The following is a 57,671-nucleotide window of genomic DNA, read 5'->3' as shown; positions in this document are numbered from 1 at the left end:
TCCGCCCGATCAATGATAATGGTATTTGCTGTTGGTATATCAATACCTGTTTCAATAATTGTTGTGCAGACCAGCACATTAAAGCGATGGTGGTAGAAATCCGACATAATACGCTCCAGCTCACGTTCGCGCATTTGGCCATGTGCGCTGCGGATTTTGGCTTCTGGAGCCAGCAATTGCAAATCTTGACAGACACGCTCTATGGTCTGGATGTCATTATGAAGGAAATAAACCTGGCCTCCTCGCAATATTTCACGAAGGATAGCTTCGCGCAGAGTAAAATCGCTTTTTTCCTGCCAGAATGTTTTGATGGCTAATCGTTTGGCCGGCGGGGTGGCAATAAGTGAAATATCTCGAATGCCTGCCATGGCCATGTTCAATGTTCTGGGAATAGGGGTGGCTGTCATGGACAAGATATCAACATGGGTTCTCAACGATTTGATATGTTCTTTTTGTTTAACACCAAATCGATGTTCTTCATCGATGATAAGTAACCCCAGGTTTTTAAATTCGATGGTTTTTGAAAAGAGCTTATGGGTGCCAATGACAATATCAACCTGCCCGCTTTTCAAACCAGCGATCACTTTTTCTGATTCTTTGCCGCTGCGAAAGCGTGAAAGCAAGTCAATATTAACAGGGAATTGAGCAAAACGATCACGAAAGGTTTCAAAGTGTTGGCCTGCAAGCAATGTTGTCGGTACCAATACACAAACCTGTTTTCCATTTTGAACAGCAATAAACGCAGCACGCATGGCAACTTCAGTTTTGCCAAAACCTACATCGCCGCAGATGAGTCTATCCATAGGGCGGGTTGATTCCATATCTTTAATAATTTGTTCAATGGCTTGAAGTTGGTCTGTGGTTTCAATAAAAGGGAAGCCACTGGCGAAACGGTGGTAGTCGCTTTGGTCAAATTGATAAATATATCCTGGTTTTGCTTCGCGCTTGGCATAGATTTCCAGTAGCTCAATGGCGATGTCATGAATTTTTTCCGAAGCCTTTCTTCTTTCTTTTTGCCACTGATCAGAGCCAAGTTTGTGCAATGGAGCATGATCGCTATCAGTACCTGTGTAACGACTAATCAGATGCAAGGATGTAACAGGGACGTAAATTCTATCTTCACCAGCATAGGCTAATATGAGAAATTCATTGACAGTTCCGCTGCTTTCCAGGGTTTTCAGCCCTTTATAACGGCCTACACCGAATTGTAAGTGAACTACAGGAGCATCTACCCGCAGCTCAGCTAAGTCGCGGATAATTAAATCAGGATCAATTGCTTTTTGCCCACTGCGGCGTTGGGGTACAGCCTGCTCACCAAACAACTGTGCTTCTACGATGAGGACAATGTTTTGTTCCAGAAATTCTGCACCATAAATAAGGGGTCCAGTGGTGATATTGATTGGACTGTCATCAGTAAGAAAATGTTGCCAGGAAGGCTGTACTTTAGGTGTTACTCCTTCTTGTTTTAAAAGGTCTAAAAGAACCTCACGCCGCCCGGCACTTTCCGTCACGATAAGGTAGCGCTTCGTTTCATCGGTTAAGTAATGAACAAGTTTTGCAAGAGGATGTTCTGCCTGTCGCTCCAGAGGCAAGGACGGTGCTTTTCCAATATTAAAGTTAAAGGTTCCTTTCTTTTCTATTGCTTTATGATAGCAACGTAGCGGTTGATACTGGTTGGTATGAGTCAGCAACTCAGTGGGTGTTAGAAAACAATGACTGGGTTTGAGAATAGGGCGGGTAATATCATAACTGCGTTGTTCATAGCGGGTAGATACTTCCTGCCAAAATTGTTCAGCCTGGTCTTGAATTGCCTCAATAAGGCATATCTTGGTATCTGTTGGTAAATAATCAAAGAAAGTGGCTGTTTGGTCAAAAAATAATGGCAGGTAATATTCGATACCTGAAGGAAATTGCCTGTCACTGACTGCCTCATAAATTGGACAGTGACTGGGATTACCCGCAAATTGTTCTCTAAAAGCACGTCGAAATAAAGTAATACTTTGCTCATTTAATGGCAGTTCACGTGCTGGTAAAAGATCAATTGCCGAGAGCCTCTTAATGGTTCGTTGTGTCTCGGTATCAAATTGACGCAAGCTCTCAACAACATCATCAAATAATTCAATGCGAAAAGGAGTGGAGCTTCCCATAGGGAAAACATCAATAATTGCGCCCCTTACAGCAAATTCCCCATGTTCCAACACCTTGTTTACACAATGGTATCCTGCTTGTTGTAATTGCTGTCTAAAGCGCTCCAGATTCAGGGTCTGGCCCTCTTTTAGCGTTAAAGCATGCTGGTGGAGGAACTGCGGGGGGCATAAACGGTGCATTAAGGTACTTGCCGAGCTGATGACGATAGCATTTGAGCTTTGCTGAAGCCGATTCAAGGTGGATAGTCGCTCGGAGATAATGTCCTGATGAGGTGAAAACTGGTCATAGGGTAATGTTTCCCAGTCAGGAAATAACAATAATTCCTGTGAAGGCTCTTCTGTTCCAAGGAAGAAGCGAAGCTCAGCGAGGAGTTGACCTGCAGTCAAGTTATCAGGGGTAATTAAAAGTTTAACGCCAGAGTATTGCTGACAAAATTCAGCAAGGACTAAGGGTAGACTACATCCATACAATTGTCCCCAGGTTTGTCTGGCGCTATTTTGGGGAAGGTTAAATATCGATTTTTCCATGGAGTGAAAGAACGTCTGGCAATTAAAGCGCATTAGTATACAACAATAATTTCAGTATAAAACATCTATTAATTAACAATGAGTGCGATAATCCAGACTTGGCTTTAGCTGCCTTAACTCCTTTTTTCAGGTTTTTTCATTGAGAAGACTATTAATATGCCTAAACACTCCGGAATCCTCTGGCGCGTTGTACTTGTGTACTGTTGGGTCATCTTCTCTAAAATTGACATCAAGAGCCCAATATAACTAATTTTCTGCAGATCAATATATTTTGCATTTCTATCCCAGTGATGAAATAACAAGTTTTCAATGCTGGTTTACCATTAATATATTGCTTTGTATCGGCTATAATCAAATACGAATAATCTGTCTTTAAAAAGTCAAGAGGCAGCTTTACTGCCTCAAAAGAAAATAGGCAAGTGATTACGGGGTAAAAGCCCGGACACACCTAACCCGAAGTTCGAAGGTCTTGCTAATATTCGTCAAGTTGCCATCACCGAAGAACTGATACCAGGCTAGAAATTCAGGAAGGCCGGAAAACTGGGTAGAACTCCAGTAGCTGAAATTTCCAAAACCGCCTAAATTATTCGTATGTAAAGTAGAATATAGATTAGCATTTGCAACGCCACAACCAGGATCAATGCCTATACCGGCAAATCGTCCAAGCTCGCAAATCGCCGGCATGAACCAGTCAATAAAACCCTGAGCACTCTTGTTCAAACAGGCTTGTGCTGCTGGGTATTGATCTACTGGGACTGCAAGGGAGTGGGTGTTGGCAAATCCATCGGTGATACTATCAGCTGTTGTATTGTCGGGTACTGCTGGTGCCCACTCGAAGCCATTTGGGTTTGCTGATTCTTCATCAATTAATGCTGCGACTTTCCCACCTATACTTCCAGTATTAGAAGTGGAGTCATCGACAGAAAACAAAAATCCCCCCTGATAGATACAGCCGTATCCTAGAACCAAGACATTAATGTTGGTTGAGGGTGCATTATCGGCACTGACTGTGACAACAGTAGGCAAAGGCTCAGTCCCTGGTGAAGTGGTACAGGCATTAGCACTGTTATCAGGGCTGGCAGTACCACCCGGGGTGATGGTAATGTCGCAGTTAGCTCCTGCGTTGAGTGTGCCGGTGCAACCATTACTGGTAATCGAGGTGCCAGCAGGAAATCCGGATGTGCTCACCTGGACGTTGTTTGCTGGGATTGAGCCTGTATTTTCTATACGGATGATGCGTGCATTGCCAACTAGTGCAGGATCAGCTCCAGGACTGTTAATTGACAGCGCCAGGTTTTGGGAGAGAGGAGACAGCGTTGTCTGATTAAAGGTCACCTGCACGGTATGATTGATCTGGATGTTGTTCAATTGATAGCTGGTACCGCCAGTCTGTACCGCATTGCCATCCAGCAACCACTGGTTGACCCCGAAGTCTGCATCCGGTATTGCCGTAAACGTCAGGCTGCTTCCGGCACTAACCACTTGCGCCGTTGCAGGCGAAATGGAGCCGTTCGCTCCTGCTGATGGCGTGATGGTGAATTGCTGAACAGGGGGCTGTTCTATCAGACGAATGTGCACGATATTGGCCGAACCCGGCTGGTAACACTGCAAGTCATTACCCTGCTGACATAAAACAGGGCCACCGAACACATCTCCCTGCAAGGCTGAACCATTCACGTTGAGCGTCAGCGTACAGACCCCTTTGGGTGCTAATTGACAGGGCGTGCTTTGACTTATGCCGGCAATGGGTTTCATCACCAGAATTTTTGGTCTTGAGGACTGATTGTGCACGGTGTAGATAACCTGTACGCTATCCTCTTTAGTTACGGTAATTTCGGTAGGTGTTTGCGGTACAAACGTCCATAGGGGCTTGGCCGCCTGCACATTCGGCAGCATCAGACAGAAGAAAAAGGCTGTTAGTATGATATTCCTAAAATAATGTCTTTTTTTTCTTTGCATGATTTCAGTCCTTATGCTAGATAAGCAAGATTTAATAAACGTAATTGGTGTGAGGTGATTGAGGCTTAATTCGGTAAGCCTGCGGTAAATTAGCATTAGACAGGTATTAAAATCAATGACTTATGTAAGATTATGAATAGTGGTTAAGCTAACTCCTCGAAGGAGTGCACCAGTAAAGAGATAATAACCGCATTAAATCCATAATTTTTTTGTTCATTATCACAAATGCACTATAATTGGCTTTTTTCGATCTGAATTATAATTTCCTATGACAAAACTGATTACTTTTACTCAAGAACATTTTTGGATTATTCGTATTTTTTCTGTTGTTTTCATAACCGCTTTATTGCATATGATTGCTGCAAAAATAATTAATAAGCTAATTGTTAAAGCGGAGCGCACTAAAATAATTTATGATGATGCCTTATTAAAAGCGATAAAAGCACCGCTTGCTTTTTTAATCTGGTTAGTTGGGATTTCAGCTGCAGCAAGTTTGGTAGCTGCTTATAATCCTGACTTGTTTTTTACCGGCTACATACCCCAGTTAAAGAAATTTGGATTCATTATCGCTATCAGCTGGGGCCTTATCCGCTTTATTCATAATATAGAAATATTGTATATCCGCGCCTGTGTGCAAAATAGCAAAGAGGTGGATAAAACACTGGTTCATGCACTGAGTCAGTTAGTAACTATTTCTGTTATCATTACCTCGATCCTTGTTTCCATGCAGATTTTTGGATTACCGATTTCCGGATTATTGGCCTTTGGAGGATTGGGAGGGGCCGCTATTGCGTTTGCTTCAAAAGATTTGCTGGCTAACTTCTTTGGCAGCCTTGTGATTTATCTGGATCGGCCTTTCAAGGTAGGCGATTGGATACGCTCGCCCGATAAGGCTATTGAAGGTACTGTAGAGTTTATTGGCTGGAGAGTAACTTGTATCAGGACCTTTGATAGAAGCCCATTATACGTTCCAAATGGTGTTTTTTTAAATATTAGTGTTGAGAATCCGTCGAGGATGACTAATCGCCGAATTAAAACTACAGTTGGAGTGCGTTACCAGGATGCAGACAAGATCGAGTCTCTTACAGCTGACATACGGCAGATGCTGATGAACCACCCGGAAATTGATAATCAACAAACCATCATCGTTAATTTGGTTGAATTCGGTTCCTCCTCATTAAATTTTATGGTCTACGCCTTTACTAAAACAACCAACCGGATTAAGTTTCAAGCAGTGCAACATGATGTGTTTATGAAAATCTTACAAATTATTAACTCAAACGGTGCAGAGTGTGCATTCCCAACGCAAACGTTGTTTTTGCAAAGCCAATCAGTGAAAGAAGCGATTGAGTCTTAGTGTGAATTTCTGATTTGGGAAATTTGTTATATACTGCATGTTGGTAAATGTTTTTATTAAGAAGGGGCATCAGACGATGAGCTTGACCTTGCTAAAACTTGAAGATATTAAGCAATCCATTACCATGGTTGAAGCAATAGATGCCATGGAAAAAGCGTTTGTCCAATTAGCAGCTCGGCGATGTGTTCTGCCTCTTAGAACACCTGTAGCTGTTTCTGGAGAGGATGGCTTGACGTTAACTATGCCAGCTTATCTTCCTGAGCAAAAAGCACTTGGTTTAAAAGTGGTTTCCATATTCCCCCATAATCAAGATAAAAACATACCATCCATTAATGGGGCAATTTTACTATTGGATGCTCAAACAGGCAGGCTGGAAGCAATTATGGAAGCAGCTTATTTAACTGCTTTGCGAACAGGGGCAGTATCGGGTTTGGCGACCAAATACCTTACTAGCGAAAATGTCCGTCATGTGGCAATTATTGGTGCAGGAGTTCAGGCATTTACCCAGCTTGAGGCTGTTGCTGCTGTGCGTGATATCCAATGTGTATCTATCTGGTCACGGAACAAGGAAAGAGCCGCGTTATTTGCAGAAAAAGTAAAACATCAGTTCGAGGTCAGAACACATGCTGATATTCATAGTGCCGTGAAGGATGCCGATATTATCTGTACTGCCACGGGCAGTAATACTCCTCTTATCAGCTTACAGGATGTTAAATCTACTGTGCATATTAATGCTATCGGTTCTCATACAAAAGAAATGCGTGAACTATCAGATGATGTGTTGGCTAAAGCGATTGTTGTAGTCGATCAAAAGGAAGCAGCTCTTAGTGAGGCTGGTGAGATTATCCATGCAATTGAAAATAAAGCGCTTGAAGAAACTTCAATTCTGGAGCTTGGAGCTGTTATTCAGGGGGATTCTTCCTCCTATAGAGACAAAATGACCGTCTTTAAGTCGGTAGGATTGGCAATTCAAGATATCAGTATTGCGCAGGCCGTTTATCAAAATGCAAAAGAAGGGGGGATTGGTAAGCCCTTTGATCTTGGGTAGTTAGAGGCTGTCGTCATTATCCGAAATGAGCGATTAAATAGCTGGCAATAAAGCCTGCGATTAATCCAAATAGATGGCCCTCCCAGGATACACCTTTTTTCCCTGGGAAAATGCCTAAGAATATTCCTGCGAAATAATAAAGACTGATTACTCCTAAAATAATTGCTGTTGCAGTGCCCTGCTGCAAAATATCACTTACTAATAAAGCCCAGTACCCGGTGATTAAGGAACTGGCACCGATGTGAATACCTGGCTTGGCAAAACACCAGATCAAAAAACCACTCAGAATGGTAATAATAACAGTAACGATAAAAAAATAGTGTAGCCCGTTGATTAGAACAAAATTACTTAATACCAGCAGCGGGATGGAATTAAAGAAAAGATGATTAAAATTTGCATGAAGCAAAGGGGCAAAAATAATCCCGCCAAGCCCATAAAGACGTCGTGGAATGATCCCTAAATAGAGCAGGTGATTATTGAAAACAAGATTTAGAAAATATATTAACCAGAGAGTAGCCAGTATAATTGTTAGAATCGTTATATTATTTTGAGTCTGTTCAATAATCAGCGCCAGACTGGCATTAAGTTCTTCAAGCATGGGCATCCTGGTTAATATCAGTATTGAGGGTGCGATTAAAACGACTGATGCTAATAGTAGTCTGGATGGAGCGCCAGCGAAATCCGGGATCCGGGCTTGATAATAAACTCAAGCCCCTGGATTTTGCTACCATTTTAAGGAAAAACCGCACTTAAAGTCGCCCTCCCGTTTTTGGCTCTGCTTCCTTCTGTTGTGGTTGTGCTTTCTTTGGTACAGCGGTAATGATACGTACCGGAACAAAAAGAAGGGGGTCAACAAGCGTTTGGTTCATTATCATTGACCAGTGTAAATGAGGTCCGGTCGCTCTGCCAGTTTGTCCAACGATACCTACCTGCTCTCCTTGCTTTAAATGATCTCCCACCTTCACATCCATGCGCTTTAAATGGGCATAAAGAGAAAAAACCCCCATACCATGATCAACAATCACCGTATTGCCGGTAAAGAAATAGTCTTTTGTACTGACAACGTTCCCCTTGGCAATGGTATGCACTGGTGAACTCTCCGGTGCGCCAATGTCCAGACCGGAATGAGGCGGACGGGACTGATTATTGTAAAAACGCCTCAGCCCAAAAAGACTGGTGATAGGTCCGTGTGCAGGGGCTTTGAAGCCTTCAGCAAAGGGATCCATTGGACTGAATTGGGCATACAATTCAGCCATCTCTTTATTTTCCTTGTCGATGCGAAGCTTGTCATTTTCATAAGGATCAACCAGTCTATTATTGCTAATGGTCAGATATTGGGCGGTATAAAATTTATCGGTTACATGGAAGGGAATCGACATTTTATAGGGTTTTGTCATGAGAAGATTTTGGATGGCTTCCTGTTTATCTAATGGAATCCCTACTATCAGCAGCCACTGATTAGGTTGGAAGCTGGGGACTACAGCAATCTTTTTCCCTTCATAATAGACTTCAGGTTTTCCTTTAATATCAATAGGTATAATTGTTAACCCCCCATTGACTGAATGATTTTCTGGTAGAGTTATTGACCATGTCGGTACAATTATAAAGAACAGCGTGGCAAAACCTGCCAGTTTGAGAAAATTCTTCATTCGTTTATCCCTCATTATTAATTACTTCGCATTCAATACTTCCTTTAGCCAAGCGTACATTGATGATATCGTTGTTTCTAACTTGATGATTGCTAAAAATAATTTTTTTATTATAGGTTGCAATCGCATAGCCTCTATCCAGTGTAGCCAAGGGACTGACTGCATGCAATGTAGCCAGGCAGGAAGTGAAGGTTTGTTTTAGCTGGTGGGACTTCCATTGGATGGAGTAAATTAACCGTTGTTCCAGTGATCCTAATTGGGTTTGGGTTTGTTGTAATAAGGTTTTTGGATTATGTGCAGCCAATTTGGCAAGGAGAAAATTGATCCTGTTTTGTTTTTTATGCAGGAGATTATTCATTGATTGATAAAGTTGACGTTCTAAAAAATCAATGGCTTGCCAATGTTTGGCAATTAATTGTTGTGGCGATAAAATTTTAGCCATACTGCTGGCAAGCAAAAGCTTTTTGTGTTGGGCGAACCGACTTATTAAAAAGGTCATTCGTTTCTCAATAGTCTCCAGAGTAACCAATAATTCCATTTGATTCGGTGTTACTGCTTCAGCAGCGGCGGTAGGCGTTGCCGCTCTCAGATCGGCTACAAAATCAGCAATGGTAAAATCAGTTTCGTGTCCAATTCCTGTAACAACAGGTAATTGACTGCGACTAATTGTCAACGCCAGTTGTTCGTTATTAAAAGCCCATAAATCTTCAATGCTGCCCCCGCCACGTGCCAGAATCAATACATCGGCCTGCTTCTCTTGATTCGCTTTGTTAATCGCGTTAATCAGTTGGGGAGCGGCACCTTTACCCTGTACTTCACTGGCGTAAATTTTTACAGTAGCCAATGGGTAACGTCGAGCCAATGTGGTTAGAATATCATGTAATGCGGCGCCACTAGCTGAAGTAATGATTCCAATTACCGCGGGGAATCGTGGTATCTTTTTTTTCTTGTCGGGGGCAAATAGTCCCTGAGTATGAAGTTTGATTTTTAATTCTTCAAACTGGCGATAAAGTTCCCCTAATCCTGCTTCACTTAAAGAGTAAACAATCAGCTGATAATCGCCTCTGGCTTCATACAGGCTCAGTTTCCCTTTGGCAATGACCTGCAGGCCATCTTTGAAATTTTTGCTCTCTATAGTGTGGTGGTTACGAAAGTAGACGCAACGTAGCTGGGCGGCAGAGTCTTTTAAAGTAAAATAAAAATGTCCGGAACCTGGTTTGCTCAGATTCGATAATTCTCCAGCAACTGCTATATCGCCCACTTCATTTTCCAACCAGAAACGAATTTGACGGTTAAGTTCTGTTACAGAAAGGGGTAAGGCATCTCGTTGCATAATTAAACAAATTTGGTGCATGGTATGATTATGGTAACAGACTAAGCCTTACCGCTATAATCAAATTCGATGGGTAACAGCGAAAAATTAAGGGTGAGATTTTAAGTGCGGTTTTTCTTTGAAAATAGTCTGGATGGAGCGCCAGCGAACCGGGGCATGAGTTTATAATCAAGCTTCGATCAATTTCGCTGGCGCTCCATCCAGACTATTAATAACACGCACCCTAAAATTATAGTTAAATGCAGTTTATAGGGTTATCGTGTCAGACTGTGTCAACTATCCATTCCTTGGTAGCTACGTGTCGTGAATGTGTTGCAGCACGTAGGCGATCAGGAAAATCATGCTTTACCAGGGCTATGGCAGGGCAAAATGCCAGGCCATCGCGTCAGATAATTCTTCCAGCATGATTTCCCCTCGGATACTGTTTCCTTTAGAGTTAACTCGGGGACTTAAAGCGACAATGCCTGCTTTGCCCGGAACTACGGCAATGATGTATCCTGAAACACCGCTTTTTGCCGGCATGCCTGTTTTAACCATATGGGTGCCTGTTTCATCGTATAAGCCGCAAGTAGCCATAATCGCCAGGGTAATCTTACAGGTTTCAAGGGAAATAATTTGTTCACCGCTGAGAGGATCTTTTCCAGCATTGGCCAAGAGGGTAGGTAAGTAAAGCATTTGCTCAAGGGTTGCCTCATAGGAGCAGAGAGCAAAATATAAATCCAGCGTTTCGTTGACCTCCATGCCCAGAATATCCCGACTTTTAAGCAGATAAGCCAGGGAACGATTGCGGTTTCCGGTTCTCTTTTCAGAAGCAAATACGCGCGGATTGATGCTTAACCGTTGGTTGAATAATTTTTGTACCCAAAGTTCGAGCCAGGCAAATTGCTGTTCACCGATACCTGGGATGTGGGAGCATAAAGTAATTGCTCCGGCATTTAGCATTGGATTAGAAGGTTTTGGACCGAATTGCTCAAGACGTGTAATAGAAGCAAAGTCGTCTCCTGAGGGTTCCACCTTAACCCATTCAAAAAGTTGATCAGAGCCAAACTCTTCTAACAGGCCAATAAGAGGAATCAATTTGCTCGTGCTTTGCAGGGTTACAGGAGACAGGGGTTGGTTGCTGTAGAATAATGGCTCACTGTTTAGAGAATGAATGGCGATTGCAGTAAGATCTCTATTAATATTCGCTAGCTCGGGAATATAGGTTGCTGCCTCACCATCCTGATTTTCTTCTGCTCTGTTTACCAATTGTTGTAGAAGCTCAATAGTTAATTTATTCTCGATCATATACTCTCAAAATAATAAATAGGGTCGCATTATGCTAAATTTAGCACAGTAACACAAATGAAAAGACAAATTGCACTTTATATCTATTACTTTTTGAAAAAACTAATATTATCTTCAGAGACGTTAATTGGTCTAAGATAATACATATGTTCGATGTTTTTTCTGTTTATGGGGTAATATATGGGCCTGAAACTTGTAGTATGGGATGTTGATGGACCAATAAATCATGGGAAATCAAAATCCAATGATGATTGTTATATGCCCTCAACTCGAAGTGAATTTTCAAGGAAAGGTGAAGATCCTGTTGATTTCGTTGTAGCAAACAAGCCTTTTGTAAAATTAACGCTCGAAGTTCTACATAAGAATGGCATTGTATCAGTAATAGGTTCGCAACGAATTCAAATGAAAGATAATGATGAGAATTATGGAAAATTTATTCAATCCATGTATCAAGGTCTTGATTATATTTTCGGAAAAAAAAGACCGTATCTTAAAGAAGAGGTTGCCCGAAAAATTGGTGCGGGACTACCAAATGAAGAAACAAATAAGTCAAAGAACAAACTGTTAAAAGCTTATCAGGATGAGTTTAAGGTAAAACCTGAAGATATTATTTTTATTGATGATCATGACAATTATAGAGCCTCTACCGAAGCGGCAGGTCATGTATTTATTCATGCTCCCAGAAAAGCCAAACCCGACACTGTAGAAGATAACTCCTATCTTTATGAAGCACTTCTTCGCACTATTCCTGCGAATAAAATTTACAAAGCCCTTGAAAGCTCAAAAGACAATTCTGTAGTAAAAAACGACTTTAAAAAGCAACTCTTGCTTTTTCAATTAGATAACCTGAAAGAAGTCACTACATGGCAACAAAAAATAATTGTCAAAGACGATAGATTTAAAAAAAATGATCCTATAGGACAAGAGAAGCCAATAAAAGAATATGATGAGTATAAAACTATTTTAAAAGAAGAACCGGAATGGAGTACTCGACATGCAGAACGCATAGATAAACTAACAAAACAAGTGAAGGCATCCAGATCAGTTCTTCAAGGGATTCAATATCTGATATTTGACACAAAATGGGATATTGGTCTGCTTGGTGGAGTTAGCATTACTGACCAGACAACTGGACAAAAAAATACTGTCCCCAAAGGGATGAATGAAATCTTACAACAAATTGACAAAGCCCAAAGAGGCAAGATTAGTTGGGATGATGCGCTAAAAAATGTGGATAAAATAGTCAATGAATCGGCAGGAAGAAAAGATCATGGCCCCTTTAATAAAAGGGGAGAGACGACTCAACTTTTTTATGACAAGGCGAAACAAATGTTATCCGACTTAAGAGAAAAGGAAGAATCAGCTTCCAAAGAGAATGACAACCCTCTTAAGCCATAGCTGCTTTCATAAAAAAGGACAATGGTCGCATTGCCGCTGTCCATGATATTGCCAATGCGCGATGCAAATGGCAAGCCCAACAGTCTGAGAAAAATCAAGTGGAGCTAAAAATCTGCAAACACTGGCTTGATCGTGGGTATTTGCAGTCATACCCTGCAAAACTCTTTGAGTTTCAATCCTATATCCGGAGCGCGCATCAGGCTTTCACCAATCAGGAAAGTATTGATCCCATTACTCATCATTAACTGGATGTCTTCCCGGATATTAATACCGCTTTCAGTGATGAGGAGTTTATCGGCAGGGAGTTCATTTGCCAGGTTAATACTGGTATAAATATCAGTATTAAAAGTATGTAAACTCCGATTATTAATCCCTATTAAAGGAGTAGGCAGTTTAATCGCGCGTTGTAACTCTTCAAGTGTGTGGCTTTCAACCAGAACGGCCATGCCCAGCTCCTGAGCCAGTCGACAGTAGTCTGTCAGTTGGTAATCATCGAGCATGGCCACAATAAGTAAAATGCAGTCAGCGCCTAAAAAGCGGCTTTCATAAATCTGATAAGAATCAATGATGAAATCCTTGCGCAGTACAGGCAAATCTGAATTTGCTTTTGCTATTTTTATGTATGAGGGATCCCCCTGGAAAAAATGTTTATCGGTTAGTACCGACAAACAACTTGCCCCATTTTGCTCATAGATATCGGCAATGGCTGCAACGTCAAAATCAACCCGAATTATTCCTTTGCTTGGTGATGCCTTTTTAATTTCAGCGATAATAGCAGGAGTTGACTTATTAAGGCTGGCAATAAAATCACGAGGTATCCCTTCATAATTTTTTAAGCTTTCCAGAGGTTTTTCAGCTTTAGCCAGTGCTACTTCTTGTTTCTTATGGGTTGCTATTTTATTAAGAATGCTCATTTATTGACCTACATGAGTTAATTTTTTTAATTGCTGGAATCGATTAGCGGCTTCTCCGCTATCAATTGCTTTTTTAACTTTCTCTATAGCATCATGAAAATTAATGGAGCTATCAGCACAATAGAGCGCAAGTGCTGTATTTAGCAAGATAATATCGCGGGCTGGCCCTGGCTTACCGCCAAGTACTTCCTCAGCCAGCATTAAACTTTGGGCGGGTGATTCGACGATTATTTCATCCAAAGAGGGATGGAAGCAATGATATTCGTCAGGATCAATAAACCAACGTTTGAATTGACCCTCTTTATACTCTACAACATCAGTAATAGCTGCGATGCTTACTTCATCCATCCCGTCGCGAGAATTAACTACCAAGGCATGTTGGCTGCCAAGATTAGCCAGTACTTTGGCTACGGGTTCAAGCCAATCCTTTGAAAATACACCCACAACCTGCTTTTTAACCCGGGCAGGATTAATAACCGGACCCAATAAATTAAATAAGGTACGAATGCCCAATTGTTGACGGGCATTGCGTGCATGTTGCATTGCCTGATTAAAATGGGGGGCGAACAGGAAGCTGACGCCGCATTGCTGCATGCAATTTTTTAATTGAGTTTCCGTCAATTCAAGGTTAAACCCTGCATGCAAGAGCAGATCTGCGCTACCGCTACGGCTGGATACTGAGCGGTTACCATGTTTGGCAACCCGCACCCCGGCTGCAGCTGCGACAATGCTGCTTATTGTCGATACGTTAAACGTATTTTTCCCATCACCGCCAGTGCCCACGATATCAATAAGATCATCACCCAGGTTAATTGGATGGACCAATTCCATCATCACGGAGGCGGCTGCTGTTAATTCATCGACTGTTTCACCTTTCATACGCATTAGGGCAAGAAAAGTTGCAATTTGCACGTCAGTTAATTCACCGCTCATGCAAGCTTTCATTAGTTTTTTCATTTGCAGGTCAGTTAAATCCTCACCGGCAATTAACTGTTCAAAAAGATTATTTATATTCATGCTGTAAAAAATGGGTTAGTAATTGTAAACCATGCTCGCTAAGGATGGATTCTGGATGAAATTGTAGACCATATAAAGGATATTGACGATGAGAAATCGCCATAATGGTGTCATCATCAGTCCAGGCATCGATAGAAAAGCAGTCAGGAAGAGTTGGAACATCTATTGTAAGCGAATGATAGCGAGTGGCTTGAAATGGGTTGGGCAGATTATGGAAAAGTCCCTGCTTATGATGCCGGACGGCAGATGTTTTACCGTGAACAATGCTGGAAGCCTGAATAATAGACGCACCAAAAAAATAACCAAGGCATTGATGGCCAAGGCAAATTCCAAGAATAGGCATTTGTTGATGGAAGTGCTCAATAACTGCCAAGGATATACCGGCTTCTTTAGGGCTATTGGGGCCAGGAGAGATCACAAGGTACTGGGGGGCTAACTGCTGGATCTCTTCAATACTAATGCAATCATTTGCAAACACACTGACATCTTGACCTAAAATTTGAAAATACTGCACCAGGTTATAGGTAAATGAATCATAATTATCAATAATAAGCAGCATGGGGAGGTTCCGTTTGGGTAAGATCATCTGTTAACTATAAGTAAAATTCTTCTCCCAAATAAACAGCGCGCACTTGTTGATTGGCAAGAATTGCCTCGGGTGAACCTTCACAGAGAATTTGTCCCTGGCTGACAATATAAGCCCGCTCACAGATATCGAGCGTTTCCCGAACATTATGGTCCGTGATTAAGACGCCAATACCTTTATCGCATAGATGGGTAATAATTTTTTTAATATCAAGAACTGAGATAGGATCTACGCCAGCAAAAGGCTCATCCAGAAGAATAAAGGCAGGCTCAATGGCCAGTGCCCGGGCTATCTCAACACGGCGGCGTTCTCCTCCGGAAAGACTCATACCTAAGTTTTTTTCTATATGAGTAATATGAAACTCTTGCATTAGTTGTTGAAGTTTTTGCTGACGGCCATCGTCATCCAGATCATTGCGTAACTGCAAGATGGATAAGATATTATCAGCAACTGACATTTTACGAAACACAGACGCTTCCTGAGGCAGATAGCCTATACCCAGCCTGGCGCGTTGATGCATGGGTGCTTTGGTAATATCCTTATTATCCAGAATAATTTGTCCTTCATCACAGGATTGCAAACCGACAATCATGTAAAAGCAGGTTGTTTTGCCTGCCCCATTGGGGCCAAGTAAACCTACGCATTCTCCACTGCGGATACGGATGCTGACATCATTTACAACGGTACGTGCTTTAAACGATTTTTTTAGATGCTGTGCTGATAATTCACTCATACTTTTTTCTCAGGATGGATAATAATAGTAGTCCGGTTTTTACCACTTCCTTTAGAAATAACATGTTGCTTCACTGTATCATAAAGAATTTTAGGGGCGGAAAAAGAATTATTTCCCTGGGCTATCCGTGCATTGCCAATTAATTCCACTAGATGTTTTTCAGGATGATAACGTATCAAATCCGCGTAAGCATGTAATAATGGCTTATCTTCCGCTGTTTGTGTCCAATAATGTGCTTGTTGAGCTTCGTTACCTATTGCAATGGCGAGAATCAATTTATTCTGTTTGTTTCCCTCAGTGATGGCTTTTGCTGCTCGTAGATGGGTAGTTCCCTGATCAAATTTGACATTCCCCAGGTACTCACCTCGATGTTTCTCCTGATTTAAATCGGCAGAATCGGCAGATAATTCAGCTATTTTTTCCCGATCATCAGGCATGGCAAAGCTAGCGCGGGTCGATATGATCAAAATTAAACTAATCGTAAAGAGAATTGACCTAAGCATGATTGGGTTTATAGATAGCATGTGTTCTGCTTAATAGCTGCACTCTTTTATCATCAAGATAAGCCCTCATTCCTGTAGAGTGGACTATACTGCCGGGCTGTTCAAAACTGACTGCCAATTTGGTTAGAGCCAGTTTTCTCTTGGGGAAATAGGTCAGTCTTTCTGTTTTCAGGGTGCTTTCCTGAGAACGCTCTCCTTTGTTTTGATGAATGATGACATTCTCAATAAAAATAATTTTATTTCCTCCGTGGATTGCCTTTGCATGGTTTGAGCTGATTTTCCAGGGAGATTGTCCTGGTTGCACTATGGTAATACGGGGTGTTTTAAGAAGATGGACATTATCCGCCGGAATATGTTGCATTTCCGGTGTTTGCATGTAATTAACAAGTTTCCCTGTTTCATCAAAGCGACGTACAGTCAGGTTGCTGACAATGGTGTCTGGTGATTGGGAGAGGGTTTTGTCATCAAGTTTTATTTTGGGGGATGAACTGGCAAAATACCAGCCCGAGCAAGCTAAGGCGATAAGTGTACAAAATAACCAAAAAGCCTGTTTGGCTGCGTTCATGATGTTAAATACCGCGAAAGGGCAATATCCTGCTTGCCTTGAGCACTTAAAATTAACTCGCATACTTCACGAACAGCACCTTTGCCTCCTTGCTTTTCTGTTTGCCATACAGCAAATTCCTTGATTTGATGTACCGCATTGGCTACTGCAACCCCTAATCCTACTTGCTGAATAATAGGTAAGTCAGGTAAATCATCACCAATATAGGCAAATTCTTCATCATTTAAATTCAAATGATCCTTAAGTTGGGCAAAAGCATTCCGTTTATCTACCTGTCCGGTAAAATAATGCTGAATCCCCAATTGCTTCATCCGATGTTCAATGACCTGATTCATTGATGTAGTGATCACTGCAACATGGACTCCTGCAGCCATTAGCAACTTTAGTCCCATGCCGTCTTGAACATGAAACGCTTTTAATTCATTGCCATAATTATCAAGGTAAAGAAGGCCATCAGTTAATACACCATCTACATCGCAGACCAGGCATTTGATTTTTCTTGCTTTTTCAATAAGTTCGTTCATTCTGTTCCCCTTAAAAAACACCGGCTCGAAGCAGATCATGCAGATGGACAACTGCTATGGGCCGATAAGTATCATCCACCACAACCAGGGAAGTAATGCTGTGTTTTTGCATTATGGTTAATGCTTCAGCTGCCAAAAGCCCTTTTTTAACTGTTTTACAATGGTTGCTTATAACAGCAGTCAAAGGCGTTGTATGGATATCGAAGTTTTGTGTTAATGTTCTTCTGATGTCCCCGTCAGTATAGACGCCAGCCAAGTGTCCTTGTGAGTCAACTACACAAGTCATGCCCAGTTTTTTGGCCGTTACTTCAATTAATGCCTCGCCAATAGTTGATCTGTCACTGACGATAGGTAATTGTTCACCCTCATGCCATAATTCATCAATACGCAGTAAAAGGCGCTTGCCAAGAGCGCCGCCTGGATGAGCCAAGGCAAAATCTTCGGCACTAAATCCTCTTGCCTGTAACAGGGCTATAGCCAAGGCATCACCCATTACCAGGGAGACAGTGGTGCTGGTTGTTGGTGCAAGACCCAATGGGCAGGCTTCCTGACGAATACTGATATCCAGATTGACATCAGCTGCTTTTGCAAGGGTGGATTCACTATTACCAGTTAAGGTAATTAAGGGAACCTCAAGCCTTTTTAATAGGGGAAGAAGGGTAACAATCTCATTGGTAAGCCCTGAATTAGAAATCGCAAGTACGGTGTCGTGTCGTGTAATCATGCCGAGATCGCCGTGACTCGCTTCCCCGGGATGCATGAAAAAAGAAGGTGTGCCAGTGCTGGAAAGCGTTGCGGCTATCTTGCTCCCGATATGGCCTGACTTTCCCATTCCGGTAACAACCACTCGTCCCGTGCAAGCCAGTAACAGTTCACAAGCGCTGTCAAAACGTTCATCAATACGTTGCGTTAAGTCAAATATGGCTTGCGCTTCTGTTTCAATGACTGCAAGACCTAATTTGCAGAAATTCATATCGCTTAATATCATCTGAATAAATGAGCAAAGTTTAACATAGGAATTGCATTCTTTATAGGGTAGCAAGTCTCTTTCGCAAAATTACTCTTATCAAGTATAATCGAAGGTTTATAACTGTTATCCGGAAAAATCAATGCAGGATAATCTCGTCCAAATTACGGATCTTACCTTTACGAGAGGTGAGCGTTGTATTTTTGATAATGTCAACATGGTAATGAAGCGTGGAAAAATTACGGCAATTATGGGGCCAAGCGGCAGCGGTAAGACAACGCTTTTGCGCTTGATTGGTGCCCAATTGCATCCACAAGCAGGCAATATCTTTATTGATGGGGTTAATATCCATCAGCTTTCACGCAAAGAATTGTATCTGGCACGGCGCAAGATGGGTTTGTTGTTTCAAAGTAGCGCATTGTTTACTCATTTATCTGTTTTTGATAATGTCGCCTTCCCTCTGCGTGAGCATACGAATTTAAATGATACTATGCTGCGCGATATTGTGTTAATGAAACTGGAAGCAGTAGGGCTTCGAGGGGCTGCCCATTTAATGCCCGATGAGCTTTCCGGGGGGATGGCAAGGCGTGTTGCATTGGCTAGAACAATTGCACTGGATCCTGAGCTGATGATGTATGATGAGCCGTTTACAGGACAGGATCCGATTTCCATGGGCGTGTTGGTACGTTTAATCAAGCGGTTGAACGAACTGCTGCAAACAACCACGGTTATTGTATCCCATGATGTAGAAGAAACCTGTTCAATTGCAGATTATATCTATCTCATTGCCGGGGGGCGAATAATTGGACATGGCACGCCTCTTGAATTAAAAAGTTCAACTGAACCCCAGATTAAACAATTTATGCATGGTGAGGCTGATGGTGTTGTTCCTTTTCATTACCCTGCTCGTCCCTATACAGAGGAGCTGCTAGATGCTTGATATATTTGCCCGTTTCGGACAACGCGGGATAATGAACTTACAAACAATGGGTAGTTCAGGGGTGTTCCTGTTAAGCGTTTTTTTCAGAAACCCTGATTTACTGAGACTTTGGCCTGCATTGCGAAAACAGCTTTATTTTGTCGGTGTATTGTCTTGTCTTATCATCGTTGTTTCCGCCCTTTTTGTCGGTATGGTGATCGGTTTGCAGGGCTACAATACCCTGCAAAAATTTGGCGCAAGTAGCCAACTTGGCCAGCTGTTGGCCTTAAGTATTGCAAGAGAGCTCGGTCCTGTGATTAGCGCTTTGTTATTTGCCGGAAGAGCGGGTTCTGCATTAACTGCTGAAATAGGATTGATGAAGGCTACTGAACAGTTGGCCAGTATGGATATGATGGGCGTTGATCCATTAGGACGCATTATCTATCCCCGCTTTATTGCCGGCTTGATTTCTTTACCGTTATTAGCATTGATTTTTACAGCCGTTGCCATTTTTGGTGGCTATTTTGTTGGTGTTGACTGGCTTGGTGTGGATGCCGGCAGTTTTTGGTCTAACATGCAGGCAGCAGTTAATTTCCGTGTAGATATTCTAAGCGGTATTATTAAAAGTGTTGTATTTGCTTTTGTTGTAGTATGGATAGCTGTGTTTCAAGGATTTAATTGTATTGCTACTGCCGAAGGTATCAGTCAGGCAACAACGCGGACTGTAGTTTATTCGTCGCTGGCGGTGCTTGGCTTTGATTTTCTCTTGACAGCGATGATGATTGGAGGTTGGTAAAATGCATAATAGGCAACGCTATATCGATATAAGCGTAGGAATTTTCATGTTGCTAGGTTTCCTTGCCTTGTTTGTTTTGATAATAAAGGTGAGTGGTATTACCGGCCTGGTAGCCAGTAAAGGTTATCATGTCAGCGCAGAATTTAGTGATATTGGTGGCCTTAAAGTGAGAGCGCCGGTAACTGTGGCTGGAGTAAAAATAGGTGAGGTTACTCACATTGAATTACAGCCCAATGAATTGAATGCCAAGGTTACGATGTTGTTGAGAAGCGATAAGCCGATACCTTATGAAGATACATCAGCCAGAATATTGACGGAAGGACTTATAGGTTCTAATTATATCAGTATCGTGCCGGGATTTGATGATGAGTCGGGAGACCACCCTTACTTGCGTGAAGGCGATATGATTGCCAAAACACAGGAAGCTGTCATCCTTGAAAATCTAATAGGTCAACTTTTATTCAACATCAATAAAAAATAGGTGGATTATGAAAGGGATACAATCATTAGTTGTGGCGGTAGTGTTGTTACTGAACCAACATTTGTGGGCGCAGGAGTCGCCTTTGCCTATGCTTGAAGGTACAGCAAACCAAATCATTTCTACTCTGAAGCAAAATAAAGCAGACTTGAAGAATAATCCTCAAATTATCCATCAAGCAGTAGAACGTTATTTATTGCCTAAGGTTGATGTAAGTGGAATGTCCCGTTCAGTATTAGGCCGTCAAGCCTGGAATAAAGCATCTGCGGCTGAAAAACAACATTTCTCAAGTGCATTTACCCAATTGGTAATTCGCACTTATGCAAGCCCCTTGGCTGAGTATACAGATGAAAAAATTAAATTTTTACCGATAAGAGGTTCTCTTGAAGGGAAATTCCTGCGAGTTAATAGTGTGATCATGCGCTCGAATGGTCAAAATATTCCGCTAACCTATAGTCTGGTGTCTAAAAATGGCAGCTGGAAAATTTATGATTTGAGTGTAGAAGGAGTAAGCCTTCTGCAAAGTTTCCGTTCGCAGTTTGCTGAGGCACTAAGAAATTCAAGCATGCAGGAGATTATAAAAAAGCTGCGTCAGCAATCGGCTAACAAAAGGGCGGCATAGATGCAGACAACATTAAAATCATTCAAGCCCTCAAAGCAGATGACATTTACTACAGTCCAATCTGACTGCGAGCGATTGTTAAATTATTTTCGAAGGGTAAAAAAGAGTGACATACGGCTTGATTTAAGTGAGGTAACTCACTGTGATAGTGCGGGTCTGGCTTTGCTAATTGAAGCAAGGAGGCTCAGTGCAATGAAAAGCAAAAGCTGCAAAATTACAGGGGTGCCCAAGGTCGTTCATGCATTGGCCGAATTTTGTGGAGTAGATGCAATAATAGGCTTAACTGAGCAGGAATAATGATTGGTGCGATTAAAACAGCGGCTGGTGTTAATTAATGGTAGCCTGGATTTCGCTGGTGCTCCATCCAGGCTACAACTTTCAAGGGAAAATCGCACCCAATGATAATTGGATAAATCCATATTGAGAAGTATATGATTAGTAATGAAGAATTAGAGCAACGTCTTGCTGAAGCAGGTGATGTCAGTTTTGTGCAAGTAGAGGGGGATGGTTACCATTATCAGTTAACTATTGTTTCAGATGTATTTGCAGGTAGAACAAAGGTTGCAAGGCAGCAATGGGTTTATGCGAGACTTAAGGACTATATTACAACCGGTAGCCTTCATGCAGTAAGCATGAAGACCTTTACTAAGGAAGAGTGGGAGAAAAATCATGGATAAGTTAATTATCAATGGTGGTAAACCCTTGCAAGGAGAGGTAATTATCTCAGGGGCAAAAAATTCAGCATTGCCTATTATGGCTGCCACACTGTTAGCTACTGATAATGTAACAATTGCCAATGTTCCGCATTTGAAAGATATTACTACCATGATGGAGCTCCTGGGGCAGTTAGGTGCACAGCTGACTGTGGAGGAGAAAATGAACGTGCAGATTGATGCTTCTCATGTGAATGACTTTATCGCACCTTATGAGCTGGTCAAAACCATGCGTGCGTCTATTTTAGTGCTAGGTCCCTTGCTGGCCCGTTTTAGGCGGGCTGATGTGTCCCTCCCAGGTGGTTGCGCGATAGGAACGCGGCCTGTTGATCTGCACCTGAAGGCACTTAAAGCGATGGGTGCTGATATAACCGTAAAAAATGGCTATATTAAAGCCCGGGCCAAGAAGCGCTTGCAAGGTAAGTCATTGGTCTTTGACACCGTAACCGTAACCGGGACGGAAAATATATTAATGGCGGCTGTTCTTGCTGAAGGGAAAACGCTGATTAAAAATGCAGCCAGGGAACCTGAAATAGTGGATTTGGCAAATTTTTTGATTCAGATGGGTGCAAAAATTACCGGAGCAGGCACGGGTACTATTGAAGTAGAGGGGGTTGAGCGATTATCTGGCGGAAATTACGCTGTTATGCCTGATCGGATTGAGGCTGGTACCTACCTGACTGCTGGTGCGATTACACGTGGAAAAGTAACGGTTCGTCGAGTTAAACCTGATAATCTCCTTTCCATGCTTTGTAAGTTTGAAGAAGCAGGGGCTGAACTGGCTATAGGGGAAGATTGGGTAAGCTTGAATATGCATGGATTACGTCCTCAGGCTGTCAATATTTATACCGCTCCTTACCCGGCATTTCCTACGGATATGCAAGCACAATTCATGGCATTGAATGCCATTGCGGAAGGCTCTTCTTCAGTGATTGAAAACATTTTTGAAAATCGTTTTATGCACGTTCAGGAGCTGCAACGCATGGGAGCGAAGATTCAACTAAACGGCAATACAGCGATGATAACTGGCATTGAAAAATTAACGGGTGCTCCAGTTATGGCAACTGATCTACGTGCCTCTGCCAGCCTTATTCTTGCAGGTTTAGCGGCTGAGGGGGAAACTGTAGTAGAGCGTGTTTATCATGTGGATCGGGGCTATGAGCGGATTGAAGAGAAATTATCAATGCTTGGTGCTGATATCAGAAGGGCTTCGGCACGGTGATTTCCCGGGAAGATTTGGCATCTTACCTCGATGAGTTGTTAGGATGTGCCAATTTTAATGATTATGCCCCCAATGGAATCCAGATTGAGGGGGGAAAAACAATCACTCGTCTCTGTACTGCAGTCACTGCATCGATTGATGCGATAGAGCAGGCAATTGCCTTACAGGCAGAGGCACTTTTAGTTCATCATGGCTACTTCTGGCGGGGAGAAGAAGCAATCATAACGGGCATAAAAAAGCAGCGAATTGCCCGGTTAATAGCACAGGATATGACGCTTTTTGCTTATCATTTGCCCCTTGATTGCCATCCCGAGCTGGGTAATAACGCTTGTCTTGCACGGCTCTTTAATTTAAATTCTATCAGGATGCATCGAGCAGGTAAAACAGCTGATCTGTTATGGACAGGCGAGTTTGAACAGGGCAAAACTGCAAAAAAATTTCAAATGGAGTTAGAGGAAAAATTGGGCAGAAGACCTTTGCATATCCAAGGCTCGAATAAACCCATTCACAAGCTTGCCTGGTGCAGCGGCGCTGCTCAGGATTTCATAGAAGAAGCCTATAGGCTTGGAGCTGATGCTTATGTAAGTGGTGAAATTTCGGAGCGCACCTATTATCAGGCAAGGGAGTTAGGTATTCACTATTTTGCTTGTGGACATCATGCAACAGAACGTTACGGGGTTCGGGCGTTAGGCGACCATTTGGCGCTCCATTTTCAACTGGAACATCATTTTATTGATAGTGCCAATCCTGTTTAGAACTGAGGAAGCATCCTATGGGTTCAATGGTTAACTGGTGGATGTGGATCGGTTTTTTACTTTGCATAAGCCTGATGCTTTCTATCGATTTATTTTTATTCGGCGGGAGGAAAGCACATCGCGTTTCTACCAAAGAAGCACTCAGTTGGGCCATTGTCTGGATTGTTCTGGCCTTGGTCTTTAATCTGGCTTTATGGTTGTATTTGTTACAGACCTCAACTGCTTCAATAGCTCATCAAAGAGCATTAGAGTTTTTCACGGGATATTTAATTGAAAAATCGCTTTCAATGGACAATATGTTCGTTTTTATTATGATTTTTGAATATTTTTCTGTACCGCTTGAGTATCAAAGGCGTGTTTTGTTATTTGGTGTTCTGGGTGCTATTGTGATGCGTTTGCTGCTTATATTATTAGGCATCTGGCTGGTAGCTAAATTTCATGGAATATTATACGTTTTTGGAGTATTCCTTATTATTACCGGTATGAAAATGTTCTTATCTGTGAAAAAGGAAATAAATTTAAGTCGAAATCCCATTCTAATCTGGATGCAGAACCATCTGAGGATCACTAAAACTTTTCATAAAGAACAATTTTTTGTCAGACTAAAGGATAAGCTCTATATTACCCCATTATTTCTGGTTTTAGTTTTAATAGAAATAAGTGATTTAATCTTTGCTCTTGACAGTATCCCGGCAATCTTTGCCATTACCAATGAGCCTTTTATAATTTTCACTTCCAATATTTTTGCTATTCTTGGTTTGCGAGCGATGTATTTTTTACTGGCTAATATGGCAGATCGTTTCCATTTGCTTAAATATGGCATTGCTATTATTTTGATTTTTGTTGGTATAAAAATGCTGGTCGCGTACTGGTTTAAAATTCCTGTCTTAATTACCCTGTCTATAGTGATCGCTACACTGGTGACAAGTATATTATATAGCTTAAAGCACCCAAAAAATTAATTGGGGGCCCGGCTTAATGTTCCAGAAAAAGACTGTTCTTCCGCCTGGAGAGCTTTCATCCTGGTTTTTTCTAATTCTTGAGTTGCAAATAAATTTTTTAATTCTTCCATGTAAGGCTGTTCGTTTTTATCCCAGGAGAATGTTTCTTGTTGGTTATTAGCTATGACGGTCAGCTCTTTTTCGCTCACCTTAAATTTTATTTTGCATGCGCTGTAGCCTAAAGATAGTTTGTCGTTTAGTGTTTCCATGTCCATAAGTTCAAATTCTACACTGTCAATGATTCGATGCCCATCAATGAGAGAGAGACCATTTAGCTTATGAGGATAACGATGGTTGGAGTAAAGGCTGGCTAGGAGGGTCGCGGTTTTATAAATTAACTTCCATGACATATCAATTGGCATGCCGACTCCAAACCCAAGTCCTTGCCCGACGATATTACCGGCAGCGCCAAATAGCCAGGCAAGGGAAACCCCACAAAAAGTATCTAAAATACGTCCAGCACAGGTCGGAGCAAGTACCGTAATACCAATGCTGGCTGTAGGACCCATGACTAACAAAAGACCGCTACCGATGGCAGCAGTCAGCACATATCTGGTTGAAAATAACTTGGTAGATTTACCGATCATGTCACCCAACAGAAAACCTGTTGTATACCCTGCGAACTCCATTGGCTTTGCAAATAAAGGCATCATTATTTTAGTAATCGGATAGTCATTCACATATTTTTTATCCAACAGGTTACATTGTGTATCAATGTAATTTAGAAAATCATGCCACCATTGTTCTTTAAATGGAGGAGTAAGGTTCGCGTTGATGGCTTCAAAACGCCCTTCTGCTGTTAGATAACGCTTTGCTGTCCGTAGGCAACAGGCATGCGTTTCCTCATCAACAAGATTTACCCCATTAACGCCCATGGCTTCATGAATAAGTTGCTCTAAAATCGCAGAGTTGCCTGAGCGAACTTTGTAAGTGGCTGCAATTTGGAACTTTGTGTAAAAACAAACAACCATAAGCAGCCGCAGGGCTGTGACGTAAGCTTGCGTTGTTTCGGATGAAAAAAAGTCCTCTGAGGCTAATTCCTGGTGCAATGCGTTAAGCCACTGCTCTATAAAGGTAATTTGTTTGTTGCGGGAATCAACATCCTTTGCGCCAAAAAAACAGCGAATGGCATAGGGTTGTGATGCTGTATCAAAGTTAATTCCTGATTGTTTTTCATAATTAAGCCGTAGAGCACGAAGTCTGGCTATAAATTCATTCGATAGCACGAAGGGCATAGGCCACCACATCCTTGTTAAAGTAATCCTGACTTTTTATATTACGTGTTCGTTGATTAAATGCAAGCTTGGTTGACCTAAAATTCGCTAAGTTGCCTTTCTTTCCAGGTAAAATTTAAATGTGTCTATGTACTTGATTCTAATTAACCTATTGAATAACTGATGGTATAGTAAAGAGATATCTAGTGGGATGTAGAGCGATGACGTCAATAAAACAATTTTTAAAGTTGCTGAGGTTTTCTCATTGGAGCAAAGCTGCGTTTGTTTTGCTTGGCGTTTTTTATGCTGGTTCACTGCAATTTCTCCCGGCTGCCTTGCTTGCTGCTTTCGCTTTTTGTCTTATTGCCAGTGCGGTGTATATCTATAATGATTTGCAAGATAGGGAAGAGGATAGACTACATCCAAAAAAACGCCATCGACCATTAGCCTCAGAGGAGGTTTCCCTGGATTTTGCTGTCGGCATGCTGGGATTATTGTTAATTGGCGGGTTGGTACTGGGATGGTTAATTTCAAATAACCTGGCAGCACTTCTTGGAGTTTATTTACTGATAAACCTGGCCTATAACCATTTGTTGAAAAATGTACCGATATTGGATGTGGCATGTATTGCAAGTGGCTTTATGCTGCGTGTTTTAGCTGGAACCATCGGTATAGGGCTGTCTATTTCATGGTGGTTAACCTTAACAGCCACATTAATTAGTCTGTTTATTGCCTTATGCAAACGACGATTGGAAAAGCAGTTGGGTTTAAAATATGCCACCAGGGCTGTGCTTAAAAAGTACTCGTTTCGTTTATTGGATTCTCTCATAACAGTTGCAGCTATTGGTTGTTTTATCACTTACCTTTTTTATACGGTTTATGCCCGCGATGAATCCTTTTATTTCCTGTTAACGCTTCCTTTTGCAGCTATTGGCCTATGGCGTTTCGCCTGGTTAACAACACAGGATGTTGACAACGATGATCCTATTGCCCTTTTCCTTTGGGATAATTTATCCCGATTTAACTTATTATGTTTCTTAATTCTGACAGCTTTTGCGTTAATTAAATGACAGGAAAGAAGCGGGTTTTCATTACTTTATTGCTGGTTTGTTTTTGTTATCTATTGATCTTTCAGGTATCTGCTATCTGGCCTTTTACTATTGATGATATGTTCATCTCCTTACGCTATGCCAAACACTGGGCTGCTGGAGAAGGGCTTTTATGGAACATTGGTGAAGAACCAGTTGAAGGCTACTCTAATTTTAGTTTTGTCATTCTCGCAGCACTGGCTATTCGCCTGCATCTTGACCCGGTTATTATGCTTAAATCTTTTGGTGTATTGGGGCTTGTATTAACAGCATTTGGTCTCTATTGTCTTTCTCGCTTATGGTTTGCAATTTGCATCGCATTTATTCCTTGCTTGTGGATGCTCCTTTATAGCGGACAGATTCTTTGGTCTGTTAGCGGTTTGGAAACGACAATTTATCAAGCCTTAATTTGTTTTTCTCTGTTCTGCCTGCTTCGAGGCATGGGATATGGTTTATTTCCTCGGGGCAGGGGAGAAGCAAAATGGTCTTTTTTTGCTCTGTCCGGGCTTTTATTTGCCCTGGCGGGCATGACCAGGCCGGAAGCGCCGGCATTAATGTTACTCTTTTTTAGTCTGGCTGTATTTGACAGCCCGCAAACAGCACGAAAAAGGTATTTTCAGGGGATATTGCTTGGCTGTTTCACGACAGCGGTGTTTTTCTTGCCTTATTTTCTCTGGCGATGGACTTATTATGAACGGCTATTTCCTAATCCTGTTTACTGTAAAGGATTTGCTGGTTTTTTACTTGAGCTTGATTTGAATTATTTATATCTGGCTTGGCTTTTTATGTTATTGGCCTTGCCAGCTATTTTTAGAGCCAAAGACAGGCTGCATTATTTCTTTTGGCTGCCAAGCCTGGTTTATTTGATTTTATTAATTGGTGCTGATCCGGTGGTTGCTTTTGCAAACCGCTTATTTTTACCGGTTTTTATTCTGCTTCTGCCTTTGGCACTTAAAGGTGTCTGTTGTTTACTAAAATATTGGTTGGTTAAAGATGATGGTTTTTATTATGCCAGTCTTCTGATAACTGTATTTTTTATTGCTTTGCTGTTTATTCCTAAGCTGTCGTTGGCAGATTATCGTTATTTTGCAATCAATCCACAGGCTGGATTACAACTTCGGCAGGAGGTAGTCAATTGGCTAAATAAAAATGTGAGCCAGGGAAGCCGGGTCTTGTTAGGGGATAGTGGGATGATCCCTTATCTTAGCTCATTGAATTTTATCGATTCTTATTGCCTGAATAATAAAGAAATGACCAAGTTTCCTCCTAAGGAGATGTATCGACGATTATGCGGGGATATTTTGTTGATAAAGCCGGAAGTTATCATCTTAACTTCATTAAAGGAGCCGGGTAGATTAATTTATGCCCCTGCTGATTTGTGCTTGAAAGAGAAGTTAAGCACAACAAACATGTATGAATTTAAGTCAATATATAAAACAAGAAATCAAGGATCATCCTATCGTTATGAAATTTATACCCTATCGAATTGAAGCTGTAGTAACATAGGGGTTATTTTATCAATAGCGAATTGAGTCTGCGCTTGTTTAAAGGAATCTAGGTTATGCAGAGTATCAGTATTTTTGTGCGAAAACTATATAAAAAAATGCCGGTGATCGCATTCGATATACTGGCTATCCCTTTCGCATGGTATTTTGCTTTCTGGCTGCGCTATAACATGCAACCCTTTCCCAATCGTCTTACTAGTATTTATTCATTAGCATCATTATTAATCCTGGCAACAATTCAGGTGGCCAGTTACTATTATTTTAAAGTCTATCGAGGTTTATGGCGCTTTTCATCCTTAAATGATGTTGGCAAAATTATTAATGCTACTGTCTGGGCAACAGTATTCTCTGTGCCTGCATTATATTTTATGTCTTTGTTAAATCATATTCCCCGCTCTGTATTGCCCCTTTATTGTATGATTTTAATCACTTTCCTTTGTAGCGGACGATTATTGATGCGCTCCTATTGGGATAGAAAGGATAAGGGTAATGCTGATGATATTAAACGTGTTTTAATTATTGGAGCAGGCCGTGCCGGTGAGGGACTGGTTCGAGATCTCAAGCGTATGGACGCTTACCTGCCAATTGGTTTCATTGATGATAGCCCAGGAAAGCGCGGATTGGAGGTTCATGGTGTCCGTGTTCTGGGCACCACGCGTGATTTGGCAGAGCTGGTCGAACAGCATCATATTAATCTTATATTTATTGCTATTCCCTCGGCTCGTTCTGCATCCATGCGCCGTATTGTAAGCTATTGCGAAAATTGCAAGATCCCTTTCCGTACCTTACCAAGCCTGTCTGCTCTGGTAGCTGGCCGTGTCGAAGTGAACTCACTGAGAGAAGTGAATATCGAAGATTTGCTGGGACGCGATCAGGTTGAACTACAATGGGATAAAATTGCTTTTAACATCAGAAATAAAAGCGTGATTGTGACTGGTGGGGGAGGCTCCATTGGTTCAGAGCTCTGTCGTCAAATCATGCCTCTGCAACCAGAAAAATTATTAGTTATTGATAACTGCGAATTTAACCTATATAAGGTCGAGCTTGAGCTGAGGAAAAATTTTCCAGATATAGCGCTTGAGGTTGGATTAGTTTCGGTGACTGATATCACAGCCATTGATTTTTTATTCCATCAGTTTAAACCGCAAGTGGTATTCCATGCCGCAGCATATAAGCATGTTCCTTTATTGGAGAATCAGGTTCGTGTTGCTGTTCAAAATAATGTAATAGGAACGCAAGTGGTTGCCGAGGCAAGCGTATCTGTAGGGGTTGAAAAATTTATCTTAATTTCAACGGATAAGGCTGTTAATCCTACAAATATTATGGGTACCTCAAAAAGAGTTGCGGAAATTTATTGTCAAAACCTTAATGAGCGCGTAGATACTCAATTTATTACGGTACGCTTTGGTAACGTACTTGGATCGGCGGGAAGTGTAGTTCCGTTATTTCAAAGACAACTGAAGACAGGTGGTCCGCTTACTGTTACTCATCCTGATATTCAGCGGTACTTTATGACCATACCGGAAGCTTGCCAGTTAATTTTACAGGCGATGGTAAATGGGATTGGTGGAGAGATATTTGTGCTGGATATGGGGGAGCCGATTAAAATCAGTTATTTGGCAGAACAAATGATTCGATTAGCTGGAAAGGAGCCTGGTAAGGATATCGCGATAGAGTATACGGGCTTGAGACCTGGTGAAAAATTGTTTGAAGAGCTTTTTCATCCTTCAGAGGAATTAGTCCCCACAGAGCATGAGAAATTATTTAAAGCAAAATTTCGTCAATTGGAATGGACTGAGCTAACACAGACGGTTCGATTATTAAATTTGGCCTGTACTATGCATAATAACGGTGAACTGTATATTCTATTAAAGAGTCTGGTGCCAGAGTTTAATCCACAATTGGAAAAAGATGCTTTAGTGAATGCATTGGAATAAAGTTTCCATAGCTTATATCCAGGCGACAACGTTCAAAGAAAACCACAGTTTTAATCGCAGCTGGTTAAGAGGGAAATTTGCATTAAGGATGATGGATGGACATACTGACTAAAAGTAAAAATAGCATTACTTTTCTCTTCTTTGTTTCTATTGTTATCCTGACGGGTTGTCAGGATAACAGGAATGTAAAGCCTGCTCCTAAACCGACAGTTCCTGCAATTAAAGTTACTTCCTCAGAGATCCCGGTTTATAAAGAATATATTGGAATTACGCAGTCAATTGCCAGTATAGGAATCAGGGCTCGGGTAAAGGGTTTTTTAACAAAAATGAATTTTATTGAAGGCAAACCTGTCAAGGAAGGGCAACTGCTATTTGTTATTGATCCCAGGCCATTCGAGGCCAAGTTAGAGCTTGCAAAGGGACAACTGGACAGGAGTATTGCTAATCAGGATTTTCAGAAGGTTCAGTATGAGCGAATGAAAGAGCTGATTGTAAAAGGAGATGTGTCCCAATCGCGTTATGATGAAGTGCATGCCCGATATCGTGAAGCGGAGGCTGATGTTGAAGTGAATAAAGCCAAAGTGGATGAGGCTGAAATCAATCTGGGCTTTTGTTATATGTATTCTCCAGTCGATGGCATTATTGGCGAGAAATACGTGGATGTAGGCAACCTGGTTGGGGGTACAGAGAATACTTTATTAGCTAATGTTGTTAAGCTTGATCCTATTTATATTCAATTTAGCCCTAGTGTTAATGATTTTGGAGAATTTTTAAATTATAGAGCTAATATGCCCTTTAAGGTTGAAGCAAGGTTGCCACAAAATAAATCGCTAATCTTTCATGGGAAAATTGATTTAATTAATAATCAGGCTGATGTTCCTACCTCAACAGTCCTTACTCGGGCAATCATTGATAATCCTGAAAAGCTTCTTTTGCCAGGCATTTATATGAATGTAAAGGTTCTATTGTCAGATAAAGGTAAAGCTATTTTAATCCCCGCTACCGCTGTTCTTGAAATACAGGGGAAAAAAGCAGTTTATGTCGTTAATCAAGATAATAAGATTGAGGCACGTTCAATTACTACAGGAGGACAGTATAAGGAACAAAATATAGTTGAGTCAGGGTTGCAGGTTGGTGAAGTGATCATGACCAGCGGAATGCAAAAAGTTAAACCAGGTGAAGAAGTCAATGTTAATCTGGTTGGACAATAGGGATCACAATGGTTAAATTTTTCATTAATCGTCCCATTTTCGCCATGGTAATCGCTATTTTAATGGTGCTAATTGGCGGTATTTGCATCATCATTTTGCCTGTAGCGCAATACCCATCTATCGTCCCTCCCCAGGTTCAGGTCAGTACCCAATATATTGGTGCAGGAGCCGATGTAGTTGCTAAAACGGTTACTACCCCTCTGGAGCGCAATATTAATGGTGTGGAAGGAATGATTTATATGTCATCTGCAAGCACTAACAATGGTAACTCCGTGATTACTATTACTTTTGATGTAGGGTATAACATTGATATTGCCGCTGTAGATGTATTGACGAAAACAAATACCGCAAACCCTTTATTGCCTCCTGATGTATTGCAAGGCGGGGTTAATATTCAAAAAGTATCAAGCGACATGGTTTTAGTGGTTAACTTGCTTTCAAAAAATAAGGATCTGGATGAGGCTTTTTTAAGTAATTATGCCGATATTCATATCACACCAACCCTTAGCCGGATTCCTGGTGTTGGCAATGTGAACAATTTTGGTTTGCTACAGTATTCTATCCGTATCTGGCTAGATCCTGACAAGATGGCCAGTATGGGCATTGCACCGCAAGAAGTCATTCAAGCGGTCAAAGATCAAAATCAGCAGGCAGCCGTTGGCGTTATAGGTCAGCCACCCGTGTCGCGTGATATTGCTTTTCAATACCAGATTTCAACTTTAGGACAGTTAACTGAGCCTGAACAGTTTGCCGATATTATTGTAAAGACTAGAGATAATGGGCAGATTGTACGTGTTAGAGATTTAGGCCGGGTAGAAATGGGCGCTGAAACCTATATTACTACCTCGCAGTTTAACGGTGGACCTACAGCAAGTTTAGGTATCTACCAGTTGCCTGGCTCAAATGCGATGCAGATTGCTGATAGTGTTCGAGAAGCAATGAAGAAATTGGAAAAAAATTTTCCAGCTGGAGTGAGTTATACCATTGCTTACGATACAACGGATTTTGTTAAAGCATCACTTCAGGAAGTAGTGATTACCTTATTGCAAGCGATGGCTTTAGTATTCATCGTTGTATTTGTTTTCTTACAAAACTGGCGTACAACCTTGATTCCTGGTATCGCTATACCAGTCTCTCTGATTGGGACGTTTGCTTTGTTCAGTGTATTTGGTTTTTCTATCAATACACTAAGCCTCCTTGGCCTGGTTTTGGCTATTGGTCTTGTGGTGGATGATGCTATCGTCGTGGTAGAGAATGTTGAGAAAAAACTGGAACACAATATTAGTAATGTGAAAGAAGCAGTACTACTGGCTACCAAAGAGGTACAGGGGCCTATTATTGCCACCACCTTAATTTTGTTGGCTGTTTTTGTACCTGTAGCTTTTATTCCGGGAATGACGGGGCAGCTATATAATCAGTTTGCTTTAGCGATTGCTTTTTCGGTGGCGCTCTCAGGGATTAATTCCCTGACGCTCAGTCCGGCTCTTTGTGGCATTCTCTTGAAAAAGAAAACAGAAAGTCAATTTTTCCTGTTTCGTTGGTTTGAATCTGCCTATGAAAAATTATTACATCATTATAAAAATGGGGTGGAATATTGTCTAAAGCACAAGACTCTGGTGATGTCGGTTTTTGTATTATTAGCCATCGCTACTTTTTTTGTATTCAGACATTTACCGACTGGTTTTATACCGGATGAAGACCAGGGATATTTTATTGTAATGGTCAAAGAGCCAAATGCCTCCTCACTTTATCGAACGGAAGAAACGGTTACCAGGATCGTTAATATCCTCAAGGAAACAAAAGGGGTTGCCAATATTATCAGTATTAATGGCTACAATATAATTGATTCAATTAATCAGCCTGATACGGCAGTCTTGTTTGTTGTTCTTGACCCTTGGTCACAAAGGGAAACCCCAGAACTATCTGTCAATGGCATTATGAAGAAGACGCAGAAACAGTTTGCACAAATCGATGAAGCGGTTATTGGTGTAATGAATGCTCCTTCAATACCAGGCTTGGGCTCGGTAGGAGGATTTCAGCTTGAAGTTGAGGATATAGATAACCTCGGAATCGATGTTTTGGCTGCCGCGGTAAATAAGTTGGTGGAGGAAGGTAACAAGCGTCCTGAGCTGCAAGGTTTGTTTTCCGATTTGAACCTGGATGTACCGCAGCTTCATTTGGATATTGATAGAACCAAAGCCAAGGCACTGAATGTTTCCATCAGTAATTTATTCGCCACGTTACAAACCTATCTGGGATCCTATTACGTCAATAACTTTACCAAATATAATCAGACCTATCGGGTTATGGTTCAAGCAGAAGGCAGGGCGCGAGAAGATGTTTCTGACATTACCAGGCTTTACGTTAAAAGCGATACCGGTAACATGGTGCCGTTAAGCAGCTTATTGAAGGTAAGAACTGTTACCGGTCCTTATAATATACCCCACTATAATCTTTATACTGCTGCCAGTGTAAATGGAGGGCCTGCACCTGGCTATAGTTCCGGACAGGCGTTAACTGCAATTGAGGAGGTTGCAAAAGAGGTGTTACCGAAAGGGATTGGTTATGAATGGACGAATATTACTTATCAACAACTAAAGGCTGGTAATATTGCTTCTCTCATTTTTATGCTTTGTCTGGTTTTTGTATTCCTGTTTCTCGCTGCTCTTTATGAAAGCTGGTCTATGCCTTTTATGATTCTCCTTGTCGTACCCCTTGCTCTATTAGGTGCGGGTGTTGCTTTAATGCTAAGGTCTTTGGCGCTTGATGTTTATGCACAGATTGGGTTAATTTTATTAATTGGCCTTGCTGCAAAAAATGCTATCCTCATTGTTGAATTCGCTAAGGAAAAGCGCGATCAGGGTGCATCGATTATCGATGCAGCCAGGGAGGCTGCCAGTTTGCGCCTGCGGCCAATCTTAATGACAGCTTTTGCCTTTATTTTGGGTGTATTGCCTTTGGCAATAGCAACAGGCGCCGGCGCTGCCAGCCGCCATTCAATTGGCACAACTGTTATGGGGGGAATGTTTTTAGCTACTATTCTCAGTTTGTTAGTAGTACCTGTATTTTATGTGATAATTGAAGAACTAAGAGAAAGGAGGCTGCAAAGGGCTAAATAGAGTCATTATAAGTGTTTGATACAATTGGACGGAGCAGTGTTATTGTTTACTATTCCAATAGAAAGGCATCTATTTGGCAGATGCCTGAGTGCGGTTATTGAGGTTTACTGCTTGGGCTTTGACTCTTAGTGTTTCCTCTGTCCGATCCTGGGTTGCTATCATTGTTTGAGCGATTCCAAATCGATTGATTTCTTACAGAGCCTGGTTTCCGGCACAACCTTTTATACTGCTCGTTAAACTCATTTAGAGAAAAATCTTCTGAATAGGCTGTTAATTTGGATGGGGAGTTAGGAGTTCTCTCTTTACTATTAACAGCGCTGATTGCGCTGGTTACTTGTTGGCTTGTTTCTTTAATTTTTTCAATAGCTTCCATAAGTTGCTGCCTTAACTCTTCATTTTCCCTCTCTAAGTCCGTGTTGGTTCGGATTAGCTTATTATTTGCTTGAGAAACTTTACTAATCCTATCTTTAAAAGAAGAATTCTGCTCTAGAAGTACTTTATTTGCAGAGCGGACTTGCTCTAATTCAAGCAAAATCTTGTTTTTAGCAGCCAGAATTTCTTCTGTCTGTTGTTGAACGAGTGGCAGGGATTCGCTTTGTAGTGAATTTTTAAGCTCCAGTTGCTTACAGTGCTGTTTGAGTTCCTCGATGGTAGACAGAAGCTTTTGAATCTGATTCTTGAGTTCTTCAAGCAGTTTTTTTGTCCATTCATCGTTTTCTTTTTTTAATTCTTCCGGCCTGTATTGTTCCAGAATCGATTCAAGTGCTGGGGTTAAAAAACGAAGATTACGAAGATTGGAGAATATATTCCACCATCCAGGCATTGTTTTTACCTGGCTGTTGATTAAACTCCACAAATCATAACCATCATTATTGGATTTTATGGTGCGCAACAAGCAGCGAATATGCTGCTGCTCCCCTTCAGTGTACTTTTCTGATTTAATAATATTAAATTGATCGCTCCATTGGTTTAACTCATTAATCGATTTGGCAGCGGTACAAGTTCCTGCTCTGTAATCGACTTTGTAGCTGACGCGTTTTCTATTGCTTGAGTATCCCGTAAAGACAAAGTTTTCTTCCTCATTTCGTCGAAGAAGCTCCAGGTTTGTAGCCAAAGCTTTGAGCAGAGCGAGTTTAAATTCTTGCAATTTGATTTTCATAGTAATACTCCTTTATAAATTTTGTTAATCAATTAACCATGACTTGCTTATCCCCGGGGTGTTCATTGCGGGTGTGAATATTAGTAGCTGCAGGCAAGGCAACTGAGGTTTTTCTGGATTGGTTGGGCTGTCCCTTTCTACTGAAGATACCTAAATTTTCTAGTTCAGACCGTATGATTGCCAATTCTTTTTTTCGCTTTATATGGGTATTCTTTCTGTTTTCTAAAATTTTGGCTCCTTCCTCTACTGACCTAAGGGCGGCATGCACTATTTTGTCCATATCCTCTATTTGTTTAGTTTGTTCAAGGCGTTCTTTTTTTGTTTCCATTAAGACTTTTTCCACATCTACAGGTGTGTAGCCCTGCATGATATCCTGTCGAAATCCACTTGCTTGAAAGAGGCATTTCTGTTCCTCTTTCCAATCAGGATGAATTGAAATCAGAGTGTGGATAGTTTCTTCCAGGAGGAGGAAGTCTTCTTTTCGCTGAAGCAGATGATCTTGAGTCTGTCCTTTAACCAGTTTCTGGTACTCTAGAAGGAACTCGTTGAGTTTGACTCGTAAGGCTTGAACCGCTGGGGATAATTTAAAGTCTGTTTTATACAAAAAAGATAAGAGGCGTGCTGTTTGATATAGATAAAGCAACTCGTCTCCAATCGCTTTTGGGGGTTGTATTAGCGAGGGTAGCTCTTCCAGGGCTTCCTGCATTCTGGAGATGATATCCATGAGGGCTTTGTCTGCTATTAACCGATCCAGCTCCTTATCGTTTTTTAACATCAACTCCGTTTCAAGTGAATTAAATTTGTCCATTGGAAGAGGGCTAGTGGATTGAGAGAGATGGAAAAGTGCGGCATCGATTGATGCAGTGGATTCCTTAAATTCCCCAAGATTCCATTTTTTAATGATGTTTTGTTTAGTAGTTTGGAAACTTGTTCTCTCTTCCGAAGTAAAATCCTGAGCGTTAAATCTTGCTTCCAGCTTTTCCAATGAGAGAAGCATCGCTTGTTTTCTCTCAATGAAATGTTCGCTATTGTTTTGAAAAGCATATTCAAGAGGCAGAGGCGCTTTAACCATTTGCTCAAGATAACTGATCTGATGTCTGATTAGCATTTTTTGTTGGCGCTGAATGAGGTTTTTCCAACCGTTAAGCAAGTCATTTGTTGTTTCAAACAGGAAGCCAAACCAGTTACGGTTTTTTTTATTAGTGCTCTGGTGCTCTTCCTCCAGGGCATTTTGCAGTGTTTCAAGGTTTAGCCAGAATGGGTTTTGCATATCAACAATGCCTTGAATGGGGGCTTTGCTGCTGTTTAATACCGCAAGTTTGAATAATAATTCTGTCTTATCATGAAAAAAATGGTAACGCAGGTGGTATCCTGGGAAAAGCCACATAAACCATTTGGATGTTTTAGGTAGATATTGAGACAGTTCTAGTGGAACCAAGAAAAAATGGTTGCCTTGCTGATGACTTTTTAAGGAAAAATCAGGATTATTTGGTTCAAGAGAAAAGTAGGGCAGTAGCGCGGCTCTTAATTCATCTGTACCGTAGGTCATAATGTAATTAACGGCTTTTGCCAGAGGGAGCGTCTCTGCAGGGGAACTAATAAATTCATTGGCTTTCAGGTTCTGATAAGCCTGGATGCGATGGGCTTGCAACTTGTTTAACAGGGCACAAACAGGATTGTAGTGAATCAGGCTGTTGTTTGTAAAAGCGACCTTGATTCGGTAGTAAAGCGCTTCGGCAATTTGTTGCCGTTCGTCTTGAATTTGTTGTTCAAACTTGGCAAGGTATTGCTGATAGTTACTGAACTCCTCCTTATTTTTGTATTTCTTTTTATTAAATTCATCTTTTGCTAATTGTATCAGGGCAAGCAGTTCCTGCAAAAGTGCCTCATTGTGGAATAATGCGCCTGCTGTAAAGTGGGAATGCGCAGCATGACGTTGCCATTCTCGCCATAAACGATCAATAGTTGGCTGTTGATTAACTGGTGCATTAGCACTCATTGAACGCCAGGTTTGATGATCTCTCAATTTCTCGTTGAGTTCCAGGAAATTGCTGCGCATGGTATCTCTTATGCTGATTTCCGTCATCCGTCGAATGGATGCATTATTATCATGTTCTTCAAATAGGCGTTTTGCCGTCTTTAGCTGTTGGTTATAACTCGCGCTGGGAATTTCACTCAAATGTCCGCCCAGTTCATGATGGGTTTTGTATAACTGAATTCCCTGATTGAGAAGGCTCTGAATGTCCTTTAGATGAGAGGGGGTTGTAATAATAGAAACGTTAAATTCCATATCTTTGCTTCCTGTACGATGTAATAAATTAATTAATAGCGTGAAGGGTACGCTGGGAAAATCTTATAAAAGGGGAGTGATAAAATAAAAGTAGTCTGATTGAGCGATTCCATTCTTTAAGTCCATAAATGCTTACAACGTCTGGTTGGCGATAATAACGTTAATTTTTTTTTTTGCAAATGTTTCTTTTCACTTTTTAACGAAATTTTAATTTTTTATTTATTATTAATGGGTTATAAATTAATGATGAAGTCGCTGTGAAAGCATAAGTTTTGAGTAATAGAATCTAATCCTCAAGATTCTTCCACTTATAGGCATCCAGCAGTTGACAGGATATATTTTACTGGATGCGCAAGAGATCAGTATGTTTAAAAAATAGTTATTTTTGCCTTAAGAAGAAACCGCCTTCCGCTCAGGAAAAACATCCTTAAATTGCAAATGCTTGTTAATTTCTATGGCTGTGGATCTACGTTTGGCGAAACCGCCCAATTTATAAATAAGAATCGGGCCAACAAAGCTGATAAAGCCCATGACAAAGGCTATCCTATAAGCAGGGTCATTACTCATTACCAGAAAGATCAAACAAGCTAACATCAGGAAAATCGCGACAATCCCGGTGTAAGGTGATCCTGGTGTCTTATAACTAAGATCAGCTGTCGTATAACCTGTCTTGTACAAGCGTTTGCGAAAATTAATTTGTGCCCAGCAAAGGGAAATCCATGCTGTTGCTCCAGTAAAACCTGATACCAGTAATAAGGCGATGTATAGCATGGATTGACCGAAAAAATAGCCTGCTGCAAGCAATAGCCAGATGGCAATCAATGTTACAATTCCTGCGTTTTGTGGTACTGCATTGCGGTTAAGCTTACTTAACCTATGGGGAGCCATTCCATTGCGCGCTAATGCATTCAATGAACGCACAATACCATAGACACCTGAATTGGAACAGGATAGTGTTGCTGTTAGTGTGACAAAACTTGTAGCGGCACCAGCCCATTTTAAGCCATAGAAATTAAGGGCGTCTGCGAAAACTGAGTTTGCAAGCCCCGCCTTTTGCCAAGGGAAAATAAGTACCAGGCAAAAAACAGGAATAATGTAAATAAAAAGAATCCTGAATGTTACGGCTTTTATCGCGCGCGGGATCATCCGTGCCGGGTTAATGGACTCGCCAGCAGCAAGGCCAATAATTTCAGAACCCTGATAGTTTACAAGCAACAATACCATGGCTGTTAATAAAACCATACCGCCATTGGGAAAAAGCCCACCTTGGTCAAAAATAAATTTACCTCCAATAACACCAGCGGGCTGTGGACCGTGAATGATGCCGAAGAAAATTAATATTGACAGTGCAACAAAACCCATTAAGGCAACGATTTTAATAATTGCCAGCCAAAACTCAATTTCGCCAAAGGTACCGACCTTGGCAATATTGATATAAGTAATTAGCAAGCCAAAGCAAACAGCCCAGACATAGCCATTAATGCCAGTAAAGTGCTGCATGATAATGCCGCCGGCAATACATTCTGCCGGAATGTAAGCCACCCAACTAATCCAATAAGACCAGCCTACCCCGCAGGCTATAGTCGGTGAGATAAAGTCTGCAGCGTAGGTAATAAATGATCCGGAAATGGGGATGGCAACTGCCAGCTCTCCCATGCAAAGCATGGTAAGGTAAATAATTAAACCGCCGAGGATATAAGCAATAAAAACAGAAGGCCCTACCTGGTTTACAACTTCTCCGGTACCTAAAAAATAGCCGGAGCCAATAATGCCGCCCAATGCAATTAATTGTACGTGTCGGTCTTTAAGCCCGCGTTTATAGCCGCCATCATTGATAGGTGCAGCATGGGTTTGTTTATAATTAATCACAAACAGTTTAATCTCTTAAGGTGAAGCATTAATAGGCCACAAAATTGTACAATAATTTTGTAATTTGTCTATAAATTTTGTGTCAAGATATAATAAAAATGAGATTTTTATAAGAAAAAGGGGATAAAGGCAAGATTTATTTTAAAGTCGGAAGATGAATTTTTTTCCTCCGCTAATTTATAAAAAAACTGACTTGTTTTTATTGGGTTTCGCTATTCATTCATATTGTGAAAAAGCCAGCATTAAGCGGCCATTTTGTTAGCTTCCGGATAAGGTTTTTCCTGGATCAGAAACCGGGTTGTAACTTTTTTACTGATATGTCTGGAAATAAAAACAAAAGAGGACTTATTCAAATTGTGCCTTGGTTTCCTGAATGATTGATTCTATCAGGCTGTTTTTGAAGGTTATATGTTGAGGAAAGCCTAAAGCCACAATGGCAGGAGCCAGCTCCATTATCATATGAATAGCTTGGGTTTTGTCTTCTGCCGAGGAGCTATCATCTTCAAATATATTAATATTAGCAATGAATGCAGCGACAGTCCCTTTTCTTACCTCGACCCCTCTGGCTTGAGTATAGTTAATATTATCGGCAAAAATGTCTTCGGGAGTAACCGCTTTAATACTCATTACCATAACCGTAAAAAGGAGGGAAAAAGTTACAGTAAGGCATATTTAGATATTTTGCAAATACTTGTTTTTCGGCAGCGGTTGGTGTTAATTAATGGAGCCTGGATGGAGCGCCATCAGGGCTTTCAAGCAAAAACCGCAATTTTAATCACAATCCTTTTAGGCTTATTTAAAGAAATATAAATTTAGAATGATAATAAGAGATCGATGAACGGTCTGACAACATGAGCAAATTATGAATATTATCGAAACAGAAAGGCTTATTTTGCGTACCTGGAAAGAAGAAGACATTAAAATCTACTATCAAATTAATCAGGATCCAAGGGTCATTGAGTTTTTACCCGGTTCTTTAAGCTTGGAACAAGCAGGTGATTTTATTACCAGGATGGGGATTCAGTTTGATCAATATGGTTATACTTTGTGGGCTGTTGAACTGAAGGAAACTGGAGAAATGATAGGTTTTACCGGTCTTAATTACCCAACGTTCAAATCCCATTTTACCCCTGCAGTGGAGATCGGATGGCGCTTAAGCTCATTGCATTGGGGTAAAGGCTACGCTACTGAAGGCGCCAATGCTTCCCTGGATTATGGATTTAATCAGTGTGGGTTTAAGGAAATTGTTGCATTTACGGTACCTTTAAATAAACGTTCTATTCGGGTTATGGAGAAAATTGGCATGAACAGGGATTTAGACGGAGACTTTGCTCACCCAAAATTCAAGTTGGATCATAGGCTTTCCAGGCACGTCTTATATCGCAGGCAAAGGTAGCTTATGAGAAAATTAGTACGCTGTCGGCTTGTGAAGAGGGTTTGGGGTGAATAGACCATACAGGTTGGCGGAGAGAGAGGGATTCGAACCCTCGATACGTTGCCGTATACACACTTTCCAGGCGTGCGCCTTCGACCGCTCGGCCATCTCTCCTCAAGCGCGAAGGATATACCTATATAATAAGGAAATCAACCGCTTCATGTTGTTCTGCTCGGGTAAAACAGGTTTTCTGTCATCTATTACTCTGATTTTTTAATTTTGTTGTTGATTTTGCGTGCTTAATCACATTCAATTTCTCCCTTATTTTTAAATATTGCTTATAATTAAGATTATTTAAGTTAAATTTTATTAAAATGGCCTTCAAACTCGTTGTTTCCTTATGTTCTATCTTGTTTTCTGCAAGTTTATTTGCTTTCCCTTGTTTTTTTACCTTGGTAAAAGATAATTGTTGGACAAATTATGACGTGAAGGTTGATGTAATCGATACGAGTACAAACAAATCAGTAATTACTGTAGAGGTTCCTAAAGGAAAATCATGGGTGAGGCAATCCTTTAGTTGCGAGCCTGCACAAAAATTTTTATATAAGGCCTCTTACCAACCTGTATTTTGGCAAAGCGAAGTTGGGAAGACTTATTCTTCCTTGAGATATTGGAGCTTGCCGGCATCAATCGGCAAAGGTGAGACTGCCTGGAACATTCCTGTTTGTTTTCCTGCTGCTTTTGCCGAAGTTCCATTTCCTCCCGATGCAACAACCGGAAACTGCGAGTGTGATTTTAGCCGCATTCCTGCACCTCCCCCTCAATAAATACCTAAAAGCAAGGATACCTATATAAGAAATATATTTTCTGGCTATTGCTTCTCTGGCAATAGGTTGGGAGCTGTTTTTCATTGTCAATAACAGGATGCTTTGTGTATTATGCTGATCGATAAAATTAACATACAGGGATCTTATCCGTGACCTTAAGATACCAAATCGGCCAAATGCTCATTATGGGTTTTTCAGGCAAAATAATTGATGAGTTTAGTTCTGTAAAAGATTGGTTAATCAATGATGGCTTGGGAGGGGTTTTGTTATTTGACTATGATTTGGTCAATCAATGTCCTGGCAAGAATTTAGTTGATAAATATCAAATTAAAAATTTAATTGCCAAGTTGCATCATTATGCGAATGACAATAAGCATGAAAAGAACCTTCCCCTTTTTGTTGCAATAGATTATGAAGGAGGAGCAGTCGATCGATTATGTCATGTTGATGGCTGTCTAACCACCCTGACTCCTGTTGAGTTGGCCGGGTTGCCAATTGAGCAAATGCGGGTTGAAATTAACCAAATGGCAAAAACGTTAAAGGAGCTTGGATTTAACCTTAATTTTGCTCCTGTAGTGGATCTTGATTTAAATAAAGAGCAAGGGATTATTGGCAAACTGGGACGAAGCTACTCTGCTGATCCCCACCATGTCATTCATGTGGCCAGAGAGTTTGTGGAAATTTTTGCTAATCATGGTATTACCTGTTGTTATAAACATTTTCCTGGTCATGGCAGTGCTTTGGGGGATAGCCATGAAGGATTTGTTGATGTGACTGCTACATTCCAGCCAGATGAATTGACTCCTTATCAGGTGTTGTCAAGTGAGAAAGATTTGCCTGCCATGATTATGACGGCGCATGTGATCAATCGACAGCTTGAACCTGGTGGATTGCCTGCCACTTTATCGAAAACCATCCTCACAGACTTACTACGAAGAGAACTAAAGTTTGACGGGGTGATTATCAGTGATGATTTGCAGATGAGAGCTATCACTAATCATTATTCTCTGGAAGAAACGCTGTATTTAACCATTAATGCTGGGGCTGACATGATGATTTTCGCTAATCAGCTTGGACAGATAACGCCAGAAGAAATAATTGACAAGGTAGAATATCTGGTTAATTCAAATGATATACCGCAAGCCCGCATTGAAGAAGCTTTTCAGAGAATATGTCGCTTGAAACAAAAGCAATTGAGCTTAGTTTGATATCAGGAAAACATTACTCTTGACCTGAACGCCAGTTATGTTAAAATATGCACTCAATGCACAAAATTTGCTCTAATGGTGGCTATGAAAGATTTTTCCCTTCCTGCTGATATTACTTTATCCCATTCAATATCTTTGCCTCTGTGTTGTCGCGCTTGTTGCTGTTGTTAAATACTTGTTTCTTCTTGTAAGCCTGGTTAATTATTAGATTAAGGTATAGATTATGTGCGCTCAACATTTGCAGAAAAAAAAATGGCTGACAACCCCTTATTTATATGCGGTTATGATTCTTCTTGGTATAGTAAGCGGCTATTCTGATGTTGCTTTGTTAAAGATATTTGGATTATTCATCGCTGATGTTTTTATCAAAATATTTAAGTGTATCAGCCTGCCAATTATTGCATTGTCCATTATTGTCACTCTGTCAAGCTATAGCGCGGATGGCCTGATGCGTAAAGTTTGGCGCCGTGCTATGTGCTATACTTTGGGAACCACCTTAGTCGCGGCTGCAATTAGTTGCGTACTATATCTGCTGATTCATCCTGGCATGATGGAGGTCTCTCAACATAGAAGCAATGTAGCTGGTACTACCCATCAAATGAGTTATTTTCAACATGTAGCCAATCTTATTCCTTCTTCTATATGGACGCCTTTTTTAGAGCATCAGGTAATGGGGGTATTGTTAGTTAGTATTGTGATGGGGATTGCAATCCGCTTTATTCCGGAAGCTGAAGCCAGACAAACAATTACTCAATTTTTTCGGGGCGCTCACGGGTTATTCATGGTAATAACCAACTGGGTAATTGCTATTATTCCTCTGGGTCTTTATGGGTTTATTACCACAACTGTAATGCAGCTGCGGGATGGGATGGCTTTAAAGGGAATAGGGGAGTATTTGCTGATTATCGTTCTGGCTAATCTGGTACAGGGATTTATTATCCTGCCCTTATGGTTAAAGTCTCAAGGTATCAAGCCATTTGCTGCTTTTAAGGGGATGCTTCCTGCCTTGTCTGTTGCCTTTTTCTCCAAGTCATCAGTGGGGACTTTGCCGGTTACAATGGATACTGCTGAGAAAAATTTACAAGTTAAACCTGAAGTTAGCCGTTTTGTACTGCCACTTTGCACCAGTTTGAATATGAATGGTTGTGCTGCCTTCATTTTTACAACGGTGATTTATCTTATGCAAAATCATGGAATTGAAATTTCTCTTCCGATGATGGGATTATGGATAGTGGTTGCAACCGTTGCTGCGATTGGTAATGCCGGAGTCCCTATGGGGTGTTTCTTTCTTAGCGCCAGTTTGCTGGCAAGCATGAACGTGCCAATCACTTTGATGGGAATAATTTTACCATTTTATAGTTTAATCGATATGCTTGAAACCTCACTCAATGTCTGGTCTGATTCTTGTGTGGCGAAAGTAGTTAATGAGAAGGTAAGCAGGGACGCGGAGTTGATCGGGGGGGACGTCACGGTTTCTGTGGCAGCATAGGATAATAGGGTATTTTCCTCAATGAAATATTAAAATACAATTTGAGATGGGCTTTATTCTTGGTGATAAATTGTTCCAGTTTATCAGGGTACACCCCGGTTAAGAAATCACCTTAACCCATAAGAAAAAGCCTCTTCCTCGAGAAAAACGCGTTATCATGATTTACAAAGGGTAGAACCAATAAATCCCCAGTACATTCAATGTGAACAATTAAATCGATTTGGTCATATATCAATAGAGTTTTTATAGGGCCTTTTTCCATGTAATAAAGAAATCCTAGGATTTATCGCCATTTAAAAGTTGCTCGCAAATTGAATAATAAATTGAGCCAAGAGTCGCCAGATCATTTAAAGAAACGCATTCATTAACCTGATGAATCGTTGCATTGACAGGTCCTAATTCAATCACTTCAACCCCATAGGGCGCAATGAATCGACCGTCTGAAGTACCCCCACTGGTAGAAAGTTCAGGCGTTTTACCGGTAATAGACTCAATTGCTCTAATACAGCTTTCTAATAAGCGGCCATGAGCGGTCAGGAAGGGTTCTCCATTTAACTGCCATTCAATGATTGGCTCTAATCCATGACGCTCAAAACAAGCTGCTACAGCTGCTTTTAGCGTTTCAGCAGTGTGCTCGGTTGAAAAGCGGAAGTTAAAGTGCAGGGTTAATTCACCAGGTATAATATTATTAGCCTGACCACCTGCTTTAATATGGGTAATTTGTAAAGAGGTTGGGGGGAAATATTGATTGCCTTTGTCCCATTCGGTAGTGCTGAGTTCTGCTATTGCGGGACTAATGCTATGAATAGGGTTTTTTGCCAGGTGCGGGTAAGCGACATGTCCCTGTTTTCCGTGAAGAGTAAGTTTGGCCGTTAAAGAGCCACGTCGCCCAATCTTAATGACATCCCCAACATGCTTATCACTGGAAGGTTCACCAACGATGCAAAAATCAGGTTTAATACCTTGCTTTTGAAGTTCAGCCATGACATGGGGTGTGCCTAACGCAAAGTCATCGCCTTCTTCACCGCTGGTAATTAAGAAGCCAAGACTGCCTGAGAAAGAAGGGTAGGCCTTTATGAAACGCTCAGCCATTATCAGCATGGCTGCAAGGCTGCCTTTCATGTCTGCAACTCCGCGACCATAAAGCATGTCATTTTCTTGATGCAGGATAAAGGGTTCAGTATGCCATTTGCTTTTGTCACCTATAGGAACAACATCCGTGTGCCCTGCAAATACTAATAAAGGGGCCTGGCTGCCCAAACGAGCAAAAAAATTAGTCACCGGGGGATTGTTGATGCGTTGACATTGAAAACCAAGTTGCTCAAGAAATTCAATCATATATTCCTGGCAGCCGAAATCATCCGGAGTGACGGAAGGGAAACTGATTAATTTTGCAAGCAAGGATTTAACATCATTCATTATTCAGTATCTCTTAGCAGCTCGTTGATGCTTACCTTGGCTCGTGTTTTTTCATCAACCTGCTTAACAATTACAGCACAATAAAGACTATAGCGGCCATCATCGCCTGGCATATTCCCGGGTACAACAACCGAACCTGCCGGGATACGACCGTAGGAGGTTGTACCTGTCATGCGATTGTAAATGCGGGTGCTTTGCCCCAAAAAGACGCCCATCGATATTACTGAGTCACGCTCTACAATAACACCTTCAACGACTTCAGAGCGAGCGCCAATAAAGCAGTTGTCTTCAATGATAGTAGGGTTAGCCTGTAAGGGCTCTAATACTCCTCCAATGCCTGCACCACCAGAAAGATGAACGTTTTTGCCTATTTGTGCACAAGAACCCACTGTAGCCCAGGTATCAACCATAACGCCCTCGTCAATGTATGCGCCTATATTGACATAAGAGGGCATTAAAACCGTATTCTTACCGATAAATGCCCCTCGTCTTACCATTGCATGAGGTACCACACGAACGCCGGTTTGGCTAAATTCATCGGCACTGAAGGTTGAAAATTTAAGAGGAACCTTATCATAAAATTTGCAAAAGCCGGCCTCAACAACTTGATTAGAGTTAAGTTTAAAGGAGAGCAAAACAGCCTTTTTAATCCACTGATGGACTATCCATTCCTCGTTAATTTTCTCAGCCACGCGATAGTGACCCTGGTCAAGCCCTGTGAGAACCTCCTCAACAGCATTGATTATTTCTTTAGAAGCGGTTTCTGGTGATAGTTCATGACGTTGTTCAAATCCTAATTCAATAATGCTTTGTAGTGAGTTCATAATCTTATGTGTTGGATAATGATGCTAATCAGTATACCTAATCAAGGTTTCAGGAACCAGCTTGTTTGCAGTCAGACTGAGAAGGAGTATACTTCTTGGACATTTTAATCAGAGATATAGTTATGCGTTTGTTGATTACCGGGGCAGCTGGCTTTATAGGGTTTCATTTGGCAAAGATGCGGTTAGAACGCGGCGACCTGGTGATTGGTATTGATAATCTTAATGATTACTATGATACTCGTTTAAAACAGGCACGCCTGGAGCAATTGCAAGCCTATTCAAACTTTCATTTTCACCATGTTGATATTGTTGATGCGGATAAGGTTAATCCTATTTTTGCAACCCATAAACCGCAGAGGGTAGTCAATCTGGCTGCTCAGGCGGGGGTTCGTTATTCACTGACCCATCCCCATGTCTATGTGCAATCAAATGTAGTGGGATTTACGAATATCATTGAAGCCTGCCGTCATCACCAGGTAGAGCATCTTGTTTATGCCTCAACCAGCTCAGTCTATGGAGCAAATAGCACTCAACCATATCAGGAAGGGGATGCGGTTAATCACCCCTTGACTATTTATGCAGCAACAAAAAAAGCGAATGAGCTGATCGCCCATTCCTATTCCCATTTGTATCAACTCCCTACAACCGGATTGCGATTTTTTACCGTATATGGTCCCTGGGGAAGGCCCGACATGGCTTTTTTCTCTTTTACACGAGACATTCTGGCAGGTAAAACAATCCAGGTTTACAATCATGGTCAGATGCAACGTGATTTTACCTATATTGATGATATAGTGGCCGGTGTCTCTTTGGCTATTGATAAGTTAGCTGTTCCTGATCCGGCATGGTCTGCCAGTGAACCAGATGCTGCCAGTAGTTATGCTCCTTATAAAATATACAATATTGGATGCGGAAACCCTGTGAATCTATTGGATTACATTCATGCAATTGAGCAGGCTACTGGCAAAAAAGCAATTAAAGAATTCTTACCGATGCAAAATGCGGATGTTGTATCAACCCATGCTGATACTTATCGCTTGCAAAACGACCTTGGCTATCTCCCGAAAGTTGGTTTTCAGGAAGGGGTTTCCCGTTTTGTTGATTGGTATTTAAGTTTTTACCACTAAAAATGTTCTTCAGGCAGGAGGCATGGAGGCATTGTCTGCTTTGATACAGGCTTAGGAATTGTTAGTCTCTAATTTACTCATGTTACGCACGTGCGATTAAGAGTACGGTTGCTGTTAATTAATAGTAGCCCGGATGGAGCGCCAGCGAAATCCGGGATCGGCGCTTGATAATAAACACATGCCCCTCGGATTTCGCTGGCGCTCCATCCGGGCTACAACTTTCAAGGAAAAACCACAGTTTTAATCGCATGTGCGTAACATGAGTAATTTAACGTCAGTTATAGTAAAAAAATTGACTCCCCGCGGCATTGGCCGCGGGGTCTAAGTACGTGAAGGACATGGTCTGTTATCAAAGTTACAGAGGCACTGAAATCCTCAGTTCCAGCGGGAGTAATACTAATTGCTTACAAACGGGCGTAAATTTAACTTTTTAAACTGGCAATCAAGTTATCTTTTTTATGCCAGTTGTCATTAAGCCAGTCTCTGAATTCTGCCTGCATAGCCTCATCTTCCATCAATGAACTGTTAGTAAACTGCTTTGGAATAGGTAATTGGCGAATATGAACTTTGATGGCATCAATTCTTCGGCATAAAAAGTCCCAGAGAGAATGCTTGTTGTTCGAGTAAATGATGGTTACATCCAGTAGACTATTGAATTGCTGACCCATCGCGCTAATCACAAAGCTGATGCCACCTGCCTTGGGTTTTAGTAAATGCTGATAAGGCGAGTTTTGTTGTTTGTTCTTTTGTACGCTAAAGCGTGTGCCTTCAACAAAGCTCATTACGGAAGCCGGAGTATGTTTGAATAGCTTGACTGCTTTCCTGGTAGCGATCAGATCCTTGCCTTTTTTATAGGGTTTTTTTGCCAGGTATTCTTTTGAATAACGCTTCATAAAGGGGCATCCCATAGCCCACCAGGCGAAACCTAATAAAGGAACCCATTTTAGCTGATCTTTAATGAAAAATTTTAAAACAGGTACTTTACGGTTAAAAAGCCGTTGTAAAACGACAATGTCCAGCCAACTTTGATGATTAGCGATGATCAGATACCAGTGTTTGCGGTTTAGATTTTCCAAGCCACTAACATCCCATTTAATTTGTTGGGTGCGGGAAATGTAGGCATTATTAAGGTCACTCCATAATGTGGCAATAACATCAACCTGCCTGGTACAAAATGCTTTCCAGCGCAGGTTGGGAAACAGTTTTAACATTCCAATACAGAGAATGGGAATAAAGCCTAATATTGTGGAAAAAGAAAGCACTGTGATGGCAATAATGCCATGCAGTTGGCCGCCTGGCTTTTTAATATCGTTCATGAGCTCTCCTTTAAATCAGCTGAGGGCGTAATTCAGATCAGCAATAAGATCATCAATATGCTCTATTCCTACTGAAAGTCTGATAAATCCATTCTCAATGCCTAGAAGATTGCGTTGCTCTTCAGGAATAGACGCATGGGTCATTATAGCAGGATGTTCAATTAAACTTTCTACTCCTCCCAAACTTTCCGCGAGAGTAAATAGCTCACAACGTGATAAAAAACGAGTTGCATCAGCCAGATCGCCATCAATTACCATTGAAATCATCCCACCAAAATCATGCATTTGCTCCTTGGCTAATGCATGTTGAGGATGAGTAGGTAAACCAGGGTAGATGACCTTGGCGATTTTAGGATGCCTTTCCAACCATTGTGCTAAAGCGCTTGCATTTTCACAGTGACGTTGCATTCTTAAAGAAAGGGTTTTTAAACTTCTTAATACAAGAAAGCTGTCAAAGGGGCCTGCTATTCCTCCACAGGAATTTTGCAAAAAGGCTAATTTTTCAGCCAGTTGAGGGTTATCTCTAACAACAACTAAACCACTGATTACATCAGAGTGACCGTTTAAGTACTTTGTAGCTGAATGTAAAACCAGATCAAAACCAAGCTCAAGAGGTCGCTGAATCCAGGGAGTGGCAAAGGTATTATCTGCTACCACAATTAAATTATACTGTTTGGCCAATGAGGCAATTTCACGCAAATTAGCCAACTTCAGCATGGGATTAGAGGGGGTTTCAACCCAAATCATGCGTGTTTCCGCACGTATTGCATTTTCTATATTCTTAATATTAGCCATATCTACGAAGGAAAAAGACAAATTTGCAGTGCGTGTTTTTACTTTATCGAATAATCTGAAAGTTCCTCCATACAGATCGTCTGTAGCAATGACATGGGAACCTGTGTCAAGTAAATCTATTACTGTATTGATTGCTGCCATGCCCGAGGCAAAAGCAAAGCCTTGTTTGCCTGACTCAAGACTGGCTACGCAAGCCTCATAGGCTTTACGTGTTGGGTTATGAGTACGAGAATATTCATACCCTTGGTGAACGCCAGGAGAGGTTTGGCGGTATGTTGATGTCGCATAAATTGGAGTCATTACAGCCCCTGTTGAGGGGTCTGGTTGCTGGCCTGCATGAATTACGCGCGTGTCAAAATGAGACTTATCCATAAATTCCTCTTAATTGGTGTCCGGGCAAAAAATAGAAGAGCAGTATATACTAATCTATGTACGCTAGATTAATGAATAATTTAGCCAGGATTTATTAACTTATCTGAATTGGTCATTCTAGTGAGGGATGAATGCGTAGGCAAGAAATAAGCTATGAAAAAGTTGCCTCTGCTGCAGAGTCTGTTAAAAAGAGAGGGAAAGAACCGTCTATAACCAATGTATGTGAGGAATTGGGGCTTCTGTCATTCTCGCCAGAATTATCCTCCTTGCTTGAGAAATGGTATCACAATCAACCAGAATTCCAGCGTTCAATTAATGCCCCTCTTTCTGAAAATATAAAAATAAAGGCTGATAAAATACTCGAAAAAAATGTTGAGTTGGAAAAGTCTTTATCCTTATTAAGGGCAACACTCGAATCTACTGCTGACGGCATCATGATGGTAAATGGTAAAGGACAGGTGGTCGATTGGAATCAAAAATTTGTTGAGATGTGGCGTATCCCTTCTTACATGCTGGAATCCGGTACGGAAAGCATCGGTTTTGAATATATTTTGGAGCAATTAAGCAATCCGGCTGCTGTTATTGCCGATGTTGAATACCTTTATGAGAACCCGGAATGGGAAGGTGAATTGCCTTTATTACACTTTAAGGATGGCCGAATTTTTGAACGCTATACCCAGCCACAGCGAGTTGGTTCAGAAATCGTAGGGCGTGTGTATAGTTTTCGCGATGTAACACAGAAAATAATGGCTGATGAAGAGCTACGAACCCGTGAGAGGGCGATTCAAGCCAGTACTCATGGGGTGGTGATAATAGATATTACCAGGTCGAACCAGCCGATAATATATGTAAACAAGGCGTTTGAACGAATCACTGGCTATTCTGAGAAGCAAGCGATAGGTAAAAATATTTCCCAAATTTCAGGAACAAAAATAGATCAGGTAAATCAAAAGCGGTTATCTTTAGCCATTCGTGAACAACGCGAAGAAACGGTTGAACTTGAAAGCTACAGGCGAAACGGTGAGTTGTACTGGTCTGAACTGAGTGTTGCTCCGGTTAGCGACAGCTTTGGAAAAATCAGGCATTTCGTCTGTATCATTAATGACATTACCGAAAGACGTGAAATGGAAAAACAGTTGGTCAGGCAAGCAACGCATGATTCTTTGACTGAATTACCCAATCGCGTATTGTTAATGGACAGGGTCGAGCAAGCCATTTTGCAGGCTAAGAAAAAGAAGACAATGCTGGGTTTTCTTTTTCTCGATCTGGATCGTTTTAAGATGACTAATGACACGTTAGGTCATAGCCTCGGTGATAAATTACTACAGGCCGTTTCTAATCGTTTACTTTTAGCAACCAGCGATTTTGATACGGTGGCCAGGTTGGGAGGGGATGAATTTGTAATTCTACTGCCCGATCTTAACCATGAACAGCAAGCACAGAAAATGGCACAAGAAATTCTTCATCTTATTGAAAAGCCATTTCAAATTGATCAACATAACTTGAAAATAACCGGTAGCATTGGCATAAGTTATTATCCGCGAGATGGGCTTGATTATGAATCTCTGATGAAAAATGCTGATTTGTCCATGTACTATGCAAAAGATAGTGGACGCAACGATTATCGGGTTTTTGAACCAGAGATGAACAGGCGTATTATAAATCATATGCAGCTTGATAATGCCTTACATGATGCAATGAAAAAAAATGAATTATACATTGTCTACCAGCCGTTGATTAATTTAAAAAAGAAAAAAATTATAGGATTTGAAGCGTTATTACGATGGAAAAGCCATCTTTTGGGTCAGGTATCTCCTGCCGATTTTATTGGGATGGCTGAAGAAAATGGGTTGATTATTGATATAGGTAAATGGGTATTAGAGCAAGCTTGTCTTCAAACCTTGCGATGGCACCAGGAAGGTTATAAGGAGTTGAGCATTGCTGTGAACATATCAGGCCGGCAATTTCGCCAGAGTCAGCTGCCGGAAATGGTGGCGGATATCTTGCAAAAAACAGGATTGGCTGCAAAATACCTGGAGCTTGAATTAACAGAAAGTTTGTTGGTTGATGATCTTGAGCGGGCTGTGGAAACCATGTATCAGTTAAAAGACATGGGAGTTAAGTTAGTTATCGATGATTTTGGAACGGGTTACTCCAGCCTTTCTTATCTTAAGCAATTTCCTGTTGATAAATTAAAAATAGACAGGTCCTTTATCAGTGAATTGGTAAACCAGGAAAATGATGCAGCAATAGCCAGGGCTATTATTAATCTTGGTCATAGCCTGAACCTGGAAGTATTGGCAGAAGGCGTTGAAACTGAATTACAAAAGCAATTTGTTGAAAAATATGGTTGCGATTACGCACAAGGCTACTATTTTAAACCACCGCAGACCCCCGATGAATTAAAGGACTTCCTGCGTCACTTCCCAAAATATCAACAGCCAGCAGATGAACCTTCTCATTAAAACGCTTGGTTTCTGTATTCAGACGGTATGATTATTGCTGCTATTTGGTAGCAGCAGTATGGAATTCAACCATTCTTTTGCGTGAAAATTAGTTAATATTGAGATGGGCACCATTATTGGTGAGTGATATCTCTAAGCCGGTTGATGTCATGGCAGACACTTGCTTGGCAGGGTATGGAGGACAAAATGAAAAGCATAGCCATAATTGGTGCTGGTTTGGCAGGAACGTTGTTGTCCCTCTATATGGCCAGACGTGGTTATAGTGTTGAGTTATTTGAGTCAAGACCGGATGTAAGAACAGAAAAAGCCGACAGAGGACGCTCAATAAATCTGGCTTTGTCATGCCGAGGTATTACTGGATTAGCTTCAATTAATTTAATGCCAGTGGTGGAAAAAATTATGGTTCCTATGCGTGCAAGAGCCATTCATGAATCAAGCGGTGAAATTAAATTTCAACCTTTTGGACGTCATGAAGGTGAATATATTAACGCGATTCATCGTAATGAATTAAATGCTTTACTTCTTGATGAGGCTCAGCGAGAACCCCTGATTCGCATTTATTTCAATATGAGGCTGGTGGATCTTAATCTTGATAAAAAATTACTTTGCTTTAAAGACAAGGATGAAAATGAGCGTATTAAATCTTACGACCTATTGATTGGTGCAGACGGGGTTGCTTCCGGTGTACGCGAAGCCTTGGTAAAAAGGAAGCTGGTTGATGCTTCACGCGATTTTCTACCTCATGGATATAAAGAATTGACTATCTCCAGAAGCCATTCCACTGAGTTTGTCAGGGAGCATTTGCATTTGTGGCCAAGAAATTCCTTCATGTTGCTTGGCAATCCTAATCATGATGGCTCTATTACAGGAACGTTGTTCCTTGCGAATGAAGGAAAGAACAGCTTTGCAACGCTTGATAATGAGGCAGCAATTAATGCTTTCTTTAAGAAAGAATTCCCTGATGCCTATCAGGCGATGCCTGATTTGCCCGGTGAGTTTTTTAATCATCCTACCGGGAGTTTAAGCACGATTAAATGTTCTCCCTGGTATTATGATGCGCAATGTTTGCTTATTGGTGATGCAGCACATGGAATCGTGCCTTTTTTTGGCCAAGGGATGAATAGTGCTTTTGAAGATTGCCGTATTCTTAATAAACTTCTGGATGAATATAAGGATGATTGGAGTCAGGTAATGCCTGCATTCTTCAGGGCACGAAAGGTTAATACTGATGCAGTTGCTGAAATGTCTATGGATAATTATCATGAAATTCAAAGTGCTATTCGCAATGAAAAATTTAACTTAAAAAAGAAGCTTGAGCAGGTGCTAATGCAACGCTATCCAAATCGTTATATTTCAAAACATGTTTTAGTTATGTTTACCAATATCCCTTATTCCAGAGCTAGAGCCTATGGGCATTTTCAACAGGAGATGTTAGATGAACTATGTGAAGACATAAAGTCAATTGAAGAAATTAACTGGGGAAAAGTTGATAACTTAATGGAACAATATGACAAAAATTTGGCGAATCTGAACGCATGATAAAAAACAACTAAAAGTCAAGCATTATTTCGTCAAATTTTTGTCACAAAGACTGTTTTCGAGGACATTTTTTTGTCGCTTCTCGAGGTTTTCCTGTGCAAGAAAGAGAAACAAGGGCTCATTTTGAATTTTAATCAATCGTATTGATTAAAATGTTGGCATATTGGATGCAATAGTTATTTTGACTACTCATTTCCCTTGGAGCAATTATTATGAAAACGATACAAGCTTATATTGATTCCAAACAACAAGAATTTATGAACCATCCTTTCTTTGAGGTTTTAAATGAATTGAATAGTTTGGAGGAAATTAGTTGCTTTGTCCCTGAGTTGACATTCTGGGCGATGACTTTCCAGGATATTCTTCGGTTAAATGAAGAGAAAGTGAAAGATCCTTACCTTAAAAAAGTGGCTCGTCACCATCGCCTGGAGGATGCAGGACACGAAAAATGGTTTTTACACGATAAAAAATATTTAGGTGGTGTGTGTAACAACAAATCATGTAATCAGGATGATGTTGCCTGGCTGTACGGTAAGGAATCGCAACTGACTCGTGATGCGGCTTACGCCATCATGTCGGAAATTTACAAGGCAGATGACGAAATACTAAACGTTGTTTTGTTGCTTACCCTGGAGTCTTCAGGCCATGTGTTTTTTGAAAAAGTGGTAAAACAGGTGAAGAAAACAGGTGAGGATAAAAATCTTAAATACTTCTCAAGCTCTCATCTTGAAGTGGAAATGGCCCATGCCATTTTTGAGGAAGAAATGGAGCGCAAGTTATTTGAGAGACAGGTGCCTGTCAGTACTCGTCGTGAGGCACTTAAAATGATAGATCGATGCTATGATGCATTTAACAAGATGTTTGATGGATTAATTTTTGCATGTACCAAACGATTGGATTTGACCAGAGAAAGGAACGAACATGCCGCAAATGCATTGGAATTTGCATCACGTGAAGCAATGTAAAGAGGAAACCGGACAAGCGATGCTCTATGATGAGCATGCGCTTGTTTCCTATGGACACGATTTTGGTCAATTAACTCAAGTTAATCCAGTCGCAGCCTGTATCCCGCAATCTATAGAGAAACTTCAATCTTTTCTTGAATATGCCAATCAACATCATCTGCCGGTTACTGTACGAGGCAAGGGTTTGAGCCAGGGAGGGCAATCGTTGCCTGTTAATGGTGGAGTCACTTTACATTTAGAAAAATTGAATAAGGTTCATGAGCATGAGGTTGACTCAATTTGGATTGAATCCAATGCAAGTTGGGCGACATTATTAGCGAAATCGTTAACCGGATATCAGATACCCTATGTCATACCCTACAATTGTAATCTATCAATAGGGGGGATTTTGTCGGCAGGTGGTGTGGGTGCCTCTTCCTTTAAATACGGCAGCATTACTTCGCATGTTGAGGCTTTGGAAGTAGTGCAGGCAGATGGTCAGTTAAAGGTAATTGATTCAAAGTCTGAATTATTCCAGGCTTGCCTCTCGGGTCAAGGACGCTTTGCAGTAATAACAAAGGCCTGTATTAAATTACGTCATTGTTTAAAGAACGTAAGGACTTTTTTTCTTGTTTATCTGAAAAAAGAACAGTGGCTTCATGATATACAGGAAGTTAGAGGGCGTGCTGATTATATTGAGTCCTTTTGTTCCCCATCAATTCAAGGAGCAAAACTAACTTCAGGAAAACGCTTGCCTTTTGCCCAATGGCTCTATGCTCTCCATGTTTCTATTGAGTATGATAAAATTCCTCCTGAAGTGAATATCATAAGTACACTTGATCCCTGGAAAATAATTCATATTCAGGATGAGTCTATTCATTCCTATTTGCATCGTCATGACTCTCGTTTTGAAGCAATGAAACTTACCGGGCAATGGGATTTGCCACATCCCTGGTATGAATGTTTTATCCCAACTCGGGTTTTAGCTGATAATCTTGAGATGCTGTTATTGGAATTACCCCTTCACTATGCGACTGTCTTACAGATTGTTCCTATGGCAAATAGGCCGCGTACAGGGTTTTTTATGTTTCCCGACAGCAATGATTTTTGTGCCGTAATGATTTTAAATCCCGGAGTGAATCCAGTCTTACTTCCTGGTTGCTTACAGGCTATAGAAGAGCTGGACCGGTTGTTCTTGAGCACAGGAGGAAAGCGTTATCTTTCCGGTTATTTGGGTGAGCGTGTAACTGAAAAATATTGGCAAAAGCATTTCGGATCGTCTTATAATGACTGGAGTCGCTTAAAAAAGAAATACGACTCGCATCATATCTTAAAGTCCTGTTTGCATCATGATTAATCCGGGTGCGATTAAAACGGCACTTTTAAGGAAAAACTGCCGTTTTAATCGCACCTGCTTAGGGTTTGTTGACAATTGGAGCCAGAGCCTACGTTCCGCGCTTTATGCTTCCAATTGGCCCTAAGTTTTTATTGACAAAACATTTTTGAACATTTCTGCAGCAATTCCTAGAGCTTGAAATCCCAACCACATTGATTTGAT

49 protein-coding genes and 1 tRNA gene (1 of these 50 running past the window's edge) are annotated in these 57,671 nt (G+C 41.1%); 26 read left to right on the top strand and 24 right to left on the bottom strand.

Annotated features, from left to right (window positions below; all coding sequences use genetic code 11):
* Together mfd and E1O65_RS04340 are read right to left on the bottom strand one after the other, a co-directional pair.
* Positions 1–2,675 carry the 5' portion of a transcription-repair coupling factor gene (gene mfd / locus E1O65_RS04345; RefSeq protein WP_133132414.1) on the bottom strand. The gene continues 781 nt to the left of window position 1, outside the view, so the window shows 2,675 of its 3,456 coding nt (coding positions 1–2,675); the start codon lies at positions 2,673–2,675; its stop codon lies beyond the left edge, outside the window.
* 423 nt (positions 2,676–3,098) lie between these two features.
* Complete coding sequence (locus tag E1O65_RS04340; RefSeq protein ID WP_133132369.1) at positions 3,099–4,634, bottom strand: DUF1566 domain-containing protein; 1,536 nt, start codon at positions 4,632–4,634, stop codon at positions 3,099–3,101.
* Between the two features lie 268 nt (positions 4,635–4,902).
* Here E1O65_RS04340 and E1O65_RS04335 point away from each other — a divergent pair, with 268 nt between their 5' ends.
* Entirely contained in the window at positions 4,903–5,991 is a 1,089-nt protein-coding gene (locus E1O65_RS04335; RefSeq protein ID WP_133132368.1) for a mechanosensitive ion channel family protein, read from the top strand.
* 76 nt (positions 5,992–6,067) lie between these two features.
* Positions 6,068–7,039 carry an ornithine cyclodeaminase family protein gene (locus E1O65_RS04330; RefSeq protein WP_133132367.1) on the top strand — a complete coding sequence of 324 codons (972 nt, stop codon included), beginning with the start codon at positions 6,068–6,070 and terminating at the stop codon, positions 7,037–7,039.
* Positions 7,040–7,055: 16 nt separating this feature from the next.
* Here the strand turns inward: E1O65_RS04330 and E1O65_RS04325 are convergent, their stop codons facing one another.
* The 4 genes from E1O65_RS04325 to glsA form a co-directional block, all read right to left on the bottom strand.
* The gene (locus E1O65_RS04325) at positions 7,056–7,637 is read right to left on the bottom strand and encodes a rhomboid family intramembrane serine protease (RefSeq protein ID WP_133132366.1); all 582 of its coding nucleotides are present in this window, start codon (positions 7,635–7,637) and stop codon (positions 7,056–7,058) included.
* A 151-nt stretch (positions 7,638–7,788) separates the two neighbouring features.
* Positions 7,789–8,688 carry a peptidoglycan DD-metalloendopeptidase family protein gene (locus tag E1O65_RS04320; RefSeq protein WP_133132365.1) on the bottom strand — a complete coding sequence of 300 codons (900 nt, stop codon included), beginning with the start codon at positions 8,686–8,688 and terminating at the stop codon, positions 7,789–7,791.
* 4 nt (positions 8,689–8,692) lie between these two features.
* Positions 8,693–10,021: an exodeoxyribonuclease VII large subunit gene (xseA, locus tag E1O65_RS04315; RefSeq protein ID WP_207384225.1), complete on the bottom strand. Its 1,329-nt coding sequence runs from the start codon at positions 10,019–10,021 to the stop codon at positions 8,693–8,695.
* Between the two features lie 354 nt (positions 10,022–10,375).
* Complete coding sequence (gene glsA / locus E1O65_RS04310; protein WP_133132363.1) at positions 10,376–11,308, bottom strand: glutaminase A; 933 nt, start codon at positions 11,306–11,308, stop codon at positions 10,376–10,378.
* A gap of 180 nt (positions 11,309–11,488) precedes the next feature.
* On the opposite strand from glsA, the gene E1O65_RS04305 reads away from it, so the two are divergent.
* A complete protein-coding gene (locus E1O65_RS04305; RefSeq protein WP_133132362.1) occupies positions 11,489–12,706 on the top strand; it encodes a hypothetical protein in 1,218 nt (405 codons plus the stop codon).
* A 146-nt stretch (positions 12,707–12,852) separates the two neighbouring features.
* Here the strand turns inward: E1O65_RS04305 and trpC are convergent, their stop codons facing one another.
* Genes trpC through E1O65_RS04265 form a run of 8 tightly spaced genes read right to left on the bottom strand, consistent with a single transcriptional unit; the run spans position 12,853 to position 18,521 of the window.
* The gene (gene trpC / locus E1O65_RS04300) at positions 12,853–13,620 is read right to left on the bottom strand and encodes an indole-3-glycerol phosphate synthase TrpC (protein WP_133132361.1); all 768 of its coding nucleotides are present in this window, start codon (positions 13,618–13,620) and stop codon (positions 12,853–12,855) included.
* Positions 13,621–14,637: an anthranilate phosphoribosyltransferase gene (gene trpD / locus E1O65_RS04295; protein ID WP_133132360.1), complete on the bottom strand. Its 1,017-nt coding sequence runs from the start codon at positions 14,635–14,637 to the stop codon at positions 13,621–13,623.
* Positions 14,624–15,196 carry an aminodeoxychorismate/anthranilate synthase component II gene (locus E1O65_RS04290; RefSeq protein ID WP_133132359.1) on the bottom strand — a complete coding sequence of 191 codons (573 nt, stop codon included), beginning with the start codon at positions 15,194–15,196 and terminating at the stop codon, positions 14,624–14,626. Before E1O65_RS04290 ends, trpD begins: the two co-directional genes overlap by 14 nt.
* Before the next feature lie 34 nt (positions 15,197–15,230).
* On the bottom strand, positions 15,231–15,956 hold the full coding sequence (gene lptB, locus E1O65_RS04285) for an LPS export ABC transporter ATP-binding protein (RefSeq protein WP_133132358.1): 726 nt from the start codon (positions 15,954–15,956) through the stop codon (positions 15,231–15,233).
* Positions 15,953–16,393, bottom strand: coding sequence for a lipopolysaccharide transport periplasmic protein LptA (lptA, locus tag E1O65_RS04280; RefSeq protein ID WP_242601535.1), 441 nt, complete (start codon positions 16,391–16,393; stop codon positions 15,953–15,955). Before lptA ends, lptB begins: the two co-directional genes overlap by 4 nt.
* Before the next feature lie 58 nt (positions 16,394–16,451).
* On the bottom strand, positions 16,452–17,024 hold the full coding sequence (lptC, locus tag E1O65_RS04275) for an LPS export ABC transporter periplasmic protein LptC (protein ID WP_133132357.1): 573 nt from the start codon (positions 17,022–17,024) through the stop codon (positions 16,452–16,454).
* The gene (locus tag E1O65_RS04270) at positions 17,021–17,548 is read right to left on the bottom strand and encodes an HAD-IIIA family hydrolase (RefSeq protein WP_133132356.1); all 528 of its coding nucleotides are present in this window, start codon (positions 17,546–17,548) and stop codon (positions 17,021–17,023) included. Before E1O65_RS04270 ends, lptC begins: the two co-directional genes overlap by 4 nt.
* 10 nt (positions 17,549–17,558) lie before the next feature.
* Entirely contained in the window at positions 17,559–18,521 is a 963-nt protein-coding gene (locus E1O65_RS04265) for a KpsF/GutQ family sugar-phosphate isomerase (RefSeq protein WP_133132355.1), read from the bottom strand.
* A 136-nt stretch (positions 18,522–18,657) separates the two neighbouring features.
* On the opposite strand from E1O65_RS04265, the gene E1O65_RS04260 reads away from it, so the two are divergent.
* From E1O65_RS04260 to E1O65_RS04220, 9 genes are all read left to right on the top strand, one after another.
* Positions 18,658–19,455 carry an ATP-binding cassette domain-containing protein gene (locus E1O65_RS04260; RefSeq protein ID WP_133132354.1) on the top strand — a complete coding sequence of 266 codons (798 nt, stop codon included), beginning with the start codon at positions 18,658–18,660 and terminating at the stop codon, positions 19,453–19,455.
* Positions 19,448–20,230 (top strand): lipid asymmetry maintenance ABC transporter permease subunit MlaE, encoded by a 783-nt coding sequence (gene mlaE / locus E1O65_RS04255; protein ID WP_133132353.1) that lies wholly within the window; start codon positions 19,448–19,450, stop codon positions 20,228–20,230. The genes E1O65_RS04260 and mlaE overlap by 8 nt, the downstream gene beginning before the upstream one ends.
* A 1-nt stretch (position 20,231) precedes the next feature.
* Positions 20,232–20,711 (top strand): outer membrane lipid asymmetry maintenance protein MlaD, encoded by a 480-nt coding sequence (mlaD, locus tag E1O65_RS04250; RefSeq protein WP_133132352.1) that lies wholly within the window; start codon positions 20,232–20,234, stop codon positions 20,709–20,711.
* Positions 20,712–20,718: 7 nt separating this feature from the next.
* A complete protein-coding gene (locus E1O65_RS04245) occupies positions 20,719–21,330 on the top strand; it encodes an ABC transporter substrate-binding protein (RefSeq protein WP_133132351.1) in 612 nt (203 codons plus the stop codon).
* Positions 21,331–21,627 carry an STAS domain-containing protein gene (locus E1O65_RS04240; protein ID WP_133132350.1) on the top strand — a complete coding sequence of 99 codons (297 nt, stop codon included), beginning with the start codon at positions 21,331–21,333 and terminating at the stop codon, positions 21,625–21,627.
* A gap of 134 nt (positions 21,628–21,761) precedes the next feature.
* On the top strand, positions 21,762–22,007 hold the full coding sequence (locus E1O65_RS04235) for a BolA/IbaG family iron-sulfur metabolism protein (RefSeq protein WP_133132349.1): 246 nt from the start codon (positions 21,762–21,764) through the stop codon (positions 22,005–22,007).
* Positions 22,000–23,265 (top strand): UDP-N-acetylglucosamine 1-carboxyvinyltransferase, encoded by a 1,266-nt coding sequence (gene murA / locus E1O65_RS04230; protein WP_133132348.1) that lies wholly within the window; start codon positions 22,000–22,002, stop codon positions 23,263–23,265. Before E1O65_RS04235 ends, murA begins: the two co-directional genes overlap by 8 nt.
* Positions 23,262–24,020 carry a Nif3-like dinuclear metal center hexameric protein gene (locus tag E1O65_RS04225; protein ID WP_133132347.1) on the top strand — a complete coding sequence of 253 codons (759 nt, stop codon included), beginning with the start codon at positions 23,262–23,264 and terminating at the stop codon, positions 24,018–24,020. Before murA ends, E1O65_RS04225 begins: the two co-directional genes overlap by 4 nt.
* Before the next feature lie 17 nt (positions 24,021–24,037).
* The gene (locus E1O65_RS04220; RefSeq protein WP_133132346.1) at positions 24,038–24,982 is read left to right on the top strand and encodes a TerC family protein; all 945 of its coding nucleotides are present in this window, start codon (positions 24,038–24,040) and stop codon (positions 24,980–24,982) included.
* Here the strand turns inward: E1O65_RS04220 and E1O65_RS04215 are convergent.
* Positions 24,979–26,256 carry a hypothetical protein gene (locus E1O65_RS04215; RefSeq protein ID WP_133132345.1) on the bottom strand — a complete coding sequence of 426 codons (1,278 nt, stop codon included), beginning with the start codon at positions 26,254–26,256 and terminating at the stop codon, positions 24,979–24,981. The two genes, E1O65_RS04220 and E1O65_RS04215, sit on opposite strands and share 4 nt — an antisense overlap.
* Before the next feature lie 200 nt (positions 26,257–26,456).
* Here E1O65_RS04215 and E1O65_RS04210 point away from each other — a divergent pair, with 200 nt between their 5' ends.
* The 5 genes from E1O65_RS04210 to E1O65_RS04190 all read left to right on the top strand — a co-directional run bounded on the left by E1O65_RS04210 (position 26,457) and on the right by E1O65_RS04190 (position 35,095).
* Positions 26,457–27,305 carry a decaprenyl-phosphate phosphoribosyltransferase gene (locus E1O65_RS04210; RefSeq protein ID WP_133132344.1) on the top strand — a complete coding sequence of 283 codons (849 nt, stop codon included), beginning with the start codon at positions 26,457–26,459 and terminating at the stop codon, positions 27,303–27,305.
* Positions 27,302–28,813 carry a protein LphB gene (locus tag E1O65_RS04205; protein WP_133132343.1) on the top strand — a complete coding sequence of 504 codons (1,512 nt, stop codon included), beginning with the start codon at positions 27,302–27,304 and terminating at the stop codon, positions 28,811–28,813. Before E1O65_RS04210 ends, E1O65_RS04205 begins: the two co-directional genes overlap by 4 nt.
* Before the next feature lie 71 nt (positions 28,814–28,884).
* A complete protein-coding gene (locus E1O65_RS04200) occupies positions 28,885–30,765 on the top strand; it encodes a nucleoside-diphosphate sugar epimerase/dehydratase (RefSeq protein ID WP_133132342.1) in 1,881 nt (626 codons plus the stop codon).
* A gap of 95 nt (positions 30,766–30,860) precedes the next feature.
* A complete protein-coding gene (locus E1O65_RS04195; RefSeq protein WP_133132341.1) occupies positions 30,861–31,976 on the top strand; it encodes an efflux RND transporter periplasmic adaptor subunit in 1,116 nt (371 codons plus the stop codon).
* An 8-nt stretch (positions 31,977–31,984) separates the two neighbouring features.
* Entirely contained in the window at positions 31,985–35,095 is a 3,111-nt protein-coding gene (locus E1O65_RS04190; RefSeq protein ID WP_133132340.1) for a multidrug efflux RND transporter permease subunit, read from the top strand.
* Between the two features lie 94 nt (positions 35,096–35,189).
* On the opposite strand, the gene E1O65_RS04185 is transcribed toward E1O65_RS04190, so the two are convergent.
* The 4 genes from E1O65_RS04185 to E1O65_RS04170 all read right to left on the bottom strand — a co-directional run bounded on the left by E1O65_RS04185 (position 35,190) and on the right by E1O65_RS04170 (position 41,040).
* A complete protein-coding gene (locus E1O65_RS04185) occupies positions 35,190–36,254 on the bottom strand; it encodes a hypothetical protein (RefSeq protein WP_133132339.1) in 1,065 nt (354 codons plus the stop codon).
* 28 nt (positions 36,255–36,282) lie between these two features.
* On the bottom strand, positions 36,283–38,544 hold the full coding sequence (locus tag E1O65_RS04180; RefSeq protein ID WP_133132338.1) for a hypothetical protein: 2,262 nt from the start codon (positions 38,542–38,544) through the stop codon (positions 36,283–36,285).
* A 390-nt stretch (positions 38,545–38,934) separates the two neighbouring features.
* Positions 38,935–40,413, bottom strand: a complete 1,479-nt coding sequence (locus tag E1O65_RS04175) for an amino acid permease (RefSeq protein ID WP_133132337.1) — start codon at positions 40,411–40,413, stop codon at positions 38,935–38,937.
* A gap of 345 nt (positions 40,414–40,758) precedes the next feature.
* Positions 40,759–41,040 carry a hypothetical protein gene (locus E1O65_RS04170; protein ID WP_133132336.1) on the bottom strand — a complete coding sequence of 94 codons (282 nt, stop codon included), beginning with the start codon at positions 41,038–41,040 and terminating at the stop codon, positions 40,759–40,761.
* Positions 41,041–41,275: 235 nt separating this feature from the next.
* Between E1O65_RS04170 and E1O65_RS04165 the strand changes: the two genes are divergently transcribed.
* Positions 41,276–41,809 (top strand): GNAT family N-acetyltransferase, encoded by a 534-nt coding sequence (locus E1O65_RS04165; protein ID WP_133132335.1) that lies wholly within the window; start codon positions 41,276–41,278, stop codon positions 41,807–41,809.
* 65 nt (positions 41,810–41,874) lie between these two features.
* On the opposite strand, the gene E1O65_RS04160 is transcribed toward E1O65_RS04165, so the two are convergent.
* Positions 41,875–41,962: transfer RNA gene (locus tag E1O65_RS04160), tRNA-Ser, on the bottom strand.
* Positions 41,963–42,162: 200 nt separating this feature from the next.
* Between E1O65_RS04160 and E1O65_RS04155 the strand changes: the two genes are divergently transcribed.
* The 3 genes from E1O65_RS04155 (at position 42,163) to E1O65_RS04145 (ending at position 45,312) form a co-directional block, all read left to right on the top strand.
* A complete protein-coding gene (locus E1O65_RS04155; RefSeq protein WP_133132334.1) occupies positions 42,163–42,615 on the top strand; it encodes a hypothetical protein in 453 nt (150 codons plus the stop codon).
* Positions 42,616–42,764: 149 nt separating this feature from the next.
* Positions 42,765–43,823 carry a glycoside hydrolase family 3 N-terminal domain-containing protein gene (locus E1O65_RS04150; RefSeq protein WP_278043642.1) on the top strand — a complete coding sequence of 353 codons (1,059 nt, stop codon included), beginning with the start codon at positions 42,765–42,767 and terminating at the stop codon, positions 43,821–43,823.
* A 223-nt stretch (positions 43,824–44,046) separates the two neighbouring features.
* Positions 44,047–45,312, top strand: coding sequence for a dicarboxylate/amino acid:cation symporter (locus E1O65_RS04145; protein ID WP_133132333.1), 1,266 nt, complete (start codon positions 44,047–44,049; stop codon positions 45,310–45,312).
* A gap of 276 nt (positions 45,313–45,588) precedes the next feature.
* Here E1O65_RS04145 and dapE read toward each other — a convergent pair whose 3' ends face one another.
* Complete coding sequence (gene dapE, locus E1O65_RS04140; protein WP_133132332.1) at positions 45,589–46,731, bottom strand: succinyl-diaminopimelate desuccinylase; 1,143 nt, start codon at positions 46,729–46,731, stop codon at positions 45,589–45,591.
* Positions 46,731–47,555, bottom strand: coding sequence for a 2,3,4,5-tetrahydropyridine-2,6-dicarboxylate N-succinyltransferase (gene dapD / locus E1O65_RS04135; RefSeq protein WP_133132331.1), 825 nt, complete (start codon positions 47,553–47,555; stop codon positions 46,731–46,733). Before dapD ends, dapE begins: the two co-directional genes overlap by 1 nt.
* 122 nt (positions 47,556–47,677) lie before the next feature.
* Between dapD and E1O65_RS04130 the strand changes: the two genes are divergently transcribed.
* Entirely contained in the window at positions 47,678–48,682 is a 1,005-nt protein-coding gene (locus E1O65_RS04130) for an NAD-dependent epimerase (protein ID WP_133132411.1), read from the top strand.
* Positions 48,683–49,104: 422 nt separating this feature from the next.
* Here E1O65_RS04130 and E1O65_RS04125 read toward each other — a convergent pair whose 3' ends face one another.
* Both E1O65_RS04125 and E1O65_RS04120 read right to left on the bottom strand, forming a co-directional pair.
* Entirely contained in the window at positions 49,105–49,998 is an 894-nt protein-coding gene (locus E1O65_RS04125) for an acyltransferase (RefSeq protein ID WP_133132330.1), read from the bottom strand.
* A 15-nt stretch (positions 49,999–50,013) separates the two neighbouring features.
* A complete protein-coding gene (locus tag E1O65_RS04120) occupies positions 50,014–51,165 on the bottom strand; it encodes an aminotransferase class I/II-fold pyridoxal phosphate-dependent enzyme (protein ID WP_133132329.1) in 1,152 nt (383 codons plus the stop codon).
* 131 nt (positions 51,166–51,296) lie between these two features.
* Here E1O65_RS04120 and E1O65_RS04115 point away from each other — a divergent pair, with 131 nt between their 5' ends.
* The 4 genes from E1O65_RS04115 to E1O65_RS04100 all read left to right on the top strand — a co-directional run bounded on the left by E1O65_RS04115 (position 51,297) and on the right by E1O65_RS04100 (position 57,470).
* Positions 51,297–53,630, top strand: a complete 2,334-nt coding sequence (locus tag E1O65_RS04115; RefSeq protein ID WP_133132328.1) for a bifunctional diguanylate cyclase/phosphodiesterase — start codon at positions 51,297–51,299, stop codon at positions 53,628–53,630.
* 186 nt (positions 53,631–53,816) lie between these two features.
* Entirely contained in the window at positions 53,817–55,169 is a 1,353-nt protein-coding gene (locus E1O65_RS04110) for an NAD(P)/FAD-dependent oxidoreductase (protein WP_133132327.1), read from the top strand.
* Between the two features lie 212 nt (positions 55,170–55,381).
* Positions 55,382–56,134 carry a hypothetical protein gene (locus E1O65_RS04105; RefSeq protein ID WP_133132326.1) on the top strand — a complete coding sequence of 251 codons (753 nt, stop codon included), beginning with the start codon at positions 55,382–55,384 and terminating at the stop codon, positions 56,132–56,134.
* A complete protein-coding gene (locus tag E1O65_RS04100) occupies positions 56,091–57,470 on the top strand; it encodes an FAD-binding oxidoreductase (protein WP_133132325.1) in 1,380 nt (459 codons plus the stop codon). Before E1O65_RS04105 ends, E1O65_RS04100 begins: the two co-directional genes overlap by 44 nt.
* Positions 57,471–57,671: the final 201 nt, after the last annotated feature.

The organism is Legionella sp. W10-070 (assembly GCF_900640175.1).
In the GTDB taxonomy this organism is placed as follows: Bacteria; Pseudomonadota; Gammaproteobacteria; order Legionellales; family Legionellaceae; genus Tatlockia.
Note: the sequence above shows the minus strand (reverse complement) of the source record. Positions and strands in the feature narration are given on the sequence as shown.

Coding starts and splice junctions, on each gene's coding strand:
- E1O65_RS04340 (WP_133132369.1), bottom strand. CDS start 4,634: ATGCAAAGAAAAAAAAGACATTATTTTAGGAATATCATACTAACAGCC.
- E1O65_RS04335 (WP_133132368.1), top strand. CDS start 4,903: ATGACAAAACTGATTACTTTTACTCAAGAACATTTTTGGATTATTCGT.
- E1O65_RS04330 (WP_133132367.1), top strand. CDS start 6,068: ATGAGCTTGACCTTGCTAAAACTTGAAGATATTAAGCAATCCATTACC.
- E1O65_RS04325 (WP_133132366.1), bottom strand. CDS start 7,637: ATGCTTGAAGAACTTAATGCCAGTCTGGCGCTGATTATTGAACAGACT.
- E1O65_RS04320 (WP_133132365.1), bottom strand. CDS start 8,688: ATGAAGAATTTTCTCAAACTGGCAGGTTTTGCCACGCTGTTCTTTATA.
- xseA (WP_207384225.1), bottom strand. CDS start 10,021: ATGCAACGAGATGCCTTACCCCTTTCTGTAACAGAACTTAACCGTCAA.
- glsA (WP_133132363.1), bottom strand. CDS start 11,308: ATGATCGAGAATAAATTAACTATTGAGCTTCTACAACAATTGGTAAAC.
- E1O65_RS04305 (WP_133132362.1), top strand. CDS start 11,489: ATGGGCCTGAAACTTGTAGTATGGGATGTTGATGGACCAATAAATCAT.
- trpC (WP_133132361.1), bottom strand. CDS start 13,620: ATGAGCATTCTTAATAAAATAGCAACCCATAAGAAACAAGAAGTAGCA.
- trpD (WP_133132360.1), bottom strand. CDS start 14,637: ATGAATATAAATAATCTTTTTGAACAGTTAATTGCCGGTGAGGATTTA.
- E1O65_RS04290 (WP_133132359.1), bottom strand. CDS start 15,196: ATGCTGCTTATTATTGATAATTATGATTCATTTACCTATAACCTGGTG.
- lptB (WP_133132358.1), bottom strand. CDS start 15,956: ATGAGTGAATTATCAGCACAGCATCTAAAAAAATCGTTTAAAGCACGT.
- lptA (WP_242601535.1), bottom strand. CDS start 16,393: ATGCCTGATGATCGGGAAAAAATAGCTGAATTATCTGCCGATTCTGCC.
- lptC (WP_133132357.1), bottom strand. CDS start 17,024: ATGAACGCAGCCAAACAGGCTTTTTGGTTATTTTGTACACTTATCGCC.
- E1O65_RS04270 (WP_133132356.1), bottom strand. CDS start 17,548: ATGAACGAACTTATTGAAAAAGCAAGAAAAATCAAATGCCTGGTCTGC.
- E1O65_RS04265 (WP_133132355.1), bottom strand. CDS start 18,521: ATGAATTTCTGCAAATTAGGTCTTGCAGTCATTGAAACAGAAGCGCAA.
- E1O65_RS04260 (WP_133132354.1), top strand. CDS start 18,658: ATGCAGGATAATCTCGTCCAAATTACGGATCTTACCTTTACGAGAGGT.
- mlaE (WP_133132353.1), top strand. CDS start 19,448: ATGCTTGATATATTTGCCCGTTTCGGACAACGCGGGATAATGAACTTA.
- mlaD (WP_133132352.1), top strand. CDS start 20,232: ATGCATAATAGGCAACGCTATATCGATATAAGCGTAGGAATTTTCATG.
- E1O65_RS04245 (WP_133132351.1), top strand. CDS start 20,719: ATGAAAGGGATACAATCATTAGTTGTGGCGGTAGTGTTGTTACTGAAC.
- E1O65_RS04240 (WP_133132350.1), top strand. CDS start 21,331: ATGCAGACAACATTAAAATCATTCAAGCCCTCAAAGCAGATGACATTT.
- E1O65_RS04235 (WP_133132349.1), top strand. CDS start 21,762: ATGATTAGTAATGAAGAATTAGAGCAACGTCTTGCTGAAGCAGGTGAT.
- murA (WP_133132348.1), top strand. CDS start 22,000: ATGGATAAGTTAATTATCAATGGTGGTAAACCCTTGCAAGGAGAGGTA.
- E1O65_RS04220 (WP_133132346.1), top strand. CDS start 24,038: ATGGGTTCAATGGTTAACTGGTGGATGTGGATCGGTTTTTTACTTTGC.
- E1O65_RS04215 (WP_133132345.1), bottom strand. CDS start 26,256: ATGCCCTTCGTGCTATCGAATGAATTTATAGCCAGACTTCGTGCTCTA.
- E1O65_RS04210 (WP_133132344.1), top strand. CDS start 26,457: ATGACGTCAATAAAACAATTTTTAAAGTTGCTGAGGTTTTCTCATTGG.
- E1O65_RS04205 (WP_133132343.1), top strand. CDS start 27,302: ATGACAGGAAAGAAGCGGGTTTTCATTACTTTATTGCTGGTTTGTTTT.
- E1O65_RS04200 (WP_133132342.1), top strand. CDS start 28,885: ATGCAGAGTATCAGTATTTTTGTGCGAAAACTATATAAAAAAATGCCG.
- E1O65_RS04195 (WP_133132341.1), top strand. CDS start 30,861: ATGGACATACTGACTAAAAGTAAAAATAGCATTACTTTTCTCTTCTTT.
- E1O65_RS04190 (WP_133132340.1), top strand. CDS start 31,985: ATGGTTAAATTTTTCATTAATCGTCCCATTTTCGCCATGGTAATCGCT.
- E1O65_RS04185 (WP_133132339.1), bottom strand. CDS start 36,254: ATGAAAATCAAATTGCAAGAATTTAAACTCGCTCTGCTCAAAGCTTTG.
- E1O65_RS04180 (WP_133132338.1), bottom strand. CDS start 38,544: ATGGAATTTAACGTTTCTATTATTACAACCCCCTCTCATCTAAAGGAC.
- E1O65_RS04170 (WP_133132336.1), bottom strand. CDS start 41,040: ATGAGTATTAAAGCGGTTACTCCCGAAGACATTTTTGCCGATAATATT.
- E1O65_RS04165 (WP_133132335.1), top strand. CDS start 41,276: ATGAATATTATCGAAACAGAAAGGCTTATTTTGCGTACCTGGAAAGAA.
- E1O65_RS04155 (WP_133132334.1), top strand. CDS start 42,163: ATGGCCTTCAAACTCGTTGTTTCCTTATGTTCTATCTTGTTTTCTGCA.
- E1O65_RS04145 (WP_133132333.1), top strand. CDS start 44,047: ATGTGCGCTCAACATTTGCAGAAAAAAAAATGGCTGACAACCCCTTAT.
- dapE (WP_133132332.1), bottom strand. CDS start 46,731: ATGAATGATGTTAAATCCTTGCTTGCAAAATTAATCAGTTTCCCTTCC.
- dapD (WP_133132331.1), bottom strand. CDS start 47,555: ATGAACTCACTACAAAGCATTATTGAATTAGGATTTGAACAACGTCAT.
- E1O65_RS04130 (WP_133132411.1), top strand. CDS start 47,678: ATGCGTTTGTTGATTACCGGGGCAGCTGGCTTTATAGGGTTTCATTTG.
- E1O65_RS04125 (WP_133132330.1), bottom strand. CDS start 49,998: ATGAACGATATTAAAAAGCCAGGCGGCCAACTGCATGGCATTATTGCC.
- E1O65_RS04120 (WP_133132329.1), bottom strand. CDS start 51,165: ATGGATAAGTCTCATTTTGACACGCGCGTAATTCATGCAGGCCAGCAA.
- E1O65_RS04115 (WP_133132328.1), top strand. CDS start 51,297: ATGCGTAGGCAAGAAATAAGCTATGAAAAAGTTGCCTCTGCTGCAGAG.
- E1O65_RS04110 (WP_133132327.1), top strand. CDS start 53,817: ATGAAAAGCATAGCCATAATTGGTGCTGGTTTGGCAGGAACGTTGTTG.
- E1O65_RS04105 (WP_133132326.1), top strand. CDS start 55,382: ATGAAAACGATACAAGCTTATATTGATTCCAAACAACAAGAATTTATG.
- E1O65_RS04100 (WP_133132325.1), top strand. CDS start 56,091: ATGCCGCAAATGCATTGGAATTTGCATCACGTGAAGCAATGTAAAGAG.